This window comes from Rothia sp. 11254D007BW (assembly GCF_053548195.1).
This window is the reverse complement of the sequence record NZ_JBPWPK010000001.1, coordinates 169,595-227,265: the sequence shown is the minus strand read 5'-3', so window position 1 is coordinate 227,265 and position 57,671 is coordinate 169,595. Positions and strand designations below refer to the sequence as shown.

Annotated in this window: 48 protein-coding genes (2 of these 48 running past the window's edge); 22 read left to right on the top strand and 26 right to left on the bottom strand. The window is 61.5% G+C overall.

Features of this window, described 5'->3' with window-relative positions; genetic code table 11:
* Both ACEE43_RS01030 and ACEE43_RS01025 read right to left on the bottom strand, forming a co-directional pair.
* Window positions 1-1,035, bottom strand: partial view of an ATP-dependent helicase gene (locus ACEE43_RS01030; RefSeq protein WP_449108089.1) — the 5' portion only. The gene continues 2,646 nt to the left of window position 1, outside the view; 1,035 of the gene's 3,681 nt are visible here — the first part of the coding sequence; its start codon is at window positions 1,033-1,035; the stop codon falls past the left edge of the window.
* 10 nt (window positions 1,036-1,045) lie between these two features.
* The gene (locus tag ACEE43_RS01025; protein ID WP_449108090.1) at window positions 1,046-4,522 is read right to left on the bottom strand and encodes a PD-(D/E)XK nuclease family protein; all 3,477 of its coding nucleotides are present in this window, start codon (window positions 4,520-4,522) and stop codon (window positions 1,046-1,048) included.
* Between the two features lie 140 nt (window positions 4,523-4,662).
* Here ACEE43_RS01025 and ACEE43_RS01020 point away from each other — a divergent pair, with 140 nt between their 5' ends.
* Together ACEE43_RS01020 and ACEE43_RS01015 are read left to right on the top strand one after the other, a co-directional pair.
* Window positions 4,663-5,349, top strand: coding sequence for a 3'-5' exonuclease (locus ACEE43_RS01020; RefSeq protein WP_185174396.1), 687 nt, complete (start codon window positions 4,663-4,665; stop codon window positions 5,347-5,349).
* A gap of 143 nt (window positions 5,350-5,492) precedes the next feature.
* Window positions 5,493-6,830 carry a threonine/serine ThrE exporter family protein gene (locus ACEE43_RS01015; protein WP_449108091.1) on the top strand — a complete coding sequence of 446 codons (1,338 nt, stop codon included), beginning with the start codon at window positions 5,493-5,495 and terminating at the stop codon, window positions 6,828-6,830.
* A gap of 255 nt (window positions 6,831-7,085) precedes the next feature.
* Here ACEE43_RS01015 and hemL read toward each other — a convergent pair whose 3' ends face one another.
* The 8 genes from hemL to hemE form a co-directional block, all read right to left on the bottom strand.
* Window positions 7,086-8,411 (bottom strand): glutamate-1-semialdehyde 2,1-aminomutase, encoded by a 1,326-nt coding sequence (gene hemL / locus ACEE43_RS01010; RefSeq protein WP_449108092.1) that lies wholly within the window; start codon window positions 8,409-8,411, stop codon window positions 7,086-7,088.
* 5 nt (window positions 8,412-8,416) lie between these two features.
* Entirely contained in the window at window positions 8,417-9,424 is a 1,008-nt protein-coding gene (gene hemB / locus ACEE43_RS01005) for a porphobilinogen synthase (RefSeq protein ID WP_449108093.1), read from the bottom strand.
* A 32-nt stretch (window positions 9,425-9,456) separates the two neighbouring features.
* Window positions 9,457-10,278, bottom strand: a complete 822-nt coding sequence (locus tag ACEE43_RS01000) for a uroporphyrinogen-III synthase (RefSeq protein ID WP_449108094.1) — start codon at window positions 10,276-10,278, stop codon at window positions 9,457-9,459.
* 4 nt (window positions 10,279-10,282) lie between these two features.
* Complete coding sequence (hemC, locus tag ACEE43_RS00995) at window positions 10,283-11,290, bottom strand: hydroxymethylbilane synthase (RefSeq protein WP_449108095.1); 1,008 nt, start codon at window positions 11,288-11,290, stop codon at window positions 10,283-10,285.
* Between the two features lie 444 nt (window positions 11,291-11,734).
* Window positions 11,735-13,036, bottom strand: coding sequence for a ferrochelatase (locus ACEE43_RS00990; protein WP_449108096.1), 1,302 nt, complete (start codon window positions 13,034-13,036; stop codon window positions 11,735-11,737).
* Window positions 13,036-13,911: a hydrogen peroxide-dependent heme synthase gene (gene hemQ, locus ACEE43_RS00985; protein ID WP_449108097.1), complete on the bottom strand. Its 876-nt coding sequence runs from the start codon at window positions 13,909-13,911 to the stop codon at window positions 13,036-13,038. The genes ACEE43_RS00990 and hemQ overlap by 1 nt, the downstream gene beginning before the upstream one ends.
* A 58-nt stretch (window positions 13,912-13,969) precedes the next feature.
* Window positions 13,970-15,424 (bottom strand): protoporphyrinogen oxidase, encoded by a 1,455-nt coding sequence (gene hemG / locus ACEE43_RS00980; protein WP_449108098.1) that lies wholly within the window; start codon window positions 15,422-15,424, stop codon window positions 13,970-13,972.
* Between the two features lie 15 nt (window positions 15,425-15,439).
* Window positions 15,440-16,564 carry a uroporphyrinogen decarboxylase gene (hemE, locus tag ACEE43_RS00975; RefSeq protein ID WP_449108099.1) on the bottom strand — a complete coding sequence of 375 codons (1,125 nt, stop codon included), beginning with the start codon at window positions 16,562-16,564 and terminating at the stop codon, window positions 15,440-15,442.
* Window positions 16,565-16,652: 88 nt separating this feature from the next.
* On the opposite strand from hemE, the gene ACEE43_RS00970 reads away from it, so the two are divergent.
* From ACEE43_RS00970 to ACEE43_RS00955, 4 genes are all read left to right on the top strand, one after another.
* Window positions 16,653-17,945, top strand: coding sequence for a glutamyl-tRNA reductase (locus ACEE43_RS00970; RefSeq protein ID WP_449108100.1), 1,293 nt, complete (start codon window positions 16,653-16,655; stop codon window positions 17,943-17,945).
* Between the two features lie 63 nt (window positions 17,946-18,008).
* Complete coding sequence (locus tag ACEE43_RS00965) at window positions 18,009-18,665, top strand: TetR/AcrR family transcriptional regulator (RefSeq protein WP_449108101.1); 657 nt, start codon at window positions 18,009-18,011, stop codon at window positions 18,663-18,665.
* 138 nt (window positions 18,666-18,803) lie between these two features.
* Window positions 18,804-19,031, top strand: a complete 228-nt coding sequence (locus ACEE43_RS00960; RefSeq protein WP_237185793.1) for a DUF3107 domain-containing protein — start codon at window positions 18,804-18,806, stop codon at window positions 19,029-19,031.
* A gap of 270 nt (window positions 19,032-19,301) precedes the next feature.
* A complete protein-coding gene (locus ACEE43_RS00955; protein ID WP_449108102.1) occupies window positions 19,302-20,921 on the top strand; it encodes a DEAD/DEAH box helicase in 1,620 nt (539 codons plus the stop codon).
* 90 nt (window positions 20,922-21,011) lie between these two features.
* On the opposite strand, the gene ACEE43_RS00950 is transcribed toward ACEE43_RS00955, so the two are convergent.
* Entirely contained in the window at window positions 21,012-22,445 is a 1,434-nt protein-coding gene (locus tag ACEE43_RS00950; protein ID WP_237185791.1) for a GuaB1 family IMP dehydrogenase-related protein, read from the bottom strand.
* Between the two features lie 280 nt (window positions 22,446-22,725).
* Here ACEE43_RS00950 and ACEE43_RS00945 point away from each other — a divergent pair, with 280 nt between their 5' ends.
* Complete coding sequence (locus ACEE43_RS00945; RefSeq protein WP_449108103.1) at window positions 22,726-24,411, top strand: glycoside hydrolase family 13 protein; 1,686 nt, start codon at window positions 22,726-22,728, stop codon at window positions 24,409-24,411.
* Between the two features lie 135 nt (window positions 24,412-24,546).
* Here the strand turns inward: ACEE43_RS00945 and ACEE43_RS00940 are convergent, their stop codons facing one another.
* Window positions 24,547-25,368 carry a PHP domain-containing protein gene (locus ACEE43_RS00940; protein WP_449108104.1) on the bottom strand — a complete coding sequence of 274 codons (822 nt, stop codon included), beginning with the start codon at window positions 25,366-25,368 and terminating at the stop codon, window positions 24,547-24,549.
* Window positions 25,369-25,488: 120 nt separating this feature from the next.
* On the opposite strand from ACEE43_RS00940, the gene ACEE43_RS00935 reads away from it, so the two are divergent.
* Window positions 25,489-27,039 (top strand): aminopeptidase P family protein, encoded by a 1,551-nt coding sequence (locus ACEE43_RS00935; RefSeq protein ID WP_237185788.1) that lies wholly within the window; start codon window positions 25,489-25,491, stop codon window positions 27,037-27,039.
* Window positions 27,040-27,119: 80 nt separating this feature from the next.
* Here the strand turns inward: ACEE43_RS00935 and ACEE43_RS00930 are convergent, their stop codons facing one another.
* Window positions 27,120-27,485 (bottom strand): hypothetical protein, encoded by a 366-nt coding sequence (locus tag ACEE43_RS00930; RefSeq protein WP_431463448.1) that lies wholly within the window; start codon window positions 27,483-27,485, stop codon window positions 27,120-27,122.
* Window positions 27,482-28,567 carry a general stress protein gene (locus tag ACEE43_RS00925; RefSeq protein ID WP_449108105.1) on the bottom strand — a complete coding sequence of 362 codons (1,086 nt, stop codon included), beginning with the start codon at window positions 28,565-28,567 and terminating at the stop codon, window positions 27,482-27,484. The genes ACEE43_RS00930 and ACEE43_RS00925 overlap by 4 nt, the downstream gene beginning before the upstream one ends.
* A 138-nt stretch (window positions 28,568-28,705) precedes the next feature.
* On the opposite strand from ACEE43_RS00925, the gene ACEE43_RS00920 reads away from it, so the two are divergent.
* The 3 genes from ACEE43_RS00920 to ACEE43_RS00910 are packed head-to-tail and all read left to right on the top strand — an operon-like array spanning window position 28,706 to window position 31,850.
* Window positions 28,706-30,013 (top strand): magnesium transporter MgtE N-terminal domain-containing protein, encoded by a 1,308-nt coding sequence (locus ACEE43_RS00920; RefSeq protein WP_326503902.1) that lies wholly within the window; start codon window positions 28,706-28,708, stop codon window positions 30,011-30,013.
* Window positions 30,006-30,704: a DUF1003 domain-containing protein gene (locus tag ACEE43_RS00915; RefSeq protein ID WP_237204596.1), complete on the top strand. Its 699-nt coding sequence runs from the start codon at window positions 30,006-30,008 to the stop codon at window positions 30,702-30,704. Before ACEE43_RS00920 ends, ACEE43_RS00915 begins: the two co-directional genes overlap by 8 nt.
* Window positions 30,705-30,716: 12 nt before the next feature.
* Window positions 30,717-31,850 (top strand): P-loop NTPase, encoded by a 1,134-nt coding sequence (locus ACEE43_RS00910; protein WP_449108106.1) that lies wholly within the window; start codon window positions 30,717-30,719, stop codon window positions 31,848-31,850.
* A 90-nt stretch (window positions 31,851-31,940) separates the two neighbouring features.
* On the opposite strand, the gene ACEE43_RS00905 is transcribed toward ACEE43_RS00910, so the two are convergent.
* A complete protein-coding gene (locus tag ACEE43_RS00905) occupies window positions 31,941-32,306 on the bottom strand; it encodes a Sec-independent protein translocase TatB (protein WP_135013724.1) in 366 nt (121 codons plus the stop codon).
* A 110-nt stretch (window positions 32,307-32,416) separates the two neighbouring features.
* On the opposite strand from ACEE43_RS00905, the gene ACEE43_RS00900 reads away from it, so the two are divergent.
* The gene (locus tag ACEE43_RS00900) at window positions 32,417-33,058 is read left to right on the top strand and encodes an O-methyltransferase (protein WP_237185782.1); all 642 of its coding nucleotides are present in this window, start codon (window positions 32,417-32,419) and stop codon (window positions 33,056-33,058) included.
* Between the two features lie 56 nt (window positions 33,059-33,114).
* Here ACEE43_RS00900 and ACEE43_RS00895 read toward each other — a convergent pair whose 3' ends face one another.
* The 3 genes from ACEE43_RS00895 to ACEE43_RS00885 form a co-directional block, all read right to left on the bottom strand.
* Window positions 33,115-33,276 carry a DUF3117 domain-containing protein gene (locus ACEE43_RS00895; RefSeq protein ID WP_135013726.1) on the bottom strand — a complete coding sequence of 54 codons (162 nt, stop codon included), beginning with the start codon at window positions 33,274-33,276 and terminating at the stop codon, window positions 33,115-33,117.
* A gap of 122 nt (window positions 33,277-33,398) precedes the next feature.
* Window positions 33,399-34,718 carry a hypothetical protein gene (locus ACEE43_RS00890; protein ID WP_449108107.1) on the bottom strand — a complete coding sequence of 440 codons (1,320 nt, stop codon included), beginning with the start codon at window positions 34,716-34,718 and terminating at the stop codon, window positions 33,399-33,401.
* 4 nt (window positions 34,719-34,722) lie between these two features.
* Window positions 34,723-35,079, bottom strand: a complete 357-nt coding sequence (locus ACEE43_RS00885; RefSeq protein ID WP_449108108.1) for a DivIVA domain-containing protein — start codon at window positions 35,077-35,079, stop codon at window positions 34,723-34,725.
* Window positions 35,080-35,299: 220 nt separating this feature from the next.
* Between ACEE43_RS00885 and ACEE43_RS00880 the strand changes: the two genes are divergently transcribed.
* The 4 genes from ACEE43_RS00880 to ACEE43_RS00865 are packed head-to-tail and all read left to right on the top strand — an operon-like array spanning window position 35,300 to window position 38,546.
* Entirely contained in the window at window positions 35,300-36,028 is a 729-nt protein-coding gene (locus ACEE43_RS00880) for an amino acid ABC transporter ATP-binding protein (RefSeq protein ID WP_237223484.1), read from the top strand.
* Window positions 36,029-36,040: 12 nt separating this feature from the next.
* Complete coding sequence (locus tag ACEE43_RS00875) at window positions 36,041-36,889, top strand: glutamate ABC transporter substrate-binding protein (protein ID WP_449108109.1); 849 nt, start codon at window positions 36,041-36,043, stop codon at window positions 36,887-36,889.
* A gap of 59 nt (window positions 36,890-36,948) precedes the next feature.
* Window positions 36,949-37,632 (top strand): amino acid ABC transporter permease, encoded by a 684-nt coding sequence (locus tag ACEE43_RS00870; protein ID WP_449108110.1) that lies wholly within the window; start codon window positions 36,949-36,951, stop codon window positions 37,630-37,632.
* Window positions 37,629-38,546 (top strand): amino acid ABC transporter permease, encoded by a 918-nt coding sequence (locus tag ACEE43_RS00865; RefSeq protein WP_449108111.1) that lies wholly within the window; start codon window positions 37,629-37,631, stop codon window positions 38,544-38,546. Before ACEE43_RS00870 ends, ACEE43_RS00865 begins: the two co-directional genes overlap by 4 nt.
* A 97-nt stretch (window positions 38,547-38,643) precedes the next feature.
* On the opposite strand, the gene dapE is transcribed toward ACEE43_RS00865, so the two are convergent.
* Window positions 38,644-39,792 carry a succinyl-diaminopimelate desuccinylase gene (gene dapE / locus ACEE43_RS00860; RefSeq protein ID WP_449108112.1) on the bottom strand — a complete coding sequence of 383 codons (1,149 nt, stop codon included), beginning with the start codon at window positions 39,790-39,792 and terminating at the stop codon, window positions 38,644-38,646.
* A 50-nt stretch (window positions 39,793-39,842) separates the two neighbouring features.
* Here dapE and dapD point away from each other — a divergent pair, with 50 nt between their 5' ends.
* The 3 genes from dapD to galE all read left to right on the top strand — a co-directional run bounded on the left by dapD (window position 39,843) and on the right by galE (window position 44,205).
* The gene (gene dapD, locus ACEE43_RS00855; protein WP_237204665.1) at window positions 39,843-40,808 is read left to right on the top strand and encodes a 2,3,4,5-tetrahydropyridine-2,6-dicarboxylate N-succinyltransferase; all 966 of its coding nucleotides are present in this window, start codon (window positions 39,843-39,845) and stop codon (window positions 40,806-40,808) included.
* 149 nt (window positions 40,809-40,957) lie between these two features.
* The gene (locus tag ACEE43_RS00850; protein ID WP_449108113.1) at window positions 40,958-43,069 is read left to right on the top strand and encodes a 5'-nucleotidase C-terminal domain-containing protein; all 2,112 of its coding nucleotides are present in this window, start codon (window positions 40,958-40,960) and stop codon (window positions 43,067-43,069) included.
* Between the two features lie 122 nt (window positions 43,070-43,191).
* A complete protein-coding gene (gene galE / locus ACEE43_RS00845; protein ID WP_449108114.1) occupies window positions 43,192-44,205 on the top strand; it encodes a UDP-glucose 4-epimerase GalE in 1,014 nt (337 codons plus the stop codon).
* An 85-nt stretch (window positions 44,206-44,290) separates the two neighbouring features.
* Here the strand turns inward: galE and ACEE43_RS00840 are convergent, their stop codons facing one another.
* The 6 genes from ACEE43_RS00840 to ACEE43_RS00815 all read right to left on the bottom strand — a co-directional run bounded on the left by ACEE43_RS00840 (window position 44,291) and on the right by ACEE43_RS00815 (window position 53,166).
* Window positions 44,291-45,571, bottom strand: coding sequence for a citrate synthase (locus ACEE43_RS00840; RefSeq protein WP_185174366.1), 1,281 nt, complete (start codon window positions 45,569-45,571; stop codon window positions 44,291-44,293).
* Between the two features lie 226 nt (window positions 45,572-45,797).
* Window positions 45,798-46,928: a succinyldiaminopimelate transaminase gene (dapC, locus tag ACEE43_RS00835; RefSeq protein ID WP_449108115.1), complete on the bottom strand. Its 1,131-nt coding sequence runs from the start codon at window positions 46,926-46,928 to the stop codon at window positions 45,798-45,800.
* A gap of 110 nt (window positions 46,929-47,038) precedes the next feature.
* Window positions 47,039-47,362 carry a ferredoxin gene (gene fdxA / locus ACEE43_RS00830; protein ID WP_135013646.1) on the bottom strand — a complete coding sequence of 108 codons (324 nt, stop codon included), beginning with the start codon at window positions 47,360-47,362 and terminating at the stop codon, window positions 47,039-47,041.
* Window positions 47,363-47,483: 121 nt separating this feature from the next.
* Window positions 47,484-48,782, bottom strand: coding sequence for a PIG-L family deacetylase (locus ACEE43_RS00825; protein ID WP_449108116.1), 1,299 nt, complete (start codon window positions 48,780-48,782; stop codon window positions 47,484-47,486).
* 198 nt (window positions 48,783-48,980) lie between these two features.
* Window positions 48,981-50,894 (bottom strand): translational GTPase TypA, encoded by a 1,914-nt coding sequence (gene typA, locus ACEE43_RS00820; protein WP_185174363.1) that lies wholly within the window; start codon window positions 50,892-50,894, stop codon window positions 48,981-48,983.
* Window positions 50,895-51,171: 277 nt separating this feature from the next.
* The gene (locus tag ACEE43_RS00815) at window positions 51,172-53,166 is read right to left on the bottom strand and encodes a BCCT family transporter (RefSeq protein ID WP_449108117.1); all 1,995 of its coding nucleotides are present in this window, start codon (window positions 53,164-53,166) and stop codon (window positions 51,172-51,174) included.
* Window positions 53,167-53,469: 303 nt separating this feature from the next.
* Between ACEE43_RS00815 and pgi the strand changes: the two genes are divergently transcribed.
* On the top strand, window positions 53,470-55,149 hold the full coding sequence (gene pgi / locus ACEE43_RS00810) for a glucose-6-phosphate isomerase (RefSeq protein ID WP_449108118.1): 1,680 nt from the start codon (window positions 53,470-53,472) through the stop codon (window positions 55,147-55,149).
* A 176-nt stretch (window positions 55,150-55,325) separates the two neighbouring features.
* On the opposite strand, the gene ACEE43_RS00805 is transcribed toward pgi, so the two are convergent.
* Window positions 55,326-56,003 (bottom strand): pyroglutamyl-peptidase I family protein, encoded by a 678-nt coding sequence (locus tag ACEE43_RS00805; RefSeq protein WP_449108119.1) that lies wholly within the window; start codon window positions 56,001-56,003, stop codon window positions 55,326-55,328.
* 34 nt (window positions 56,004-56,037) lie between these two features.
* On the opposite strand from ACEE43_RS00805, the gene ACEE43_RS00800 reads away from it, so the two are divergent.
* Together ACEE43_RS00800 and ACEE43_RS00795 are read left to right on the top strand one after the other, a co-directional pair.
* Entirely contained in the window at window positions 56,038-56,505 is a 468-nt protein-coding gene (locus ACEE43_RS00800) for a DUF805 domain-containing protein (RefSeq protein ID WP_237194545.1), read from the top strand.
* A gap of 250 nt (window positions 56,506-56,755) precedes the next feature.
* Window positions 56,756-57,671, top strand: the 5' portion of a protein-coding gene (locus tag ACEE43_RS00795; protein ID WP_449122292.1) for an LPXTG cell wall anchor domain-containing protein. It continues 539 nt past the right edge of the window; 916 of the gene's 1,455 nt are visible here — the first part of the coding sequence; it begins with the start codon at window positions 56,756-56,758; its stop codon lies beyond the right edge, outside the window.

The window sequence follows — 57,671 nt, the reverse complement described above, 5'->3', positions numbered from 1 at the left end:
TTCTGCCGGGAAGTAGTCGTAGAAGCTAAAGAGCTGACCGTCTGAAGCTCCGCGGAAGCCGTAGATAGACTGCTTGGGGTCGCCCACCGCCATTACGGGGTGGGCAGGGGCATCTGCTTTTGCCCCGAACAGATCGGAGAAGAGCTGCATCTGGGCATGGGAGGTATCTTGGAATTCGTCCAGGAGCACCACCCTAAAGCGTTCCCGTTCTGTCTGCGCGGCCTGAGGTACGGTCTTCGCGATGTGGGCAGCCTTGGCGATGAGGTCGCCGTAGTCCATCACCTGCATCTGTTCTTTGATGGATGAATAGCGTTTGACCAGCTCAGCGTAAAAAATACGCAGCTGTAGCCCCTGGACCAGGGCCCGCTGTTCGGTGGTAGCCCCCTTGACCGTGGGCTTACCCAGGTGCTCTACCTGTTTCAGAGTTTCTGTGCACCAGTCGATAACAGCATCGGGGCTCACCAGGTGTTCAGCGCACTCGGACGAGAGTTTGATGATGGCTTCCACCATGGTTGATTTAGCGACGTCTTTTTCAGGTAGCTTACCCTCATAGTGCTCCACGATTTGGGCAACCAGCTGCCAGGTTTGAGCGCCGCCCAGCATTTGGGCATCGTCTTCTACGCCGATGCGAAGCCCGTACTGCTGCACCAGCGTATTAGCGTAGGAGTGGTAGGTGGAGATGGTAGGGTCACTCGTGACTCCGTCCGCGCCCTGATCAGGGTTTTCTCGCACGAGCCCCTGGCGGCGGAGCTCTTCAAGGCGGGAGCGCATACGCTCCCGCAGTTCACCGGCGGCCTTGCGGGTGAAGGTGACCCCCAGTACCTGGTCGGCGCGCACAAGCCCGTTTGCAACCAGCCACACCACTCGGTCCACCATGGTGGCGGTCTTACCTGACCCTGCTCCCGCTACGACCAGGCGGGGTACCAGCGGGGAACTGATAATGGCAGACTGCTCCGCTGTAGGTAGGGGGCGGCCCAGGGCTTTTGCAATATCTTCGGGGCTGAGAAAGGTTTCTGCTGGCTTCTGTTCAGTCATGATTCTGCCTTTACTGGGCGGGGCGGACGGTAATAGCGCGGCCCCGTGAGCAGATGGGGCAAATATCGGGGAGGGCACAGCCAATACCGAAGGGGCCACCTGCGGTATGCCGAGCCTGCAGGTGCTCCCCTGCAATCAGTTCGGCAGCCCGGTTGATAAGTTCAACAGCCCAGGTACTTTCAGCGGTCAGCGGGGCCTGCTCCTGCTCGGAGTAGCTCTTCGTGGTCCCACCAATTTGTAGAAGCAGGGCACCGCCAGAAAGCTCGTGGAGCCCGTCGAGTACCGGCACCTGGTTCGGTTGCGGCTTCGCTGGCTGCTCACCCTCTTTCTGGGCTAGGGCATCGTGCTGTAGAGCCTGCTGCATCAGCGCCCCTGCACCGGCTTCAAGAGCAACCTGGTAGGCAGCGAGCTGCGGGTGCTGTTCAAGATCTGCCTTACTGGGTTTACTCTTACCGGTCTTTAGATCGATGATAATGAAGCGCCCTACCTGGTCTACCTCGATGCGGTCTACACGCCCCGACAGCAGGGCGTCCTTGGCGGGGCCGGGCACCAGCACACTAAAGGAACCCTCGACACCCACCAGGGAGCGTCCTTTACCCTTGAGGTCTCGCACGTAGTCAGCAAACTTCTGGAGCATGCCCTCGGCCCGCTCCACCATCTTCTGGCTCTCCCAGGTGTCAGGAAGCCCTAGCTGGGGTAGGCGGCGGTGGAGCTCGTCGCGCAGGTCGGTTCCGTTCCCATCGGGCATATCTTCGCAAATGGCGTGGATGAGAGTGCCCAGCGATCGCGAGGCGTCGGTAGCAGCTTCAGCACGGGAGGCAGCTACAAACCAGTCCAGGGGCGAGCGGTGAATCTTTTCAATCTGAGACGGCGATACCGGAATCGGCCCGTCCCCTTCAAAGGCCGGAGCCAGTGAGGACAGGGGTAGCAGCCCCCACCAGGAACGGGGGTGGGCACCGGGTAGGTTCAGCCCGGAGGTCTGCTCAGGGTCAGCGAGTCGGCCCAGCAGGCGGGCAGCGGCATCGGCTTTCGCCGGTGAAATATGCTGGGCTTCTGACCACTGGCGCAGTTCGGCAACCAGCGAGCGCAGGGTCATGGGGCGGCGGACCTCGGTGAGGGGACGCTCGCCACCGGGGGCCGGGGCAAAGATATCGATCAGCTCGCTGGGGGCCTGATCGGCAGAAGATACAGCGGTGCAGACTACCCGGGAGCGGGCTCGTGAGGTTGCTGTGGCGAACATACGGAACTCGTCGAAACGGTTGGAGCGTAGGCGTTCAAGGAGCGAATAGCCGGGAGCTACTCCCCCACCGTTATTGCGCCCGTTTGTATCCAGGCGCCCGGTAGCTGCGTCCACAAGGTCGAGGGTTCCCAGTAGGGAGCCGCGGACGGTAGTGTTCGGCCAGGTGCCATCTTGCAGACCCGCGATGTAGACGGTGTCCCATTCGCGCCCTGCGGCGAGAGCGGGGGTCATGATTTCTACGGCGTCGCGGTGGTTGGTGCGCTCTGCCAGGGTATCCATGGGTAGGTCTTGGGCATCGATGTAGGCCAAGAACTGTTCGGCGGTGGCTCCCGGCATCTGGTCGGTGTAGCGTTCGGCTGCCTCAAACAGGCCTATCATGGCGTCGATGTCTCGCCCGGCTCGGTCGGCTCCTGCACCGCCTGAGAGGGACTGGGCTTTCCAGAGGGGGGCGAGTTCTGAGGCCTCCCAGAGTGCCCAGAGCACGGTTTCGGCGGTAGCGCCGGGCTGGTCGAGGGCTTTATCGCCTGCGGTGAGTACCCGGCCCAGGCGGCGGGCAGCAGCGCTGCTTTCGCCGGTGGGCAGTAGTTGGGGGTTGACTAGGGCTTCAACTAGGAGGGCATCGCTGTCGCGGGTGCCCCCGGCGCGCAGTTCTTCTGCGCGGAGACGCTGGCGTAAACGACGCACGTCCATGGTCGAGGCCCCACCCAGACGGGAGGTCAGCAGGGAAACCGCGGTATCAGCGCCCAGGCCCCAGGTGTTTGCTTGCTGGGTAGCTGATAGCTCTGTCTCTGCGTCGTGAGGGCTCGTGGCCCGCTCTGTAGCCCGTAGGCGCCGGGTGTGCAGGATTAGCCCCAGGGCATCAAGGAAGGGGCGGGCGGCAGGTTCATCGCGCACGGGGGTGATAGAAGCTGCTGTTTGTACGGGAACACCCAGGTTAATGAGGGCTCGTTTGAGCCGGGTGACGTCTGAGCCGTTTCGCACGATAATAGCGCTACGCTGGTAGGCCCTGCCACGATAGAGGTGGTCTTCAAGAATCATTTGGGCTAGCAGCTGGTTTTCCTGCTGGGGGGTTTCTACAACCAGCCCCAGCACCTCGGGGTCTGGTTCTGCTGCTTTTGCGGGGTTTAGCAGGGCGCCGTCGTCCCCGACCGGCAGGAGGGCTTCTTCGCTGGGCTCCTGCGGAGCGGGGGTAAGGACGCGCCGGTGGGCTGCCCGGGGCACAAGCGGTAGGCGGGAGGCCAGTTCTGCCCAGCGCTCGGCGATAACAGGTGCCATGCGCCAGCTCGTGGTGAGCTCTTCTGTAACGAGAGAGGGGAAGATGTCGGGGAGGTTGGCTGCCAGCTGGGGGCTGGCTCCTCGGAAGCCCTGCACGACCGTATCGGTGCAGCAGGTCATGACCACTACCGGGCCTGAGGCAAGAAGGCCGTCCAGGTCTGGTGATTCGGCTTCGGTGACAGAGGCCAGTGAGTTGCTAGCTGTGGTACGCAAATACTCTGCTGACCTGCCGGTCAGAACAGCCAGTAGCCGGTAGATAGAGGGAGTGAGTTCTTGCATGTCGTCAATGAGCACCATGTCAAAGCGGGCGCGTTCTGCACTCAGCACATCGGGGTGGGCTAGCAGGGTCTTGGTGGCCTCGTGGATAAGGGCTGCGGGGTCGAAGGCATGCGGGGCGCGGAGGGCGCGCACCTGGCGGTATTCGGTGTAGAGCTTAGCCAGGGCCCGCCACTCGGGGCGGTCGAAGCGCTGCGCTAGGTCTGCAACTGCTGAGGCTGTGAGGTCGTATTCGGCCATGCGGTCGAAGAAGTCTCGCACCTCGTGGCGGAAACCGCGGGTTTCAAGGGCTTCACGGAGGTCATCGGGCCAGATAATGCTAGAGCCTTCACCGCTGCGGTGGCCGTCGAGGAGTTCTTTAATCAGGACGTCCTGCTCAGGGCCTGAGAGGAGCTTGGGGGTGAAGTCCAGGTGGGGTAGATACCCCTCGATATGGGCCCGTCGCAGCAGGTCAAAGGCGTAAGCCTGCCAGGCTCGCACCGGGGCGGTTGAGACTGTTGCGGTGATGCGGGCTGAAAGCGCTTCTCGGAACCTGGTTGCGCTAACGCGTGAGGGAGTGAGCACCAGCAGACGGGCAGGGTTTTTGCCCTGCTCAATGAATTCGGTAGCTGCCTCTAGCAGGGCCTGGGTTTTACCGCTGCCGGGCGCGCCCAGAAGCAAGGTAGCGCCCTGAGTCTCTAACTGCTCGTGTGTCACCGTGCACTCCCCATCTTTTGTCGTGGCCGAGGTTCTCACTGTATTCCAAGTTCATCATAGGTGGCTGACATTTTAAGAGCCTGGGCGCCACCTGCCCCAAATATTTTTGTGGCGCTACTTCTGTCGCTACTATCGAAGGTATGACTTCATGGACCGAGCTTCCCCGCGCCACTTTCGATCTTGAGACAACAGGTATCGACCCTAAGACTGCCCGCATCGTCACGGCTTCTTTGGTCTTGGTTTCTCCGGACGGCGAGGTGTTGCGCGCCGGGGAATGGCTGGCTGACCCCGGGGTTGAGATTCCTGAGCAGGCGTCCGCTATTCACGGCATCACCACCGAGTACGCCCGCGAGCACGGCAAGCCTGCCCAGCAGGTGGCCTACGAGGTGGCTATGGCTCTGGGCGGCCTCTTTGCCGACGGTGTTCCCGTCATCGCCTTTAACGCTGCCTACGATTTCTCGGTGCTGCATTTTGAGCTGGCCCGCTACGGGTACCCGCCGCTGACTTGCTACCCCGTGCTTGACCCCCTGGTCATCAATAAGCACGTACACAAGTTCAAGAAGGGCAAGCGCACCCTGGAAGTGCTGGCCAGCGAATACAGCGTGGAGCTAGAAAACGCCCACACCTCCAAGGACGACGCCCTGGCAGCTGAGCGCCTACTGACAGCTATGAGCTTTGAATACGAAGAGATAGAACAACCTGCTACAGCCCTGCACGAGCAGCAGATTACCTGGGCAGCCGAGCAGGCAGCCGAGCTGCAGGACTACTTCAACCGTATTGGCAAGCAGGCGGACGTCAGCGGTGCCTGGCCGGTGCGCACCGACTAAGGTTCAGGTAGCGTGAACGCTCCGTCAGGACGCCGGTAGGCAGGTAGGTGCCTTGAGCACCATCACCTGCCCACCGGCGTCCTTTTCTGCCCTCCCTCTACTAGATTTAAAGAAGCAGATACACCACAACCGCAAGGACGACCGTGAACGAGCCCGCGCCCACCAACAGCATCTACCTCGGCTCCACCCGCAACCAGCACAAAGAACTGGTAGCCCAATCAGCGGTCGTCCTCAAACTAGGCCTACTCCTCATGAAATCTGGAGCCAGCGCCTACCGCGTCAAAACCTCCATGTCCCGCCTGGCCAAAGCCGTAGGACTTGAAGAACACCATGCCCAGGTACACTTCACCGAACTCTCCACCACCGCCTACTCCGGCGGCAACTTCCGCACCGAAATCGCAGAAACCCGCGTCAAGGGAATCTCCGCCTACAAAATCGATTTACTCAGCGACTTCGTCTCGTCCCTGCCCGAACGCATCGACCCAGCTCTAGCCGACGCAACACTCACCCGCATTGAGAAAGAAAAGCCCCTCTACGCCCCCTGGCTCCTAGCTCTCGCTGCCGCCCTAGCCTGTGCAGCCTTCGCCTTCCTCAATCGTGGCGGGGTCATTGAATGCTCAGTCGTTCTCGTCGCAGCCTTCGCCGGCCAGCTCCTACGCTCCACACTAGCCCACCGGGGTCTCAACCATATGGCGGTCTGGATGCTCTGCGGCCTGCTCTCAGCCGGTATCTATGTGGGAGTCATGTCGGCGCTCATCGCCCCCGGTCTCATCGCGGATAACCACCTGGTGGGCTTTATATCCTCAATTCTCTACCTGGTACCGGGCTTCCCCCTGGTCACCGGCATGCTAGAAATAGCCCGCATGGACTTCTCCTCCGGCATCTCCCGCCTCACCTACGTTGCCCTGCTCCTGGGCAGTGCGTCCTTTTCGGTCTGGCTTATCTCCCTGGTCTTTAGCCTGCCCCTAGAGCAGGCCCCAGCCCCGCACCTGGGGTTCTGGCTGCTCCTGATTCTCCAGATGCTGGCTTCCTTCACCGCCGCCTTCGGCTTCGCCATGCTTTTCTCAGCGACTCCCCTCTCCTGCACCTGGGCAGGGGCAATCGCCGCAATCGTAAACCCGGGTCGTATCTGGCTGGTAGAGGCCGGGTGGGCGCCCCACCTCGCCATCGCCCTGGCCGTATTTACCGCCGGGGTACTCTCAGAAATCGTCGCTCCCCTCCACGCCCGCCGGGTTTCCCGCATCTCCCTGGCCGTACCGGCTACCGTCACCATGGTTCCCGGTGTCATGTTTTACATGTCCATGGCCCACTTCTCTAACGGCGATGTCAATGAGGCCCTAGCCAGCTTCGTGCAGGTCCTGCTCATCTTCGCTGCTCTAGGAATGGGTCTGGCCCTGTCCCGCCTGCTCATGGACAAGAACTGGCTCTACGACCGCGACACCCAGAACCTGGCGTCCCTGCCGCAGGGGCACATGAGATAAGGAAACTTACACGCAGAAGTAGGTGAAGAAGGCTCGCAGCGAAGCTGCTGGCTCGGATGAAGTGAGCGAGTGCGAGCGCGCGAGCACACAAGAGCGAACGAAATCCGCCGTTAGGCGGGGCGTGAGGGTCAGGCTTACGCCTATTCCGCCCGCAGATTATTTTCCTCGCGCGCTCGGAATCTGCTGGGCTCCATCCAGCGCGAGCCTTCTTCACCTCACTATCTAACGTTCCGAACTGATTTAATTTGGTCCTCTCTAGGCTGTCGCCTCTGCCGCTGCTCGGGCGGCGTCGGGCAGGGCTGCGATGATGCGGTCCATGGCGGCGTCATCGTGGGCTGCTGACAGGAACCAGGCTTCGAAGGCGCTGGGGGGCAGGTAGATGCCGGAGTTCAGCATGGAGTGGAAGAAGGCATTGTAGCGGTAGGTTTCTGATGCCTTGATGTCTTCGTAGTTGTGCACACCCTTGTCAGCGGTACCAAAGGCAACGGAGAAGAGGTTGCCTGCGGTCTGGATGGAGTGGTTGACCCCGGCAACGTTGAAGGCTTCGACCAGGGCGGCCTGTAGCTGGGCTGAGCGGGCGTCAATGGTTTCGTAGACGGTGGCGTCAGCGGCCTTGAGGGTGGCCAGACCGGCGGCCATGGCGATGGGGTTACCGGAGAGGGTACCTGCCTGGTAGACGGGGCCCAGCGGAGCCAGGTATTCCATGATTTCGCGCTTACCGCCCAGGGCTGCCATGGGCATACCGCCGCCGATGACCTTGCCGAAGGTGAAGATATCGGGGGCCCAGTTACCTTCTGAGGGGGCGGAGTAGCCCCAGTAGCCTGCGGACGAGACGCGGAAGCCGGTCAGCACCTCGTCAAAAATCATGAGGGCACCCTGTTCGCGGGTGATCTCGCGCAGGAAGGCGTTGAAGCCCTCAGCAGGGGTCACAACGCCCATGTTGCAGGGGGCTGCTTCGGTGATGATGGCGGCAATTTCGCCGGGGTTGGCGGCAAAAGCTGCGCGGACGGCGTCCTCGTCGTTGTAGGGAAGGACGATAGTTTCGGCGGCAGTAGCGGCGGTGACGCCTGCTGAGCCGGGCAGGGCCAGGGTGGCGACGCCGGAGCCGGCTTCTGAGAGCAGGGCGTCGACGTGGCCGTGGTAGCAACCGGCGAACTTGATGATCTTGTCTCGGCCGGTGTAGCCGCGGGCCAGGCGGATGGCGGTCATGGTTGCTTCGGTGCCGGTGGAGACCATGCGGATCTGGTCGATGGTTCCGGGGGCTACGGCGTTGATGCGGTCAACTACGAGTTCAGCCAGTTCGGTTTCGGCGGCGGTTGAGGCGCCGAAGGAGAGGCCGTGTTCAACCGCTGCGTGCACGGCTTCGATGACGCCGGTGTGCTTGTGGCCGAGCAGGGCCGGGCCCCAGGAGCAGACCAGGTCGACGTAGTTGTGGCCGTCCGCGTCGGTCAGGTAGGGGCCGGAGGCTTCCACCATGAAGGCGGGGGTGCCGCCAACGGAGTTGAAGGCGCGCACGGGTGAGTTGACACCGCCGGGAATGACGCGGGTGGAGCGGGCAAAGAGGTCTTCTGAGACGGTCAAGGGGTTTACCTTTCGTTGAGCCAGGTGGCGGCTTCGGTGGCGTAGTAGGTCAGGATGATGGAGGCACCTGCTCGGCGGATGCCCATGAGGGCTTCGAGGGCTACAGCCTTGCGGTCGATCCAGCCGGCGGCGGCAGCAGCTTCAATCATGGCGTATTCGCCGGAGACATGGTAGGCAGCAACGGGGACGGGTGAGAAGTCGGCGACTTCGCGCACGATGTCCAGGTAGGCGGTGGCGGGCTTGACCATGACCATATCGGCACCCTGCTCGATATCGAGCTGGACTTCGTAGAGGGATTCCCGGCGGTTGGCGGGGTCCTGCTGGTAGGTTTTGCGGTCGCCGGTGAAGGTGGAGCCCACCGCATCGCGGAAGGGGCCGAAGAAGGCCGAGGCGTATTTGGCGGAGTAGGCCAGGATAGAAACGTCGGTGAAGCCGGCATCATCGAGGGCGGTGCGCATGGCGGCGATTTGGCCGTCCATCATGCCGGAGGGGCTGACGGTGTGGGCACCGGCGCGCGCCTGGGAAACCGCCATCTTGCAGTAGGACTCCACGGCGGCGTCATTATCAACGACGGTGTTACCGAAGGCGTCTTCGACCAGGGGGCCGCAGTGGCCGTGGTCGGTGAATTCGTCGAGGCAGGTATCTGCCATGACGACCGCTGAGTCGCCGAAGTGCTGGCGCACAGCGCGGATAGCCCGGTTGAGGATGCCGTCCTCAGCCCAGGCAGCGGAACCGGCCGCGTCCTTATCTTCATCGCGGGGCACACCGAAGAGGTCGATGCAGCGCACGCCGGCGTCGACGGCCTTCTGCACCTCACCAATGACGGTCTCCAGGGTGTGCTGATACTGGCCGGGCATGGATTCGATGGCAACGGGCTCCTCAATTCCGTCGCGCACGAAGAGCACCTGCACTAGGTTAGCCGGGGTTAGGGCGGTTTCGGCGGTCAGGGCCCGCATGGGGCCGGTGGTGCGCAGGCGGCGGGGACGCACCGGGAGGGCTGAGGGTTCAAACATGGTCTTCCTTGACAGGTAGGTGTCTTTTTAGCTTAGAGGGCGAGGGCGGCTGCTGCCAGGTCTGCGGCGGCGGGGCTTGCCGCCACGGTGATGGTGGCAGGACGCTGCTGCTCGGGTAGGTTGCGGGCGGCGGCTTCGGTGCTGGCTCCGATGGCAACGGTGGGGGGCAGGGGGCTGCCGGCGGCGTCCGCTAGGGTCTGCAACAGCAGGGGCGAGGTTGCAATCAGGACGTCGGTGGTAGCGAGCGCGGTGACGGCCTCGCTCAGGGTGAGCGCGGAACCTGACGGAGCGTCAAGGTCAGCGGGGGTCTGCCCGGTAAGAGGGTTCTCTGCTGGGTAGGGCAGCATGTCGTAGACCGGTAGGGTGGCTACGGTGTAGCCGTAGTCGGTGAGCCCTTCTTCGAGGGTCGGTGAAGCTGTGGCCCCCTGGACGGCCAGGACGGTTTCGTCCATGGGGTTATCCCATTCTTCGTCGATGAGCCACTCGTCGACCATTCCGGCTGCTGACTGGGTTTCGGGCACGAAGTCGACCAACAGGCCCCGCTCAACCAGGGCCGCCTCGGTAGCCCGACCGACGGCTGCAATCTGGGCAGCGCCTAACAGCTCGACCAGGCTTTGGCCCAGCCCCTGGGCCAGGGCATCTAGGCCCAGTACCCCGTTAACCGAGGTGAAAGTGACCCAGGAAAATTCTCCGCGAATCAGGGCGAAGGCGACTTCTTCCCAGTCTTCTGGTTCGGTGCCCACGGGGTCAAGAATGGGGGCGTAAAGCAACTTCGCTTCGGCGTCCTGTTCCAGAAGAGCGCTGGTCAGCGCGGCAGCCTTAGCCGGGGTGCGGGTAATGAGATAGGTAGTCATAGCTCTAGGCACCGCCTTCAAGACCGGCGAGGGCTGCAGCGCCCATACCCAGCAGGTCATCGGCAGCCTGGGTGCCGAGGAAGGCGGCGGCTTCTACCGACAGGGTCTCTGTCTGCACGGTATGCCGCAGCAGCTCGGTGCCGTTGGGGTTAGCCACAGCGATGTTAAGGACGAGCTGGCCAGCATCCACCAGGGCGTAAGCCCCAATGGGGGCAGCACAGCCCGCTTCAAGACGGCGGAGCAGGGCGCGCTCAGCGGTCACAGCCAGCTGGGTCTCGATGTGGTTGACAGCAGCTACAGCCTGCCCCAGCTCTGTTTGCTCACCGGCGTCCTCAGTACGAATTTCGATAGCGAGGGCCCCCTGACCGGGAGCGGGCACAACCCTGTCAACCCCCAGGTACTCAGTGATGGTCTCAGCAAGGCCCAGACGGTGCAGACCGGCAGCAGCCAGCACTACCGCATCGCAGTCACCGGTGATAGCGCCAAGCTTCTTCTCGCCGTGCAGGCCGTGGGCACCCACCCCGTAGTGCTCATTGCCAGCCACACGGGCCAGGCGGGTACCCACATTACCGCGGATATCAACAATGGTGAGGTCAGGACGAATAGCCAGCAGCTGGGCGGCCCGACGCGGCGACCCCGTACCCACCCGGGCACCAACAGGCAAGGTATCGAGGGTCAGACCGTCCCGGGCACACAGGGCGTCGCGGGGGTCCTCCCGCTCCGGGGTGGCAGCGACGGTCAGCCCCGGGCAGGGCGCACTGGGCAGATCTTTCAGGGAATGGACGGCCACATCCACTCCCCCATCGAGCAGACGGGAGCGCAGGGTCGCAGCAAAAACACCGGTACCACCCAGTTGAGACAGGGGGCCGGTGAGCACGTCGCCCTCAGTTTTGACGGTGACGGTCTCTAGCTCAATACTGGTCGCCTCCCGCATACGCTGAACAGCCCAGCCAGTCTGGGTGGTCGCAAGAGCCGACCCACGCGTACCTACGGTAAATGTTCGAGCTGCCAATGAGCGTCCTTTCGTGCAATCTTTATCTGAAATGTTTAAGCCGCCGTGTTGCAGAGGGGCGTGGGTCGCGTACTCCGGGGAAACACGCAGCGCTCGCAACCGCTCTCGCTCCTCGCCTGGGGGCTCGTCGCGATTCACCGTCAGCCCCGATCCACGCGAGCTTGCTGCGTGTTCCCCTCCGCCCGCTTTCCTGACCCATGCGACAACCGGGCGGCGAGGCATTCATGAAGCCAACTGGCTGGGGCAACCAAGGTTCGCGCCGTAAGGCGCGGGGGCTGCTGCCGAAAGCGAGCGTGGATTGGGCCTGGCAATGAATCGCCCCAGCGTCTGGAGCTACAATGCGAGCTTGCGAGCAAGCTCCAGAGGCGGGGCGAGAATGGTTGCGAGCGTGGCAGCAGCCCCCGCGCCACCAGCCCTAACCATCGCTTTGACCCGCCCTAGGTGTTACCCCTGGTAATCAGCAATCACCGGCTTATCGGAGCCGGGGCGCTGGGACTTGCAGCAGTCGGGGTTGCAGGCGTCGAACCAGCCGTTTCCGCCGCAGACGGAGACGCGGGCTGCCTGTACGCCGTCGGCGTTCTGGGCGGGGGCGGTAGAGGCGACTCGTTCGGCGATGAGCTGGCGCAGGCCCTCAACGTAGGCGGGGTGGGTGCCGGGGGTGGGGGTTCGTACGGCTGCAAAGCCTAGGCGCTTGCAGGTGTCGAGGGCTTCGGTATCGAGGTCCCACTTGACTTCCATGTGGTCTGAAACGAAGCCGAGGGGGACCAACACGATGCCGTCGACCTGCCCTTCGAGGGCTTCGAGGGCGTCATTGACGTCGGGTTCGAGCCAGGGCATGGAGGGCGGGCCGGAGCGGGACTGGTAGACCAGCTCCCAGTCAACCTGATCGAGCAGGGCAGGGTCGATGGCCTGTACACCGGCCAAAACGGCGCGGGCAGCCTCTAGGTGCTTTTCGACGTAGGCTGAGCCGCCTTCGTAGTCGACACCGCGGGGGCCAGCTTCGTTCGCGGCGCTGGTGGGCACAGAGTGGGTGCAGAACATGATGCGGATTGCGCCGTTACCCGCAGCGGTCTTTTCAGCGGCAGCCAGCTGGGCGCGGACGTCCTTGATTCCTTCCACCAGCCCCTCGACAAAGGGGGTAATGAAGCCGGGGGTATCCCAGAACTGGCGGACCTTATCAATCTGCAGTTTGCCTTCGAGTCCCAGCTTTTCAAGGGCGATGCCGTAGTCTTCGCGGTACTGGCGGCAGGAGGAGTAGCCGGGGTAGGCGCTGGTGGCCAGCACCAGAATCTTGCGTTTGCCCTCGTCGTAGGCCTGCTGGACTACATCGTTGACGTAGGGCTCCCAGTTGCGGTTGGCCCAGGTGATATCGATGGCCGGGCCCTTCTCAGCCAGGGCATCACGCAGGGCTGCAAGTAGGGCCCGGTTCTGGTCGTTGATGGGTGAGACGCCGCCGTTGGCCCGGTAGTGGGTGGCAACTTCTTCCAGGCGCTCGTCGGGGATGCCGCGACCGGCGGTGACGTTGCGCAGGAAGGGGATGACGTCGTCCTGCCCTTCGGGGCCACCAAAGGAGGAGAGAATCACCAGGTCGTAGTCCTGGGGGGCGGACGCGCGGGGGCGGCTGAGGGTGGACTCGGGGGTGTAATCAGCGATGGTTCCCTCATCGAGCACAGCCGGGCCGTTAGAGGCGGTGTTGGCCGGATCCGTCTGGTTGGGGATGATATCGACAGGAAGCTGGGCGGTCATTAGGCAATCACCTGGGCAATCTCGGCAGCTTCGATGCGGCGGCCGGTGTAGAAGGGGATCTCTTCGCGCACGAAGTGGCGGGCTTCGGTGTTGCGGAAGGAGCGCATGAGGTCAACGATAAGCACCAGTTCAGGGGCTTCAAGGGCGATGAGCCACTCGTAGTCATTCAGGCCGAAGGTGGCGATGGTGTTGGGCAGAACCTCGGGGAAGTCGATACCCTTCATGCCGTGGTTCTTCATAATCTCACGACGCTTTTCGGGGTTGATGGTGTACCAGTCGAAGGAGCGCACGAAGGGGTAGACGCAGACCCACTTTTCGGGCGCGATGCCCTTAGCGAAGGTGGGGGTGTGACCGGCTGAGAATTCTGCGTCGCGGTGCACGCCCATGGTGGACCAGACGATCTTGGTGCCTGAAAAGGCTTTGGTGCGGCGGAAGCTACGGATAGCCGCCTGTAGGTCTTCTGGCACAGCGCCGTGCACCCAGACCATGACGTCCGCATCGTTGCGCATAGCGGACACATCGTAGAAGCCGCGGGTGATAATGCCCTTGCCCTCAAGCTCGGCCACCAGGGCCTCGATCTCAGCGGTAGCTTCGGGGCTGGTTGCAGCAGGATCAGCGGCACCTTCGCGGGCGAAGACGGTGTAGAGGGCGTAGTGGAACTGGCTGTCACCTTCGGCTACTTCGCCGGGGCGCTGGCCTTGAATCTTACCGGCGGCGTCCTTGGCGGTGGGCATGGGCGGACGGCCGCCGTGGCCGCGGCCTGCTGAGCCGTGGGAGTAGGCGCTGTGGCCTGCTCCGTAGCTTGCCCCGTGGCCGGTGCTGCCCTGGGAGCTGGAGGTGTGGGTGTGTTCTGCAGGGTTACCGTGGTGTGACATGGTTTTACCTTTCGATGTGGGAAGTCGGTGGTGTGTGGCTGCTGACCTTCAGTGCTGCTTACCGGTTGGTGCTAGTGGTCTGCACAAAGTGGCGGATATGGCTCTGGGTGTCTGCGGTGACAGCGGCCAGACCGGTTCCGGCAATCCAGGCTCCAACGGCGGTGGCGCCTGGCAGGTCGGCGAGGGCGGTGCGGAAGGCAGTGACGCGGTCCTTGTGCCCCGGGGTGGTGGAGGGCAGGGCGCTGCGCCAGCGCACGACGTCCGCGGCCACCAGGTGGCTCTTGGTGATGGGAACACCCAGGAGGTGGGCGGCGTCGTGGAGGCCAAGGGTGACCAGCTGGTCATCGTGCAGGGCTAACTCTGAGAGGGGCGAGGTGTCGTGCTCCTTGCCGCGCCCGTAGGACAGCCGCACCACGTGCCGCCCCTGCCCTGCCCGCTCCGCTACCCAGGCCCACTTGGCGGTGGCGTGGGTGAGAGCTTTGGCGCGGACACCTGTAGCGGCCTCGCTGACCAGTAGCCCGGTGCCGCGCGGGGCGGCATCCAGGTCGGGCTGGTCAAGAACCAGGGAGACCAGGGCAACTTCGGGGCCGGGGGCAACAGCGGGCAGGGCGGAGGCCGGCAGGTGGGGGCCGAGCAGCCGGATAGAGGTCTGGGCGTCGGTGGCAACGACCAGTAACTCACCGCGGATCATGGCTGACTTTTCGCCATATTCGGGCTGACGCTGGATAGCCGTCCAGCTACCGGTCACGGGGTCGCGGTCCACGGCGATAGTGTCGAAGCCGCTCACAATACGCACGCGCTGGCGCAGCAGATCATCGACCAGGGCTTCGGAGAGCTGGTTCATGCCCCCTTCGATTCCAGCAACTTGGGAGCCTGCTGGTGAAGCAGCTCTAAGGCGGGCACTAGCAGCGGTAAGAGAGCCTAGCTCTCGCAGGCCGGTCAGCAGGCCCGGGGCGATAGTGGCAATTTCGAGCTGGTCGGGGTGAACCGAGTGCACGCCGGAGACCACCGGGGCTACCAGCTGGTCGAGCACCTGCTGCCCCAGGCGCACCCGGACCAGCTCACCCAGGGTCTTAGCGGTAGATCCGGCTGAGCGCGGGAGTATGGCATCAAGCTTGGCCCGCCGGTAGCCTGCTCGGCCCAGAATTTTCTTGAGATTCGGGTCTTCGAGGCTACCGGGTATACCCAGCACGCCGGTGGACGGCGAGGGGTAGGGCCCGGTGGGCAGGTAGAGCCAGGAGCCCAGCGGTTCGGGATTAACGATGCGGTCGGCAAGTCCCAGGTCGGTAAGTAGATCCCGCACCGCGGTGGTGCGGGTTGCAAAAGATTCAGCACCGGAATCGAGCACCAGACCGGCGAGCTGGTGGGCACCAACGGCCCCACCTAGGTGACTTTCGCGCTCCACCAGGGTCACTTTTTTCCCGGCCCGGGCTAGTTCACGGGCTGCAAGCAGGCCCGAGATGCCACCGCCGATGACCAGGGCGGTATTGTGCAGGTGCTGGTGCTGTGCCATGTGCTTTCTCTTAACTTACTTCGCGGTGGAGGTGTGGATGTAGTCGACCAGTCGGGTCAGCACGGTGGGGTCGGTGGTTGGGGGCACCCCGTGCCCCAGGTTAACCACGTGAGCTGGGGCGCTGCGTCCTTCTTCAAGCACCGCGTCGGTGTGGGCTGCAAGCGCCTCCCAGCCTGAGGCCAGCAGGGCCGGGTCGATGTTGCCCTGGAGGACGATGCCACCGCCCAGTCGGCGCTGGGCTTCAGAGAGGGGCAGGCGGTAGTCAACGCCGATGACGTCCGCACCGGCTTCGAGCATGGCGGGCAATAGCTCAGCGGTTCCGGTGCCGAAATGGATGCGGGGCACCCCGTAGTGCTCAACGGCTGCCAGGGTGGCTGCCGAGTGGGGCATAACAAAGCGGCGGTAGTCGGCCTCCCCCAGGGATCCTGCCCAGGAGTCAAAGAGCTGCACGGCTGAAGCACCTGCCTCAATCTGAGCAGCCAGGAACTGGCCTGAGGTGCGGGCGGCCCAGGCACCCAGGGCTTCCCAGGCCTCGGGGTCGGCGTGCATCATGGTGCGCGGACGCAGGTAATCGCGAGAGGGCCCGCCCTCAACCATGTAGGCGGCCACGGTGAAGGGGGCACCGGCAAAACCAATCAGGGGGGTTGAGCCCAATTTTTCAACGGTGAGGGCAACCGCTTCGCGGATGGGATCAAGGGCGGCGTCTTCAAGTTCGGGCAGGTTCTTGATGTCTTCAAGAGTGCGGACGGGAGTCTCCAGCACAGGACCACGGCCAGGCACAATATCAACGCCCACACCGGCAAGCTTCATGGGGATAACGATATCTGAGAAGAAGATACCGGCATCAACCTTGTGGCGGCGAACCGGCTGGACAGTAATCTCTGCGGCCAGCTCGGGGTTGAGGCAGGAATCCAGCATGGGAATTCCCTCGCGAATTTCGCGGTACTCGGGCAGGGAGCGTCCTGCCTGGCGCATGAACCACACCGGAGCGTGGTCAGCCTCGCGCCCGGTCAGGGTGCGAATCATGGCTGACTCGCCGGTACCGGCGGTCTTAAGGGGGTGGGTAGCGGGCAGGTGGGCAAGCTGCTCGTCGGTGAGCAGGGGGCGCTGACGCAGCGCTGATGACGTAGTTTGACTCATATACTCCATTCTGCCAAGTTTAAAGCAAAACTTTAGAGACACCCTGTCACCAGAGTCTCTACAGGAAGCTGTTTATAATAGTGTCGTCGTGACTATTTTCAGCCTTGTTGCATCGCATCGCTCCGTCGACCTCACTACCGTGGCTTACCTCAGCGAAGGCGTTGAGAAGATCCACCGGGACCTTGAACGCACCGGCATTCGTGGTGAGGTGATTTTGTCTACCTGCAATCGCCTAGAGCTCTACGCAGAAATCCCCAGCAACCCGGGGGCCACCGACCAAAATATCGCCAACGACGTTGCCTCCGCTTCCGAGCACATTTTTGATCTTATCTCCCAGCGGTCCGGGCTCTCCTATGACCTGGTAGAGAACAGCTTTGATGTGCTGGTGAACACCGATGCTGCCCACCACCTCTTCACCGTGGCCTCCGGCCTGGAATCAGCTGTTGTGGGTGAACGCGAAATTACCGGCCAGGTTCGTCGAGCCCTGGCTCTCTCCCAAGAGCAGGGGCGGGCTACCGGCAACCTGGTGCGCCTCTTTGAACACGGGGCTCAAACCGCCCGCAAAGTTGGCCAGCAGACCATGCTGGGGTCTCGCGGACGCTCCATTGTCTCGGTTGCCCTGGACATGGCCGATGACATCGCTGAGAAAACCTGGGAAAGCCGCCGCGTGCTTGTTTTCGGTACCGGTGCCTACGCCGGGGCAACCGTAGCTGCCCTGCATGCCCGGGGAACGACCGATATTTGGATTTACTCCCGCTCAGATCGTGCAGCCACTTTTGCCGACAAACGCGGGGTACAGGCAGTACCCCATGGGGAGCTGCACGAGCAGATGGCAGCGGCCGATATCATCATCGGTTGCTCGGGTGGTGCCTCCCCCATGCTCCCCATCGAAATCCCCGCTGGCAAGCGCGTCATCCTTGATTTAGCGCTCTCCCGCGACTTCGCCCCCGAGGTAGCAGACCTACCCGAGGTAGAACTCATCACCCTCGAATCTGTGCGCCTGGCTGCCCCCGAAGAGACCGTGGAGTCCGTGCACACTGCCCGCACAATTGTGGACGAAGCTGCCGCCGAGTTCTCTGTTAAAGAGAAAGCCCGGAGCGTTGACGCTGCTATTGTTGCTCTCAGACAACACACCATGAGTGTGCTCGACGCCGAGCTCGCTAAGGTGCACAACCAGTACGGGTGCACCGCAGCAACTGAACAGCTTGAACTCGCAATGCGCCGCATGGTCAAGTCCCTCCTGCACACCCCGACCGTCCGCGCCCGAGACATGGCACGCGAAGGCCGGGTAGACGACTATGTAGCGGCCCTCGAAGTCCTCTACGGAATCGAAGTGCAAGAAACCCCCGAAGAGGCCGAGCCCCAAACCGACGCCTCCTAGCAGGCAGGCACCCCACCAGCCGCGACCCCGTCCGCCCACCATCCCAAAGGTTCGGCCGCAACGATGTCCACCTCCATATTTTCAGCTGACTCCGACCCCGGCGACCCCATCGACCCGTCCGGGGCCTCCCGCCTCCCTAAAGACCTACGCCGCCAGCAGCTTATCGGCAACGCCGTGCGAGTTTTTGCCTCCCAGGGCTACCACGCCACCACCATGGATCACATCGCTGCTGCCTCTAATGTGACCAAGCCCGTGCTCTACCAGCACTTCACGGGCAAACGCGACCTCTACCTGGCCGTGCTCGATGAGCAAATCAATAACCTTATGACCCAGCTGGTGCAGCCCCTCTACACCACCAAGGTCAACCGCGAACGAGTGCAGGGCGTCATTGGCGCCTTCTTCAGCTTTGCCCGCAATAATGTGGCAGGCTACCGCGTCATTTTTGAATCCGATATTCAGAACGACTACGCGGTGCAAGAACGCACCGAAACCATGCACATCACCATCGCCAAGCGAATCGCCGAGGTACTAGCGCCCAATGCGGGCATGCCCTTTGAAGAGGCCCTGATGACGGCCCGCATGCTCACCGGCATGGTGCAGGCAGCTGCCCACATGGTCATCGGAACCGATGCCTCACCCCAACAGCTTGAAATGGCTGAACGCGCGGTCTTCCGCCTGGCCTGGGGTGGTATCTCAATCATCGATGAAGATTGGGAGTAACTCTCTCCCCCGCTGTTGCAGCCTTTCTCTACCCTGTCAGCTCAGACCGAAACCCCGCACCTTTCCTGCCCCTACTCACGTAAACTGGTGGGCAGAGACCCCCTGCAGTCAGGTAGGGAACCATCGAAAGGAAACCTCATGGAAATCAAGATTGGCGTTATCAACGTGCCCAGCCAGGTCGTCATCGACACCGACGAAACCGCCTCAGACGTCCGCGCCAAGGTCGCTGCGGCTCTTGAACAGGGCGGCATCCTGGAACTGACCGATTCTAAGGGCTCCACCACCCTGGTTCCGGCCGCTAACATCGGCTATGTCGAGCTGGGCGCTGAAACCAAGCACCGTATCGGCTTCGGTATCGGCCAGTAACACCGGGCTTACTCAGCCAGAGGGGCCCGGGAGTTTGACGCAAAACTCCCGGGCCCCTCTTACATTTACGGCACTTGGCGGTAGAATAAAGAAGTTATTTGGTTGCCCGGTCGTACCATCCGTATAGACTCACCTGCCTTTAGCTCTCCCGCCCAACGCTCTGCAAGCGTCCGCCCGGCGGTTGATAGAGCTTCTTTGTTGCATGAAAACCCACGATCGGCTTCCTCGTTTGCCCCGGGCCGGGGCCTCACTCTATAAGGAACACGATTCGTGACTAACCCTGATACCACTAAAACTTTCGCCGACTACGGCGTGCGCCAAGACATTGCAGATGCCCTAGCCGAGAAGGGCATCGTCTCCCCCTTCCCCATTCAGGCTCTGACCCTGCCGGTGGCCCTATCTGGCCAGGACATCATCGGTCAGGCTAAGACCGGTACCGGTAAGACCCTGGGCTTTGGTCTGCCCGCCTTGCAGAGCGTTGCTGTCCCGGGTTCGGACGCTTTCAACCAGCTTCCCGCCCCGGGCGTGCCCCAGGCCCTGATTATCGTCCCCACCCGCGAACTGGCTATCCAGGTGGGCGATGACCTCTCTGTTGCTGCCTCAAAGACCGGCGTGCGAGTAGCGACCCTCTACGGCGGCCGCCCCTACGACACCCAGGTCAAAGAACTGGAAAAGGGCGTTGAGCTGATCGTGGGCACCCCGGGCCGCCTGATTGACCTGCACCGCCAGAAGTACCTCAACCTCACCCAGATCAAGATTGTGGTACTCGATGAGGCCGACGAGATGCTTGACCTGGGCTTCCTGCCCGATGTGGAGCGTATTCTCTCAGCCGTGCCCGAGGTGCGCCAGACCATGCTCTTCTCGGCAACCATGCCCGGGCCCGTCCTGACCATGGCCCGCCGCTACATGAGCCGCCCCATGCACATCCGCGCCGAATCCGGCGAAGAAGAGACCATGACCAAGGCCTCGATTCGCCAGGTTATTTACCGAGCCCACCCCCTCGATAAGGACGAGCTGGTCGGCCGTATTCTGCGCGCCGAGGGCCGGGGCCGCACCGTCATTTTCACCAAGACCAAGCGCTCCGCTGCCAAGCTCTCTGATGAGCTGACCGCCCGAGGTTTTGCGGCCGGCGCTATTCACGGCGACCTCAACCAGGGTGCCCGCGAGCAGGCCCTGCGGGCCTTCCGCAACGGCAAGATTGACATTCTGGTTGCAACCGATGTGGCAGCCCGCGGTATTGACGTTGAGGACGTCACCCACGTCATTAACTACCAGTGCCCCGAGGACGAGAAGACCTACCTGCACCGTGTGGGCCGCACCGGCCGTGCGGAGAAGGAAGGCACCGCCGTCACCCTGGTGGATTGGGAGGACGTGCCCCGCTGGAAGCTCATCAACAAGGCCCTGGAACTGGGCGTAGATGAGCCGGTTGAAACCTACTCTTCTTCCCCCCACCTCTTCACTGACCTGGGTATTGCCAAGGGGACCAAGGGCCGTCTGCCTAAGGAGGAGCGCACCGCAGCGGGTCTGCAGGCTGAAGAGGCTGAGGACTTTGGCGGCGCTCCGGCTCGTGAGAAGCGCCAGGGGCGCGGTGGCCGCGGGGATCGTCGCGGACGGTCGGGCTCCCGTTCTCCGCGCCGCGATGGCTCACGCTCTGGCGGTGAGGGCCGGGGGCAGAAGCGCGATGATCAGCGTGGCGGTCAGGGCGGGGAGGCTGATTCCAAGCCGCGCCGCCGTCGTACCCGCCGGGTTGAGGGTGAAGCCGGGCAGGAGCGTCCGGCCCGCCGCCAGCGCCAGCAGAAGCCTGCTGAAGCGGCTGAAGGTGGCCAGCAGGGTGAAGGCCAGCGCCGCCGTCGACGCCGCACCCGCCGGGTAGAGGGCAGCGACAGCTAACCCCTAGGTACCATTTAAATCAGAAATGACCAGCTAGTTGCTGGTCATTTCTGATTTAAATGGTCCTTTTGGGTTTAGATGGTACCTACCCTAGCGGGTGGCGCGGGCCTGGCCTTCTGCATAGCCAGCGGCCGACTGAATACCCACAACAGCTCGCTCGGCAAACTCCTCGATGGAGGCAGCACCGGCGTAAGTGAAGGATGAGCGGACGCCCGAGATAATCGAATCGATCTGGTCTTCTACGCCGCCACGGCCCTCGGGCAGGTAGATTCGGGCTGATGAGATGCCCTCTTCGAACATTTCACGGCGGGCCTTTTCAAAGGCTTCGGTCTTGGAGTTACGATTGATGACCGCGCGGCGGGAAGCCATGCCGAAAGATTCCTTGTAGAGGCGGCCGTCGGCGTCCTGCAGTACGTCGCCGGGTGACTCGTAGGTGCCCGCGAACCAGGAACCGACCATGACGTTGGAGGCGCCGGCGGCCAGAGCCAGGGCGACGTCGCGGGGGTCCTTGATACCGCCGTCCGCCCAGACGTGTACGCCCAGTTTCTTGGCTTCAGCGGCGCATTCCAGCACGGCGGAGAACTGGGGTCGGCCCACGCCGGTCTGCATGCGGGTGGTGCACATGGCGCCGGGGCCAACGCCGACCTTGATGATGTCGGCGCCTGCTTCTGCCAGGTCGCGGACGCCCGCGGCGGTGACCACGTTGCCGGCGGCTACGGGGATGGAGGGGTTGAGGGCCTTGACTTTCTTGAGAGCCTCGATCATGGTTTCCTGGTGGCCGTGGGCGGTGTCGACTACGAGTACGTCGGCACCAGCCTCGATCAGGGCGGCGGCGCGACCTGCTACGTCGCCGTTGATGCCAATCGCAACGCCGATGCGGAGCTTGCCGTTGGCGTCGGTGGCCGGTTCGTAAAGGCTGGCGCGCAGGGCGGCCGAGCGAGTCAGCACGCCGACCAGCTTGCCGTCAGCATCCACAACGGGGGCAACCTTGCGGGACTTCTCGTGCAGAATGTCGAAGGCTTCACGCGGGGTGACGGTGTCGGGCAGGGTGAGCAGTTCGGTGCTCATCAGGTCTTGTACCTGGTCAAAGTTGTCTGCCCCGCGCAGATCCTTGGGGGTAATGACGCCGATGGGGGTTTCGCCGTCCACGACGATAGCGGCCCCGTGGGCGCGCTTGGGCAGTAGGTGGCGCACGTAGCCTGCGGTGTGGTGGGGCTTGACGGTGATGGGGGTGTCGAAAATCAGGTGGGAGTTTTTGACCCGTTTGATGGTTTCGGCGACGATATCGGTGGGCACGTCCTGGGGAATGATGGCGATGCCGCCGCGGCGGGCAACGGTTTCGGCCATACGGCGGCCAGAAACGGCGGTCATATTAGCGATAACCAGGGGGATGGTGGTGCCGGTTCCGTCGGCGGTGGAGAGGTCTACGCCCATGCGGGAACCTACCGCGGAGCGGGAGGGAACCATGAACACGTCGTTGTAGGTCAGGTCGGTGGTGGGAGTCATATCGTTAAGAAAGCGCATGGTTCCCACTCTAGAAGATATGACCTTTGTGGGCACGACTTTTCGCCAAGAGCTGATTTTTGCACAGTCTTAGCCCATTCTAAAAGGTTATTAGGTCTATCCTACCCCGTTTTTTTATTCAGCGCAACCCTCTACACCTGTTTTCTTAGTCTTGTCGCGCCAGCTTTGGGCAATTTTTCCGTCTAGCTTCTTCTCATCCCTGTGTGCGGACGCCGGGGCGTAGGCTGGTGAGCAGGGGCAGGTGCCCTGCCCCGTAGCTTCACCCATGAAAGGTTCAACGATGAGCGATTCAAACCTCTTGGTTCCGGCAGCAGATGACCCCACCTGGTGGCGTCAGGCCGTGGTCTACCAGATTTACCCCCGTTCCTTTGCGGACGCCGACGGCAACGGAATCGGTGATCTCAAGGGCATCACTGCCAAGGTTCCCTACCTCAAGAAGCTGGGCGTAGATGCCGTCTGGCTCTCCCCCTTCTACCCCTCAGCCCTGGCCGATGGTGGCTACGATGTCGATGACTTCCGCGATGTCGACCCCAAAATTGGTACCCTGGCTGACTTCGATGAGATGGCGAGCGCCCTGCATGCAGCAGGCCTGAAGCTCATTGTTGATGTGGTGCCCAACCACACTTCCAACCTGCATGTCTGGTTCCAGGAGGCCCTGGCGTCCGCACCGGGGTCGGCGGCGCGTGACCGCTATATCTTCCGTGACGGTCTGGGTGAGAAGGGCGAGCTGCCCCCGGCTGACTGGACCTCTATCTTCGGCGGCCCCGCTTGGGAGCCGGTGGGTGACGGCCAGTGGTATCTGCACAACTTCGCGGTGGAGCAGCCCGACCTAAACTGGGATAACCCCGAGGTCCATGAAGACTTCAAAGAAACTTTCCGTTTCTGGGCTGACCGCGGTGTCGATGGCTTCCGCATTGACGTGGCCCACGGTATCGCCAAGGACCTGCCCGAGGTTCTACCCAGCCAGGCAGAACTCGATGCCCTTCCCAAGGACGGCACCCACCCCATGTGGGACCGAGACGATGTGCACGAGATTTATAAGGAATGGCGGGCCGTTTTCAACGAATACACCCCGCCCCGCACCGCCGTGGCAGAAGCCTGGGTGGAGCGCGACCGCCGCCCGGCCTACGCGTCCGCCCAGGGTCTGGGCCAGGCCTTTAACTTTGACTTGCTCACCGCCCGCTTCGAGGCGGGCGAGTTCCAAAAGATTGTGGCTGAGAACCTGGAACTCTCAGCCGAATCCGGTTCGTCGAGTACCTGGGTGCTCTCCAACCACGACGTAGTGCGCCACCCCACCCGCTACGGCCTGCCCTTCGTGGAGGGTAAGACCAACGAGAAGGTAGGCCACGAGTGGCTACTGGCTGGCGGCCCGGCTGAGGAACTTGACCGGGAACTGGGTACCGCCCGTGCCCGCGCCGCTACCCTCTTCGAGCTGGCCCTGCCCGGTTCGGCCTACCTCTACCAGGGTGAAGAGCTGGGCCTGCACGAGGTCGCCGAGATTCCCGACGCAGACCGCCAGGACCCCACCTTCTTCAACTCCCCCGGTGTCAACGTCGGGCGCGACGGCTGCCGTGTACCCCTGCCCTGGGAGGCGGACGGCCCCTCCTTCGGCTTTGGTTCGACGGCGCCGCACCTGCCCCAGCCGGTCTGGTTCGCCGACTACGCTGTAGCCGTTGAGGACGAGCAGGAAGACTCCACTCTCAACCTCTACCGGGCAGCCCTGGCAGCCCGCCGTCAGCTCCAGGGCGCCGAGGAACTGACCTGGCTCGCCACCGATTCGGCTGACCTACTGGCCTTTGAGCGCCCCGGCGGCTGGGTCAACCTGACCAACTTCAGCACCGAGCCCGCACCCCTACCAGCTAACCTGGCTGACGCCGAGTTCGTTCTGGGCTCTGCCCCCGGTGCCGCGGACGCCTTCGCTGCAGGTTCCGTACCCGGGTCAGCTACGCTCTGGCTTAGGAAGTAGCCGAAGAACTAGGGGGTAGGGCAGGTACATCGCCCGGCGGCTGGCGCGGGGCTGGCGTGAATCATAGCGAGCGCCCCGGCGCGAGCTATGAGAGGGTCGCCGCCGGGGATGTATCTGCCCTGCCCTATAACCCGGCTATCTAGCCAACTCACGAATCCTCTCAACTGTCTTACCGGGCGTGGTGTTCTCGCCCAGACGGTTAGGTTTGCCTGCGCCGTGGTAGTCGGATGATCCGGTGACGAGAAGGTCGTGTTTGGCTGCGGTGTCGAGCAGCCAGGCGCGGCCTTCTTCTGGGTTGTCGCGGTGGTAGACCTCAAAGCCGGCGAGCCCTGCCTCGATCATGGCGTAGATGGTTTTGTTGCTGGCGAGTTTTCCGCGGGCGGACGCCTTGGGGTGGGCCATGACCGGTACGCCCCCTGCGGCGCGCACCAGTTCAACAGCCTTCACCGGGTCCACGGCGTAGTGGGGTACGTAGTATTTTGAGCGGGTGGTCAAGATAGTTTCGAAGGCTTCTGACCGGCTGGCTACCGCGCCGAGGGCCACCAGGGCATCTGCGATGTGGGGGCGGCCTACGGTCGCGCCCTCGTGCACCTGTTCTTGAACGGTCTCCCAGGTAATCGGGTAGTCTTCGGCAAGTCTTTCAACCATGCGCTGGGCGCGGCCCACCCGGGAGTCGCGGGCGCGATTAATTTCAGCTAAGAGGACTTCATTGGCCGGGTCGTGCAGGTAGGAGAGCAGGTGGATGCTCACCCCCTGAGCCGAACACGAGATTTCCATGCCGGGCAGGAAGTCTAGCCCCAGGCGTCCGGCTGTCTCTTGGGCTTCAGCCCAGCCGGCGGTGGTGTCGTGGTCGGTCAGGGCGAAGCCGGTAAGCCCGGCGGCGGCTACGTCGGCGACCAGCTCGGCTACCGGCTGGGTGCCATCAGAAATACGGGAGTGGGTGTGCAGGTCATACATAGCACTAGCCTACCTGCGGCGGCCCGTCCGTAACAGGTAGCAACCATTAGCCGCCCTTAAGTATCGGTGCCGCTATCTTCAGCTAGACGCGCCGTTACCCTGCTCACTAGACTGGTAGGCATGACTACTAGCGATAACACCCCCACCCCTGGCGACGACCAGCCCATCGAAGAGCGCGTCACCAACCGCTCTGCTGCCCCCAAGTCCAGTGCTTTTACTGACTTTATGGCAGCCAACTGGGCACCGGCGTCCGACGAGCTCCCGGCCCGCGCCCGTGTAGCCGACTTTGCAGCTGAGCGCCGCGCCAAGATTTCTGCGCTCTTCCCCGGCGAGCGCCTGGTTCTGCCTGCTGGCCCTCTGAAGGTGCGTTCAAACGACACCGACTACCGCTTCCGCCCCCACTCAGCTTTTGCCCACCAGACCGGCCTGGGTCTGGACCATGAGCCGGACGCCGTGCTCGTGTTTGAGCCCGTTGAAGAGGGCCAGGGCGATAACGGATCAAACCACGAGGTCACCCTCTACTTCCGCCCCCTGGCAGGCCGCGATACCGAGATGTTCTACCGCGATCCCCGCTACGGGGAGTTCTGGATTGGGCCCCGCCCCACCCTCGAATCGCTGGGTGCCGAGTACGGTCTGCGCACCAAGGACCTGGGTGAGCTTGAGGTAGCTATCACCAAGAATGCTGGCCCCGAGGCCCTGGGCGGCGTGCGCATCCGTCTGGTACGCAACGTTGACCTGAATGTCGATGCCCTGGTCGATACCTCCCGCTACAACACCTCTGTTGATCTAGAAGAGTCAGATAAGCTCGACGCTGCCCTGACCGAGGCCCTGTCTGAGGCTCGCCTGGTCAAGGACGCCATCGAGGTGGAGAACCTGCGCCGCTCGGTTGACCTGACCATCGACGGTTTTGCTGAGGTCGTCAAGGCCCTGCCCACAGCTATTGCCCACCGCCGCGGCGAGCGCGTGGTCGAGACCGCCTTCTTCACCAAGGCCCGTGTTGAGGGTAATGACCTGGGCTACGACACCATCGCAGCCTGCGGTAACAACGCCACTATCCTGCACTGGATCCGCAATAACGGCACCGTCGATGAGGGTAAGCTGCTGCTGCTCGACGCCGGCGTTGAAGACGACACCCTCTACACCGCGGACGTCACCCGCACCTTCCCGGTCAACGGCAAGTTCTCCGAGGTCCAGGCCAAGGCCTACAACATCGTGCTCGAAGCTGCCGACGCTGCCTTTAAGGTTGCGGTGCCGGGTAAGAAGTTCCACGAGGTTCACGACGCTGCCATGCAGGTTCTGGCGACCCGCCTTCACGAGTGGGGTCTACTGCCTGTCTCTGCTGAGGTTTCCCTGTCGGCTGAGGGCGGCCAGCACCGCCGCTGGATGCCCCACGGCACCAGCCACCACCTTGGCCTAGACGTGCACGACTGCGCCCAGGCCAAGAACGAGCTCTACATGGAGGGCATCATCGAGCCCGGCATGGTCTTCACCATTGAGCCCGGTCTCTACTTCAAGGAAGAAGACCTCGCTATCCCCGAGGAGCTGCGCGGCATCGGTATCCGTATCGAGGACGACGTACTGGTCACCGAGGACGGCAACGAGAACCTTTCTGCCGCTCTGCCCCGCACCGTTGAGGGTATCGAAGCATGGATGGCGGAGAACTCCCGCTAAGTAAGGGCTTCATTTCCTGCATAACGAAACCCCGCCTGCTCTCTTCCAGAGCGGGCGGGGTTTTCGTTAAGTTTTGTCGTTTAGAGGCGGGTGATTTTCAAAGACTTGATGAACCAGTCTGAGAAGGTCCAGATGAAGGTAGCATCGAAGCGGTGGGGGCCGGTGACGTCCTGTTCGTAGGCAGTTCCTACCAGCTGTACCTGGGCGGTAGCTGAGCCGGTTTCTTCTGCGGAGGTGGTGGCGATATCTTCAAGGGTTGCCTCGTCGAGGTCGAAGAGGTCTTCGTCGAGATCGTCAATCCACTCCTGGGCGGTTTTTACCGCACCGTTGGGTAGGGTGAGCTGAAAATCGCCGGTGAGGAATTCGATAATGAGGTGCTGGTTGTTCTCGCCGATGTAGCCGATGAGTTCTTCAAAGCGGGTGGCGAGTTTCTGGTCGGGTGTCATTGGCCGTCCTTCTGCGGTGTCTGCTCGGCTTCTGCGGTTTCGGGGGCCTTGCGGATGGTTGCCTCAAATTCTTCGGGGGACTCCACGCGCAGGCCGTAGCGCTGCTCGCCCTTTTCTGCGCGGATCGCTTCGATACGCTCGTTGGTGGCAGGGGGCTCGGGGGCCTTGCGGATCATCTGCTCAAATTCTTCAGGGGACTCCACGCGCAGACCGAACTTACCGGCGGCCTTCGAGCCGTCTCGGTTGGTTTCAGCGGGAGGGGTGAAGACTGGGGCGGACGGACGCTGCTCGGCTGCCGGTGCCTGGTCCTGCTTCTGGTCGGCCGGGTTAAATCCAGGCAGGAAGGGTTCGGGAGCCTGCTCTTGCTTGGGAGAGGGGGCTGAGGGGTCAAACCATTGGGGGGCCTGCTGACCGTTCTGGGCCCCCTGGCCATTCTGCACCTGCTGGCTGCTGGGGGCGCCCTGGGGCTGCTGGGCCGAGTAGCCCTGGGGGTTAGCCTGGCTCATGCCGGGGTGTACGTAGGGGCTTGAGGTCTGCCCATTCTGGGCAAAGGGGTGGGTGCCGGGTCCGTGTACTCCGCTGTGGGTGCCACCGGGCTGGACGGTTACGCGCAGCAGATGGCGGGCTGCCTGGGCGGTGGCAGGAATAGCCATCAGGTCAAAGCGCTGGGGTAGCATCTGGGTGCGGGTACGGATACCGCGACCCTTAGTACGGGAGGCAACGATAATTGCGTAAATTATGCAGAAAGCAATAGCCAGGGGCACGATGCTCAGGAAGTTGGCCAGAATCGAGGTCTGGGTGATCACGGCATTGAAGAGGGCGACCAGGGCACCGAGGCTTAGGCCCTGGAAGACGCCACTGAGGGCCGCCCGCGGGTAGGTGGCCTGACCGGTAACGTAATCAACCTGCTGCACGTCCCGGCCCACCACGTAGAGGGAGTGCACGGGGAACTTCTGGCTGGCAAGAAATTCGATAGCCTTGTTGACCTCTTTACGGTCGGTAAAGGTAGCTACCAGCTCGCCGGGAGGTAGGTGGGTGCCGTCTGCCATGGCCAGTGCGGGAGGTGCTTTGAGTTGATCCATGCCCCTATTTTTTCGCAAAGTGCAGGGAGTTTGCTGGGAGCACGCCGGTGTATCGCCACAGGTGAACTAAGCAGGGTGATTCTCATTGTGCTGGCAACCGGTGGCAGCTCTGGGCTGGGGCGAGTACCCTTGATAACTGTGAGTAGCGTACCGAACAAGATTTTTATCGCCCGCCTTCTGGGTCTTGATGTTTTTGACCCCCACGGCGACCGCCTGGGCCGTCTGCGCGATGTGGTGGTGCTGAAAAGCGGTTTCACCCAGTTCAACGCAGTGGGGTCTTTGGCCAAACTCAAGGAGCCCGTTGTGGTGGGTATCGTCATCGAGATTCTGGGGAAGAAGCGCATCTTCGTGCCCATGACTCGTGTGACCAGTATCGACTCCACCCAGGTGATTCTGACCGGTCTGGTGAACCTGCGCCGCTTTGAGCAGCGCGGTTCTGAGGCTCTGGTGGTCGGTGAGCTCTTTGACCGCAAGGTACAGCTACGTGACGGGTCGGGTAGGGCTCAGATTGAGGACGTTGCGATGGAGCAGCGCCGCAACGGCGACTGGTTTATCTCTGAGCTCTTTATTTCGCGCGGCCACACCAGCCTGATGCGCCGCCGCAAGGAAACCCTGATTGTGGACTGGGACGAGGTTATTCTCTCCACAGATTTTGAGCCGCAGGCTGCAACCGCGTTTGTGGCAAGCCACGAAGACTCCAACCCCGCTGACCTGGCAGACGCTATTCACGAGATGCCCGATAAGCGCATGGTTGAGGTGGCCCAGGAGCTCCAGGACGAACGCCTAGCGGACGTGCTGCAGGAGCTCCCCGAAGAAGACCAGGTGCAGATTCTGTCCCACCTTGAGGTGGAGCGAGCGGTCAACGTTCTGGAAGAGATGGAACCGGACGACGCCGCCGACCTTCTGGGTGAGCTCTCAGACACCCAGCGTGAAGAGCTGCTGACCCTGATGGACCCCGAAGATTCGGACGACGTGCGCCGCCTGCTCGAATACGAGGAGGGTACCGCCGGTTCGCTCATGAACCCGGTGCCGATCATTCTTTCGCCCGAAGCGACCGTAGCTGAAGCGCTGGCCCATATCCGCCAGGAAGAAATCTCCCCGGCCATGGCAGCGGCTGTCATGGTCACGCGTCCGCCCCTTGAAACCCCCACCGGCAAGTACCTGGGCATTGTGCACATGCAGCGTCTGCTCCGGCACTCCCCCAGCGAGCAGGTGGGCAACATCATCGACACCTCCATTGAGCCGGTCACCGACGCCGCCAGTATTGAAGAGGTCACCCGCGTGCTTGCAACCTACGACCTCACCATCATTCCGGTGGTCAACGACCACGACCGCCTGGTAGGTGCAGTAACCGTCGATGACGTGCTCGATGAAATGCTGCCCGATGACTGGCGCACCTATGACGATGGAACCCCAATTCGAAAGGTAGGCCGCCGCTTTGAGTGATGCACGCGAACGCAATGATTCAGCGCAGACGCTAGGGACCCCGCAGCAGAAGAAGCGCCGCCCCCTCTTTCAGCTAAGCCCCAACCCCGATGCCTTCGGTCAGATGACCGAGAAAATCGCGCGTTTTATGGGTACTCCGCAGTTTTTGCTGTGGATGACGATTTTCTGTGCCCTCTGGTTGGGTTGGAATACTCTGGCACCTGAGGAGCTTCAGTTTGACCCCCGCGCGCTGAACTTTACCCTGCTCACGCTGATGCTCTCTTTGCAGGCTTCGTATGCGGCTCCCCTGCTGCTACTGGCGCAGAATCGGCAGGACGACCGCGACCGCGTGGTTGCCCGCCAGGACAGGCAGCGCGACCAGCGTAACCTCGAGGAGACCGAGTATCTGACCCGTGAGATTGCGTCCTTGCGTATTACCCTGCGCGAGGTCGCCACCCGTGACTTCGTACGCGGCGAGATGCGCGACATTATGGAAGAGCTCGCTGAGGTGCAGCGTCGCCAGGAGGAGCTCTTTGCCCGCGCTGAGGCCCTAGCAGCTAAGGCGAATGAGCTTGAGGCACCCGAAGAAACTAAGCCCTTCGATCCCAATGCCGCCCAGCCTGTGACCAGCGCCTTCGATGTGCTGAGCGATGACCACCCGAAAATGCGTAAGAAGAAGAAGGTAAAGGACATCGACCGCTCGTTTGAGTAGGCGATTTACCCCATGCAGACATCACATCTGAATGAGGAGCTGCTTGCAGCTCTTGCAACCGTTATTGACCCTGAACTCCGCCAGCCCATCACCGAGCTTGGCATGGTGGACCGGGCCGAGCTAACCGGCTCAGTTGCCAGCATCAGGGTGCTGCTCACCATCGAAGGTTGCCCCCTACGCTCGACGATTGAGGCGGACGTCCGCGCTGCGGTCTCTGCCCTGGAGCAGGTGAGCGAGGTGCAGCTTGAGATTGGTTATATGAGCCCGGATCAGCGCGCGACCCTGCGCCAGCGTCTTGGCCACACCAAGCAGAACCCTTTTACTGCTCCCGGCTCGCTGACCCGTATCTTTGCGGTAGCTTCGGGTAAGGGCGGGGTTGGCAAGTCCTCTGCGACCGCTAACCTGGCAGCGGCTTGCGCATCCATGGGTTTGAGCGTTGGCATTATTGACGCCGATGTGCACGGGTTCTCGATTCCCGGGCTGCTGGGCATTACCGCTGGCCCTACCCGCATGGACGACATGATTATTCCACCGGTGGTTGAGGCCCCGTCAGGTGGCGGTGTCATCAAGGTAATTTCTATCGGTATGTTCGTGAAGCCCGACCAGCCGGTCGCCTGGCGCGGCCCTATGCTGCACCGGGCTCTGGAGCAGTTCCTCACCGACGTGCACTTCGGTCACCTGGATGTGCTCTTCCTCGATCTGCCCCCGGGCACCGGCGATATTGCGATTTCAATGGCCCAGCTGCTGCCCCACGCCGAGATTCTTCTGGTCTCAACCCCGCAGCTGGCCGCCGTGGACGTGGCCCAGCGGGCCGGAACCCTCAGCCTGCAGACCGAGCAGAAGGTGATCGGGGTGCTAGAAAATATGGCCGCCATGCAGCTGCCGGACGGCACCACCCTGCCCCTCTTCGGAGAAGGGGGCGGGGCCGTCCTCACCGAGTCCCTGGGCAGGGCCCTGGGCTACGAGGTGCCCCTGCTGGGGTCGGTACCGCTCGAGGTTGCCCTGCGCGAGGGCGGGGACGCCGGCACCCCGGTTGTCTGGGGCGCACCCGAAACCGCCGCGGCCCAGGAGCTGGTCAAAACCGCCAGGGCGCTGACCCACCGTCCGCGCGGGCTAGCGGGAGCCCCCCTGCCCTTTACCGTCTAGCCCGGCCCGAGGGGACCGCAAAACTTCAAAAGGACCGCATAATATGCGGTCCTTTTTTGAAAATCAGGTCCCCTTGGCGGGAGAAAGAATTTAGGTGGCCTCAGTATCGAAGGGAGCCCAGGCGCCGCGGGGCAGGCGCACACTCACAGAGGGAGCCGGTGCAGCTGCCGCCTTTTCTTCAAGTTCCTTGCGGCGCTCTTCGTCGTCCTCGGCAAAAGCCTCGCGCACAATGACGCGGGGATCGTACTGGCGGGGGTCATACTGGCGCCAGTTGATATCGCCCAGGTCGGGGCCGAGAGTTTCTTTGAGGTCGTCCTTAGCGTCAAAGGCCATACGGCGAACCCACTTGATAAAGTCTTTGAGCTGCTGGGCATATTCGGGCATGCGTTCTGGCCCGATGACAACAAACACCAGGATCGCTAGAACGATAAATTCGAGGCCGCTAATTCCAAACACACAAAGAGATTACCAGCTCAGCCCGAGTGTTCGCCCATAAAACGAGCGGGGTTGATTAAGATGTTTCCAGAATCATTCTCGCGCGCACTCATGTGAAGGTGAAGTACTAGGTGAATACTCAGGAACAGGCTCGAAGCTGGGTTTATGCTGAAGAGTTCCCGTTGGAGGCTCCTGCGGTGGCTTCTGCCCGGGCTGGGGCCGAGCGGTTGGACGCCGCCCCCGTCGCCCCGTCGGTAGCTTCCCTGCTTACGGTGCTCGCGGCAGCTACCAAAGCCCAACACGCTGTAGAAATCGGTTGCGGGGCCGGCGTTGCTACGGCTGCCCTGCTCACGGGCCTGGCCCCCGGTGCGGCGCTAACCGCCATCGATATCGATGCCACCCGTTGCCAGGCAACCCGCACGCTGCTGGCAGCTGCCGGTCTTGATAAGAGCCACCGGGTGCGCGTCATCACCGGCGATGCTGCCGAGGTACTCCCCCGCCTCTCGGCGGCCTCCTACGATCTGGCCTTCATTGACGCTGGCAGCCAGCTAGCTGAACAGCTGGTCTACGATACGCTGGCTCTCCTAGAACCCGGCGGGCTCCTGATTCTGCATGACCCGCTGGTGGGCGGGGCTGTTGCTAATCCCACGGCCCGTGATGCCGTAACCGTTTCGGTACGCTCTGTCTTACACGAGGTAGCGGCCTGCACCGCCGATGTTTTTGTCTCCCTCGTACACGCGGGCGAGGGTCTCTACCTGGTCTACAAACGCTAAAGCCCCCGCCCCAAACCGGTGTGGTTCAGAGCAGGGGCCGGGCTTAGAGCCGAAGCCTAGACGTTTTCAACGCACTTGCGGATTGCCTCGACTTCTTCTTCGGTGATATCAAGAACCAGGCGGCCGCCACCTTCAACGGGAATGCGCATGACGATGCTGCGCCCTTCGCGCACGATTTCGAGGGGGCCGTCGCCGGTGCGTGGTTTCTGAGCTGCCATCTTGGTTCTCCTTCAACGAGGGTTGGTCTGCGGTTTCTCGGCTTCTGTTGCCGGTCTCACCTTCTTTTAATCATAGTGCTTAGTGGCTCACTTCTGGCGTTTTTGGGTGGAAACTTACAGGTTTAGGGCGGGTAGTCCCCACCGCCGGGTAGCTGCTTCCAGTGCCAGAGCCAGCCGACCCAGCCAAATTGCAGGGTTGCTCCGCTGAGAATCAGCAGCCAGCGGTAGGCCCGCGAAGCGGATAGGGCCACGAGGGGTAATAGGAGCGGGAAGAGGGGCAGCAGCAGGCGGAAGGTGGAGGACTGCGGGTTGAAGAAGGCCAGCATATACACCGCGTAGGCAGCACACCAGGTGATGAGCGCCGGGTGAAGCACCCGCCGGGTCACGGGAGCCAGCAGGGCCAGCAGGTAGGCGCCCAGTAGCAGGATAAGGACGAGGGGGCCTCTCCCCTGCCCCAGGTAGAGCTGGCTCTGGGTGTACCAGGGCATAAAGGGCAGCACGTGCTCCCCGCCAGCTCTCCATGCGGCCTCGGTAGCGGTGTAGGCGTCGATTCGCCCGGTGGACGCCCATGCGATGGCCGGGTGGATAAAGGCGAAAGCACACACGGTGAGGGCAGAGGCAAGTTGCGGGGCGGTTGTTTTGAAGGCGCTCAGCAGGTTCTCAGCACGGGCCTGCTGAACCCAGCACACAAACCACCAGATGCCAACCACGGCTCCCAGGGGCACACCCACAGGGCGGGACAGGGCCGCCCCAAGGGCCGGAAGAAGCAGAAGCACATAGCGTTGCTGCACCAGCCAGTAGAGGGCCCAGGCCAGGAAAAAGAGGCCGGTTGCCTCGGCATAGCCGGTTTGCAGAATCGGTGCAACGGCGCAGAAGCTAACGGCGGCGGTTGCCCACAGGGCAGTTGTCTCTAGCTCAGTGCCCCGGTGGGCAGTAGCGCCCCCGGTAGCTGCCCCGCGCACCTGTAGGCTGGCTTCAAAAAGCCGGTAGATAAACCAGGCTGCCCCAAAACCAAACAGCAGGGAGACAGTAGGGGCAACCGTCTGATAGCTCAGCCCGGTCACGCTCGTCATGGCACCGCTGATCAGGGGGTAAAGGGGGTAGAAGGCCCACTCATTTTGGGCAACGTGACCGCTGGCGTCCACGGGGAGAACCGTAGGGTAGCCGCCAGCGGCTATCTTGGCGTACCAGTCGGCGTCCCAAATAGCGACGAACTCCAGGTAGCCCATTGAGGTATTTTTCCAGGGGCTAAAGGTCTGGTGCAGGCCCACGGTTGAGAAAATAAACCAGCCCCAGAGCCGGCTTGCGGCATAGACCAGGGCCACCCGCAGGCCGATGGGCAGGCTCGTGAAAAAAAGTACACCCCGACTGGCGCTCACGCTCAGGGTCGCAGCGGTGCGGTCAAGCACCCCGCTATGCTGTGGTGCGGACGGACGCTCCACTCCCCTAGCCCTCCCCGCCAAGGTCAGTAGCGGCGTCCTGACCCCGATCACCGCGCAGGGCCTCAAGCTCTGCCCGCAGGCGGCTGTTCTCGGCTACTACCTTAGCGAGCACCCCATCAACCTCATCGCGGTTATAGCCCAGGGCCGAGGTTGCAAAACGAACCCGCTCCAGCTCGTCCGCGCCCGGGCGGTCCGAAAGAATCAGGGGCGGCTCAGCTGCAGGAACCAGCGCTACGCCGTCCTTGCTTGCCGCCTCGATAGCCTTCCGCCCCGGAATCAAGCGGTCAGTACCCAGCACCGCGCACCCGGCCATCACCGCCGCCAGCACCACAAAGGTCACCGCAACCAGTAGATAATTCATACCGTCCTCCCGCAGGAGCCAAGCCCTTTCGCCCAGCGCCCCTCAACAAAACCCAACAAATATGACTGTAAAAACACGACACCCCGTGTAACAAGTTGTTTACCTTACAGGGGGTAAGGTAAGGCACATACACCATTTGGTTTGTGCCACAGCACCTCCATGCTACCGGTGCACGCACTGAATCCACCACAAGAGAGGAAGCCCAGTGACTACTGACGCACTGGTTCAGCTCACCCACGTCAACAAGCACTACGGTGAGAACCACGTCCTCAAGGACATCAACCTTTCCATCGGCAAGGGCGAGGTTGTCGTCCTCCTCGGCCCTTCAGGCTCCGGCAAGTCAACCCTCTGCCGCACCATCAACCGTCTTGAAACCATCACCGACGGCACCATCACCATCGACGGCAAAAAACTACCCGAAGAAGGCAAAGAACTCGCCAACCTGCGCGCAGAAGTCGGCATGGTCTTCCAGTCCTTCAACCTCTTTGCCCACAAGACCATCCTCGAAAACGTCACCCTAGGCCCCCGCAAGGTACGCGGCATGGGCAAGGCCGAAGCCGAAGAACTGGCCATGAGCCTGCTCAAGAAGGTTGGCGTCGATAACCAGGCCTCCAAGATGCCCGCCCAGCTCTCCGGTGGCCAGCAGCAGCGCGTCGCTATCGCCCGCGCCCTCGCTATGAAGCCCAAGGTCATGCTCTTCGACGAGCCCACCAGCGCCCTTGACCCCGAAATGGTCAACGAAGTACTCGACACCATGGTCTCCCTCGCCCGCGAAGGCATGACCATGATCGTGGTAACCCACGAAATGGGCTTCGCCCGCAAGGCAGCAGACCGCATCGTCTTCCTGGCCGACGGCGAAATCGTCGAAGAAGCCACCCCCGACCAGTTCTTCACCAACCCCCAGTCAGACCGCGCCAAGGACTTCCTGGGTAAGATCCTGGGTCACTAAGGACGGCCAGCCATGAACCTCTCCCGCGCCAAAGCAAAGGCCGCAGCCTGCGCCGCCCTGCTCGCCACCGGCGTCCTCGCGCTCTCCGGTTGCTCCGCCACCGGCAGCGAAGACACCATCCGCATCGGCATCAAGTACGACCAGCCCGGCCTGGGCTACCAGGACGGACGCGACTACACCGGCTTCGACACAGATGTAGCCCGCTACGTTGCAGCTGAACTCGGCTACTCCGAAGATCAGATTGAATGGGTCGAAGCCCCCAGCGCCAACCGCGAAAACATGCTCACCAACAACCAGGTAGACATGATTTTTGCGACCTATTCCATCACCGAAAAGCGACTCAAGACCGTCGACTTCGCAGGCCCCTACTTCGTCGCTGGCCAGGACCTGCTGGTCCAGGCAGAGAACACCGACATCACCGGCCCCGAATCTCTTGCAGGGAAGAACCTGTGCTCCGTCACTGGCTCAACCAGTGCAAAGAAGATCCAGGATAAGTACTCATCAGAGGTCCAGCTGGTTCAGCAGAACTCCTACTCTGACTGCGTCGTCGCTCTCAACGCCGGCATGGTCGATGCTGTGACCACCGACGACATCATCCTGGCGGGCCTCGCCTCTACCAAGGCCAACCAGGGCGAGCTCAAGCTCGTGGGCAACACCTTCTCCACCGAAAACTACGGTGTCGGCCTACCCAAGGGATCCGACAAGTGCGCCGCCATCAACGCAGCCATCAACAAGATGGTCGAAACCGGCGCCTGGGAAGAAGCCATCAAAAAGAACGTAGGTGCCGCTAACTACACCTACAACGCCGAGCTGAACCCGCCCGTCCTCACCGACGCCTGCGCCACCGTTGACGCCAAATAAGGCCGCAGCGCCCAGCGCACCTTCACCACACCACAATCTTTCAACCATCGGAGGCTTTCATGTCGTTCTCTGAACAGCTCTCCACGCTCTTTGCCACCTACGACGTCATCGGCGCCTTCTGGACCAACATCCAGCTGACCTTCTGGGCAGCCATCGCATCTTTCGTCCTCGGCTCCCTGCTAGCACTAATGCGTATCTCGCCCGTGCCCTCCCTACGCTGGGCTGGCACCGCCTACGTGCACCTGGTCCGCAACACCCCGCTGACCATCCTGATGACCCTGGCAATCCTGGGCGTGTGGACCCAGTTCCAGCTCTCACTAGCAACCAGCTTTGAGTGGAACTTCTTTATCTACGCCGTTATCGTCCTTGCCATCTACCACGCGGCCTTCGTCTGTGAGGCCATCCGCTCCGGCGTCAATACTGTGCCCGTCGGCCAGGCTGAAGCGGCCCGCGCCATCGGCCTGGGCTTCCTGCCCACCGCCCGCTACGTGATTTTCCCGCAGGCTCTACGCGGCTCCATCACCCCGCTGGGCAACACCCTGATTGCGCTAGCCAAGAACACCACCGTAGCCACCGTAGCCTCAGTCGCTGAGGCCTCAGGCATGATGAAGTCCATGATTGAGTTCAACTCAGACCTCATCTTCATGATCTTCTTCGTCTTCGCCATGGGCTTTGTGATTATTGTTGTCCCCATCGGCCTGCTAACCACCTGGGCCTCTCGTAAACTGGCGGTGAAGCGATGAGCAAGCGTATGACCTCAACCTCGGTACTCTTTGACGTACCCGGCCCCAAGGCCCGCGCCCGAACCCGCATCTTCAACATCGTGGCTCTTGTGCTCCTGGCAGCAGGCTTTGCCTACGTCCTGATGGTGATGAACCGCCAGGGCCAGCTGGAAGCCGATAAGTGGACTTCCCTCTTCTCGGGTAACCTCTGGGCCAACTACATCCTGCCCGCCCTCTGGAAGACCCTCTCAGCTGCCCTGATTTCTGTGGTTACCTCGGTGGCTTTCGGTCTCTTCTTCGGCCTGGCCCGCCTGTCACCCAATAAGGCTGTGCGAGCCTTCGGCACCGTGGTCGTGGAGTTCTTCCGCGCCGTCCCCGTGCTGATGATGATGATCTTCTTCTGGCTCTTTTTGGGCAAACTCAACCTCTTTGCCCCCTCACAGCTGCCCTTTATCGCCGTGGTTCTGGGCCTGACCCTCTACAACGGCTCAGTCATCGCTGAGCTTCTGCGCTCCGGCGTTCAGCAGCTGCCCAAGGGCCAGGGTGAAGCCGGCCTGGCTATCGGCCTGACCCCTTGGAAGGTGCTGACCCTGATTCTGGTACCCCAGGCTCTGACCGCCATGATGCCCTCGCTGCTCTCGCAGTTCGTGGTCATTCTCAAGGACACCGCCCTGGGCTACATCATCTCCTACCCCGAACTGCTAGCTGCCGCCCGCCGCTTCGGTTCCGGTGAAGGCAACATCCTGCAGATGCTCTTGCTGGCCGCCCTGATTTTCGTGGTCATCAACTTCGCCCTGACCCTCTTCGCCGAGTGGCTCGCTAAGTACATGAGTTCCCGCTCCGACGTAGAGATCAAGCACGCCGACGGTGTGCCCGGTGAAGTGGACGAAGCCCAACCCAAGACCGAGCTGATGTTCAAGATCCCCAAGCACTAGCGTCCGCACCTGCGACACTTACCCAAGGGGACCTGAAAATTTTGAAGGGACCGCATATTATGCGGTCCCTTTGAAGTTTTGTGGTCCCTTTGTGGGGTTAGGACGCCGTCAGCCAGCTTTCCAGCGCCGTATAGCAGGTACGCACCTCGGAGGCTTTAACGTGCTCGTTATCGGTATGGGCCAGCAGGGCGTCGCCGGGCCCGAAGTTCACGGCGGGAATACCGATTTCGCTGAAGCGGGCGACGTCCGTCCAGCCGTACTTAGGTTTGGGGGCCTGTCCGACCGACTCAATCAGAGATCTAGACAGCGGAGCGTCCAGGCCGGGGCGGGCCGCTGATGAAAGGTCCACGAAATCCAGCTCGTAGCCCTCGAAAACCTCGTGCAGGTGCGCGACGGCTTCATCCAGGGTCTTGTTGGGAGCAAAACGGTAGTTGATATGGATGCCCGCGTCATCGGGAATGACGTTCCCCGCGACCCCGCCTGAAATCTGCACGGCGTTGAGCCCCTCGCGGTAGGCCAGGCCCTCAACCTCATAGGTGGCAGGCTGGTAGGCAGCAAGACGTCCCAGCACGTCCGCCATCTTATGGATAGCGTTGACGCCCTTCCAGGCGCGACCCGAATGGGCGGCGACACCCGAGGTGCGAATCCAGAAGCGGATGGTGCCGTTGCAGCCACCTTCGATGGTGCCGTCGGTGGGTTCCAGGAGCACGGCAAAGGCCGCATCGGTCAGCTTCTCCCGGTGGTTGCGCATCAGGCGGGCAAGCCCTGAGAGCTCTGATGCAACCTCTTCGTTGTCATAGAAGACATAGGTAATGTCGTAGCGGGGCTCCTTCAAGTGGGCAGCTAGGGCTAGCTGCACGGCAACCCCGCCCTTCATATCCACGGCACCGCGGCCGTAGAGAACCCGCTCCCCCGCTTCCTCAGACCAAGAGGCCGGTACGGTGCCTCGTGAGCCCTCGGTACGGGGCAGGGGCACTGTATCTAGGTGACCTGCCAGCACAATGCGGGTATCCCGGCCCAGGTTAGTGCGGGCGATGATGGCATCGCCGTCGCGGGTTATCTCTAAGCCGCCAATGCCCTCAAGGGCCGCCTGCACGGCGTCCGCCAGGCGCACCTCGGCGCCAGAAACAGAATAAATATTGAGCAGATCAGCGGTCAGGTCTTCAACGGGCTGGGTTAGGTTCAGGACGTCGGGGCCCACCTGAGCGAACTCAGCGGCCTGGGCGAGGGTAGGGTTCTTGGTCATAGTTCCACCATACAAGCAGATAGCGCCCCGCACCCGCCTGATTCCGTAGACTGGTAGGCATGACTGAAAACAACACCCGTGTAGCATCCGGCCTGGGCCTGGCCACCGTCGTCGCCTCCGGCGAGAACGAAGGCACCGTACTCGATGTCTGGTACCCCGCCCCCGCCCTCACCGAAACCCCCGACGACTCCGTAGCAGCCGACCTCGAAGCCCTGGTCGAAGCCGACGAAGACCGCAACGTTGTGCGTGAGCTGGTCAACGTCACCATCAACCTCGACGAGGCCCCCGCCAACGCAGCGGACGCCTACCTGCGCCTGCACCTGCTCTCCCACACCCTGGTTGCCCCCAACACCATCAACCTCGACGGTCTCTTTGGTGCTCTCGCCAACGTCGCCTGGACCAACTTCGGCCCCGTGCTAGCCAGCGAATTCAACACCGTCTCGCTGAAGCTGCGCCGCCGCGGCGCCCTGGTCGTCACCCACGTCGACAAGTTCCCCCGTATGATTGACTACGTCGTACCCGCAGGTGTTCGTATCGGCGACGCCGACCGCGTCCGCCTGGGTGCCCACCTGGCCGCAGGCACCACCGTCATGCACGAAGGCTTCGTCAATTTCAACGCCGGTACCCTCGGCGAATCTATGGTCGAAGGCCGCATCTCCCAGGGCGTTGTCATTGGCAACGGTACCGACATCGGCGGTGGCGCCTCCACCATGGGCACCCTCTCCGGCGGCGGCACCCAGCGTGTCTCCATCGGCGAGCGCTCCCTGCTCGGCGCTGAAGCCGGTATCGGCATTGCCCTGGGTGATGACTGCGTGGTTGAAGCTGGCCTCTACGTCACCGCTGGCTCCCGCGTGACCGTCCTCAACCCCGGTGCTGAGCCCAAGGTCGTCAAGGCCCTGGAACTCTCAGGTGTCAACAACCTGCTCTTCCGCCGCAACTCCGTAACCGGCGCTATCGAGGTGCTACCCCGCGCCAACAACACCGTGGAACTGAACTCAGAGCTGCACGCTAACTAAAAAGTAAGTAATCATTTCGCGAGACGGGCTTATGCTCGCTGCCGATATTTACTGAAGATTAATATACGCAAGACCCGCCCTACCGGCTGACCGGTAGGGCGGGTCTTTACAATGGGAGAACACACTCACAACACATCAGAAAGCTATTCATGAAGCGTTCTCTTTCTCTGCTGGCAGGTCTTGGCCTGGTTTCTTCCAGCATTCTCGTTCCCGCAGCTTTTGCAGCAGACGGTACTACCGACCTGGGCAATTTGACCGTGCTGGCCTCAACCGACGTCCACGGCCGCGCCCTTAACTACGACTACTTCACCGGCGCTCCCTATGGCGAAGGTGCTAAGGCTCTGGGTATGGAGCACCTGGCAACCGCCATCGCCCAGACCCGGGCAGCAAAGGGTGCAGAGTCCACCCTGGTGCTCGATAACGGTGACGCCAACCAGGGCAACCCCTTACAGACCTACTACCAGAACAACCGCACCGCAACCAGTGTTGACCCCATGGCATCGGTCTTTAATCTGCTCGGCTATGACGCCGGTGTAGTGGGCAACCACGAGTTCAACTACGGCCCCGATGCAGCCGCCCAGTACACCCAGAACCTGACTATGCCCCTGCTCGGCGCTAACGTCATCGACACCGCAACCGGCGCTCCCGCCTACGAGCCCTATACCATGATTGAAAAGACCGTGGGCGGCGAGAAGATCCAGGTAGCCGTGATCGGCGTGGTAACCCCCGGGGTTCGCGTGTGGGATAAGGCTACCGTTGAGGGCAAGTTGGAGTTTAAGGACGCCGCCGCTACCGTCGCAGAGTGGGCACCCAAGGTCAAGGCGGCAGGAGCCGACGTGGTCGTCGTCCTCGCCCACACCGGCCTGGACGCCGAGGGCTACACCTACAACCCCGCCGACCTGACCGAAAACGTCGCTAAGTCTGTTGCCGAACAGTCCACCGACGTTGATGTGGTCGTGGGCGGCCACTCCCACGTCACCAACAAAGTTCAGGAATACTTCACCAACAAGAACGGTGAGCCGGTGCTCTACACCCAGCCCGGCTACTGGGCCCGTTTCCTCTCCGAAGTCACCCTACCCCTGGTCAAGGAAGCAGACGGTGACATCGAGGTCAAGTGGACTGAAGCCGAAAAGCCCACCGCCGTTGCCCTCAACGCCGGTGACTACGCTGCCGACGCGTCCGTCCTCACCGCTATCGAGCCCTACCACTCAAAGACAACCGAGTGGGTGCAGACCGTCGTTGCTCAGGCAACCGCTGAAATGCCCGCCGCCACCAGCGCCTGGGAAGACACCGCTGTTCTGGACTTCATCAACATGGTACAGACCGAAGAAGTCACCCGGGCCCTAGCCGGAACCCAGTACGAGGGCCTGCCCGTCCTTGCTGAGGCCTCCCCCTTCTCCCGCACCGCCGTCTTCAAGCAGGGCGATGTCACCATCGCCGATATGGCTAGCCTCTACATCTACGACAACACCCTCTACGCTGTTGAGCTCACCGGCGCCCAACTCAAGGACTACCTTGAATGGTCAGCCCGCTACTACAAGCAGCAGGAGCCCGGCGCTGAGATCACCGACTGGTCCACCGTTACTAACGCCCTCTACGAGGGGGCAACCCGCGGTATTCCCGACTACTCCTACGACGTGCTCTCAGGTGTGAACTACCACATCAACATCTCCAAGCCTGTCGGCGAGCGCATCGAGGGTCTAGCCCTGCCAGATGGCACTCCCCTCGCCGATGATCAGAAGGTCATCCTGGCTCTGAACAACTACCGCTGGTCAGGCGGCTCAGGCTACCCGCACGTCACCGCAGCTCCTATCGTCTACGAGGAGCAGAAGGCCGTGCGCGACCTCATGATCGACTGGGCTATCACCAACAAGACCATCGACCCGACCACCTTCTTCGTCAAGAACTGGACGGTTGGCACCAGCTCCCTACCCACCGAGCAGGCACCCGAAGAGACCCCGGCTCCGGCTCCCAGCGCCAGCCCCACCGCTGCTCCTTCGGCTGAGCCCACGGTAGCCCCCACCGAAGAGCCGACTGCAAGCCCCAGTGCGGACGCCCCCGCCCCGTCTCCCAGCGATAGCCCGGCGTCATCGGCCTCCGCTAACACCAGCCAGAGCTCTGTGGCAGGAGCCCGTGAAACTGGAAAGAGCGGCATACTAGCCCACACCGGTGCTACTGCTCTGCCCCTCCTCGCAGGTGCTGCCCTCCTACTGGGTCTAGGCGCTACCGCTTTCTTCGCCGCCCGCCGCAAGAACAGCTAGGAGTAAGCGTCCACGCCTAACGCCCACCTTATATATGCTCAGCCCCGCCACCGCTTCTACCGGCTGGCGGGGCTGAGTGCAGGTAAGCTAGAAAAAACACCAATCGTCTACTAGGGGAAAACGTGAAGATTCTCGTTACCGGCGGCGCCGGCTACATCGGCTCCCACACCGTACTCGAACTACTCAAGGCAGGCCACGAGGTAACCGTTATGGACAACCTCTCAAACTCATCCATGGAGTCCCTGGCCCGCGTTGAAGAGCTGACCGGCAAGACTGTAGAGTTCCGCAAGGTTGACCTGCTGGATCTGCCCGAGATGAAGCAGCTGTTCAATCTGGTCAAGCCTGACGCTGTGATTCACTTTGCCGGTCTTAAGGCCGTGGGCGAGTCCGCCGAAAAGCCCCTGTGGTACTACCAGACCAACGTCGCTGGAACCCTCAACCTGCTCTATGCCATGGAAGAGGCAGGCTGCCACTCCATCGTCTTCTCATCGTCTGCAACCGTCTACGGCGAACCCGAGTCTATGCCGCTGACCGAAAAGCTAAACATGGACGCCCAGTCCTGCTACGGCCGCACCAAGGAACACATCGAGGATATGCTCATTGACCTGGCAGCCTCAGATTCTAAGTGGAACATCGCCCTGCTGCGCTACTTCAACCCGGTAGGTGCCCACGAGTCCGGCCGTATCGGTGAAGACCCGGCCGGCATCCCCAATAACCTGGTACCCTTCATCGCCCAGGTCGCTGTGGGTCGCCGCGAATACCTCAATGTTTTCGGCAACGACTACCCCACCGTCGACGGCACCGGCGTGCGCGACTACATTCACGTCGTTGACCTGGCGGACGGCCACCTCAAGGCCCTGGATTACATCACCGCCCACGGCGGCCTGCACACCTGGAACCTGGGTACCGGTAACGGCTACTCGGTTCTTGAGGTACTGCACGCTTTTGAGAAGGCTGCGGGTAAAGAGCTACCCTACAAGATTGTGGACCGCCGCCCCGGCGATGTGGCTGTTTCCTACGCAGATCCCGCTGCTGCCCTAGCAGATCTAGGGTGGTCTGCTACCCGCGATATCGACACCATGGTGCGCGACCACTGGAACTGGCAGAAGAATAATCCAAATGGATATGAGGCGTAGCGAGTAGCCCCCAAAGCCAAGCCCCGGCGTCCTTATCTCCAACGAGGTAAGGACGCCGGGGCTTAGTGATGCGCTGCTTGGCAGGTTAACGCTCGGGGTAGTGGCGTTCGGTTTCGCCGATGTAGACCTGGCGGGGGCGACCGATCTTGCGGTCGGGGTCCTGGATGCCTTCGGTCCACTGGGCGATCCAGCCGGGGAGGCGGCCCAGGGCGAAGAGGACGGTGAACATGTGTTCGGGGAAGCCCATAGCCTTGTAGATGAGGCCTGTGTAGAAGTCTACGTTGGGGTAGAGCTTACGTTCGATGAAGTAGTCGTCGTTGAGGGCCTTCTCTTCGAGGCGCTTGGCGATATCGAGCAGTTCGTTGTTGCCGCCGATGGATTCGAGGATTTCGTCTGCGGTCTTCTTGACGATACGAGCGCGGGGGTCGTAGTTCTTGTAGACGCGGTGGCCGAAGCCCATGAGGCGGACGCCGTCTTCCTTGTTCTTGACCTTCTCCATGAAGTCTTCGGGGCTGATGCCGTCCTTCTGAATCTGGTTGAGCATCTTGAGCACTGCCTCGTTAGCGCCGCCGTGCAGGGGGCCGTAGAGGGCGTTGATGCCGGCTGAGACGGAGGCGAACATGTTGGCGTTTGAGGAGCCGACCAGTCGCACGGTGGAGGTGGAGCAGTTCTGCTCGTGGTCTGCGTGCAGGAGCAGCAGCAGATCGAGAGCCTTGGCGTGCAGGGGGTTGACCTCGTATTCCTCGGTGGGGAAGCCGAAGCACATGCGCAGGAAGTTCTCGGTGTAGTTGAGCTCGTTCTTGGGGTAGATGGAGGGCTCGCCCTTGGACTTCTTGTAGGCGTAGGCTGCCAGGGTGGGCACCTTGGAGAGCAGGCGGTAGGTTGAGATCTCTACCTGACGGGGGTCGAAGGGGTCGAGGGAGTCAGAGTAGAAGGTCGACATGGCTGAGACGCTGGATGCGAGGACGGCCATGGGGTGGGCGTCGCGGGGGAAGCCGCGGAAAAAGAATTTGAAGTCTTCGTGCACCATGGTGTGGCGGCGAATCATCTGGTCGAAGTCTTCGAGCTGGGCGGGGGTGGGCAGTTCTCCGTAGATGAGCAGGTAGGCGGTTTCGATGAAGCTGGATTTTTCTGCCAGCTCTTCGATGGGATAGCCGCGGTAGCGCAGGATGCCGGCGTCACCGTCGATGTAGGTGATAGCTGACTTTGCGTTTGCGGTGTTCATGAAGCCCGGGTCGTAGGCTACCTTGCCGGTTTCTTTGAGCATGCCTGCAACTTCGAAGGCACCGTTACCTTCGGTTGCTTCTACTGCGGGCAGGGGCAGTTCTTTGCCGTCATAGCTCAGCAGCGCTTTGTTCTCAGTCATTGTGTTCCTCCTGTCATACGAGGCAACGTACGTGCTGTGTGATGAAGTGGGATTCTAAAAAAGGACGGTGCGGCTTTCGCGGGGTGGTGGAAGGCCGCACCGTGCACGTACGCACGTCATCTATGGTCTACATTACAGCAGAATAATGCGCGGGGTCACATTGGTGTGCGTTCAGAAGCTACATTACGTTCTTTAGCTGAGCTTATTTGACATTAACAGTTTTGCTTTACTCTGACAGTCGGGCAGCGGCACGGGAAATGTCGTCATCTGAGCCGGTCAGGGCGATGCGCACATAGCCCTCACCTGCGGTTCCGTAGAAAACGCCGGGGCCAATCACGATACCCTTGTCTGCAAAGCGCTGGACGGTAGCCCAGGTATCTTCACCTGCTGTAGCCCACAGGTAGAGCCCTGCCTCGGAGTGCTCGACGGTTAGGCCAAAGCGTTCCAGGGCCGGCAGTAGGGTTTCGCGGCGGGCTCGGTAGAGATCTTTCTGGGCCTCAACGTGAGCGTCATCGGAGAGCGCTGCGGTCATGGCGACCTGTACGGGAGCGGGTACAATCATGCCCGCGTGCTTACGGGAGTTGACCAGGTTGGCCATAATCGTCGCGTCTCCCGCGATAAAAGCGCCGCGGTAGCCAGCAAAGTTGGACTGCTTAGAAAGAGAGTAGGCTGCCAGCACCAGGTCCTGGCTTTCGCCACAGACACGGGGGTCAAGCACGGAGGGCACCGGCTTCCCCCCGCGAGCAGCGTCCCATTCTCCCCAGCCCAGTTCTGCGTAGCACTCGTCGGAGGCAACCACGGCACCCAGGGCACGGGCGTCCTCCACTATCTTTTTCAGCTCATCCACATCGCGCACGATGCCGGTGGGGTTGGCCGGCGAGTTAATCCATACCAGGCGGACGCTGGCACGGGTCGCCTCATCGAGCTCATCCAGGGAATCAGCTGCCACGGGGGTTGCGCCGGCGAGCTGGGCACCGATGTCGTAGGTAGGGTAGGCAACGGTGGGGCGGACGACCACGTCCCCCTCCCCCAGGCCCAGCAGGAAGGGAAGCCAGGCAACAAGCTCCTTCGAGCCGATAGTGGGCATGACCTGGTCGGTAGACAGCCCGGGCACGCCGCGGCAGCGGTCGAACCAGTCAACGATAGCCTGACGCAGGGTGAGAGTACCGTGAGTTGTGGGGTAGCCGTGGGCATCAGTAGCACCGGCCAGGGCATCACGGATAACTGAGGGGGTAGGGTCAACCGGGGTTCCAATAGAAAGGTTAATGAGCCCCTCGGGGTGGTCTTCAGCGGTAGCCCGGTAGGGGGCCATAGTGTCCCAGGGGTAGTCGGGCAGGTCGAGGCCAAATTCGCGCATGGTCTGCTTTCTCTTGTGAATATGTTTGTTTTCTAGTGTAAGCCTTCGCATAAAACTAAAGGAGCGAGTATCTCACAAGATACTCGCTCCTTGAACCGTGTCTAGGTGTCTTAGTCCTGGTTCTGCGGGGGCAGGGCCGCAATCATGGGGGCGTCCTTAGCGATGACGCCCAGACGGGCGGCGCCACCGGGTGAGCCAAGATCGTCGAAGAAGTCGGCGTTAGCGGCGGTGTAGTCTTCCCATTCTTCGGGGACGTCGTCTTCGTAGTAGATAGCTTCTACGGGGCAAACCGGCTCACAAGCACCGCAGTCGACGCATTCGTCGGGGTGAATGTAGAGGGAGCGTTCGCCTTCGTAGATGCAGTCGACAGGGCATTCTTCGACGCAGGCGCGATCTTTTACGTCGACGCAGGGCTGGGCGATGATGTAGGTCATGGGTGCCTTTCTGGTGGTGACGCACCGGTGCGTGGTGTGTTGGGTAACTGTGCTCTAGTGTATCTGGTCACCGGTGTGGGGGCAGATTTTTGTGATGGATGAGATAGCCTGTTGAGCCGGGTTAAGTTTTATTGCGGCGGTATTTAGTGGCGCTCATAATTCCCAGGGTTGAGGCAACAAGGGATCCGAGAGCCCAGATAGTTCCAGCGGTGCCGATCGGGTTGATGGGGTTGATATAGACCAGCATTGAGGTACCTTTGGCGAAAGCAAAGATGCCGATGAGGATAAAGGCCGTGGCACCGAGCAGGGCTGCTGCCCAGTTCTTTTCGGTGTGAATGGCAACCCAGGTTGAAGCGAAGTACACGGTCAGGATGCCCAGGGCAGCGCCCCAGGGTACCCAGAGCGCACTAGTGGGGTACCAGATATGGGCGTGGTACATAGTGCCGGCAAAACCTGCAATCAGCCCGAGGGCGATTGCGGAAATGGCTGAGTTGATAGGGCCGGGCGCTTCAACGCTTTCTTCCGGAGACACGTCAGCTGGGGTTTCCGACTGGGCTGTGCCCCAGAGCAGGCGGTAGGTTTCGGTAGGGTTGATGGGCTGGGAGACCCCGTTTGAGTACTCGAAGGTGGTCTCGCTGGTGATAGTAATTTGGGTAGCGTGGGCCCGCATGGCCTCACGCTTATGGTCGATACTGCCCATAATGACAGCCTGCTGCCGGGTATCTTGACGATTGGGGTCGCCTTCGATACCCCATAGAGCGATGGGAGCCGAGGGGGTTCCCTCCAGGGAGCGGACGGCCGCCAAGGTAGCTTCGTAGGTTCGTTTGTGGTCGGGGTGCCCGTAGCCGCCGTCCGCGTCGTAGGTGACGACGACGTCCGGTCTGATTTCCCGGATAGCGCTGGCGATGGCGTCTGCCTGGGGCTTGAGGGGCAGACGCGTAAGGCAGTCATCGGCTGCGGCGGGGTTAGCGATAGCGCGTCCGTCCGACCCCCACGTCATACCCGAATCACGGTAGCTGGTGCGCTCGCCGGGCAGGTAACTTGCTCCCTCGCCCAGGTAGAGGTGGTGGCGGATGCCGAGGGCTTTGAGAGAGGCTTTGAGTTCCCCGGTGCGGTACTCACCCAGGGCATGGCCCCGGTCGGTGTTAGCGGGGTGGGTTGCTTCGAGATGACGCAGGGCAGGGTCAATGACTTCACCCATTTCACCACGGGTCATGGTGAGCAAGTGTACGGTAACGCCGGCGTCGGTAAGAGCGCCGATGGTGGCACCGGTCGATGAGGCTTCATCATCGGGGTGGGCGTGTACGAAAAGAACGGTGGTGTCTTTGGGCTTGATGCCTTCGGGAATCAGGCTAAAAGTAGCGGTGTCGGTAATGATTTCACCGGCGACCGGGTAATGAGGCTGGGCGTCGAGTTCCATGGTGACGGTTTTCTGCTGGGTGCTGTTTGGTTCCTAGCAATTTTAGCTTTACTTACTGAGCTCTAGCTGGGTTTGCTGTTTTAACGATGTGCTTTGGTCATCTCGCTCTTATCCCTGTGGTTATCAGTAGGGCCGTGGCCCGCTCCCCTGTCCAGGAGAACGGGCCACGGCCCTGAGAGCGTCTATCCCTTTGTAACCTTAGGCGCGGGCGCGACGGCGTGCTTCGCGCACACGCTCATTGGAGTCAAGGATAACCTTGCGAATACGAATAGCTTCGGGGGTGACTTCCACGCACTCGTCCTCGCGGGCCCATTCCAGGGACTCTTCGAGGGTGAGCTTCTTGGGGGGAGTCATGTTTTCGAAGTTATCTGCAGAGGCTGAGCGCATGTTGGTCAGCTTCTTTTCGCGGGTGATGTTAACTTCCATATCGTCGGCGCGTGAGTTCTCGCCGATGATCATGCCCTCGTAGACCTCTGAGGTGGGTTCGACGAAGATGGTGCCACGTTCCTGCAGACCGATGATGGCGTAGGGGGTAACGACGCCGGCGCGGTCAGAAATCATGGAGCCGTTGGAGCGGTAGTCGATATCGCCTGCCCAGGGCTCGTAGCCGGTGGAGTAGGACGATGAGATACCGGCACCGCGGGTCTCGGTGAGGAACTTGGTGCGGAAGCCGATCAGGCCGCGGGCGGGTACGGCGAATTCCATGCGAACCCAGCCGGTGCCGTTGTTGGCCATGTTTTCCATGCGACCCTTACGAGCTGCCATGAGCTGGGTGACGGCACCCAAGAATTCTTCGGGCACATCGATAATCATGTGCTCCATGGGCTCGTGAACCTTGCCGTCGATGGTCTTGGTAACAACCTGGGGCTTGCCCACGGTCAGTTCGAAGCCTTCGCGGCGCATCTGCTCAACGAGGATTGCCAGAGCGAGTTCGCCACGGCCCTGAACTTCCCAGGCGTCCGGACGCTCGGTGGGCAGAACCTTGAGGGAGACGTTACCGATAAGTTCCTTATCGAGGCGGTCCTTCACCTGGCGGGCGGTAACCTTAGCGCCCTTGACCTTACCGGCCAGCGGTGAGGTATTGATACCGATGGTAACGGAGATTGCGGGGTCGTCGACCTTAATCAGGGGCAGGGGCTTGGGGTTTTCGGGGTCGGTGAGGGTTTCACCAATGGTGATGTCTTCGATACCGGCAACAGCGACGATTTCACCGGGGCCAGCGGACTCAGCGGGAACGCGCTCCAGGGCCTTGGTGGCCAGCAGTTCGGAGATACGCACGTTCTTGGTTTCGCCATCCTGACGTACCCAGGCAACGGTCTGGCCCTTCTTCAGGGTGCCGTTGAAGATACGCAGCAGAGCCAGACGGCCCAGGAAGGGTGAGGAGTCAAGGTTGGTCACGTGAGCCTGCAGCACCTCGTTGGGGTCGTAGGTGGGGGCAGGAACATGTTCCAGGATGGTCTCGAAGAGGGGCTCCAGGTCATCGTTATCGGGCAGGGCGCCATCGGCAGGCTGGTTCAGTGAAGCAGCGCCTGCCTTACCGGAAGCGTAGACGACAGGGACGTTCAGCAGAGCGTCGATATCGAGATCGGGAACCTCATCAGCCAGGTCGCTAGCCAGACCCAGGAGCAGGTCCATGGATTCGCCGACAACTTCGTCGATACGGGCGTCGGGGCGGTCAACCTTGTTGACGACCAGGATGACGGGAAGCTTAGCGGCCAGGGCCTTACGCAGTACGAAGCGGGTCTGGGGCAGGGGGCCTTCTGAGGCGTCTACCAGCAGCACAACGCCGTCAACCATGGAGAGGCCGCGCTCAACCTCACCACCGAAGTCAGCGTGACCGGGGGTATCAATAACGTTGATGGTAATTTCTTCGCCCTTGGCTGCAGGGCCGGAGTAGAACACGGTGGTGTTCTTAGCCAAAATGGTGATGCCCTTTTCCTTTTCAAGGTCACCGGAGTCCATGACGCGGTCTTCCACGTCAGCGTGGGCGGAGAAGGCGTTGGTCTGCTTGAGCATCGCATCAACGATGGTGGTCTTGCCGTGGTCAACGTGAGCCACGATTGCCACGTTGCGAAGGTCGCTCCGTGAAGCGGTGTTCTGAGTTTCAGACATGCGGAAAGTATCTCGCTTACATGTTGGGGATAAGGACGCCGGTGCGCGGCTTACCTGCCGAATTTTCGGCACCAGCGCAGAGGGCTTTCGGTTTGATTATACCGGCGGTACATAAACTAGCCGCTATCTTCTGGGACACATTAGAAATGAATAAGGGAGGCGGACGCTCTCGGCGCCGACTGGCTGGGGCTGGCATGAATTGCCAGTGAGCGCCAGCGAACCGGCAAGAAGGTTAGTCGGCAAGAGAGCGTCCGCCTCCCTAAAGGCAGCTCATTTCCTATTTATTCCAGGGTGTCTGCTTTACATCCTGGGGCTTGACCACGGGGATGGAGCCGGTTGCGGTGCGGATCTGCTCAATTGCGGCGGTGTTGGCTTCCACCTGCAGGGAGACTTCATCCACAGCCTTTTCTACGGCTTCTTCCACCTTGGCTTCGACGGCGCTTTCAACCGCGGAATCCACGACCTCTTCGACCTTGGCCTCAACCGCCTTGTCCACGGCTTCTTCCAGGGCAGCTTCGAGCTGGCCGTCCAGGTGTTCGTCGAGGTGCTCCCCCACAGCTGCGGTGACGCGCTCTTCGACGCCTTCGGCAACCAGCTCGTTGACGCGGTCGTCAATCTGCTCAGCCAGTGAGGCTTCAATCTCATGGCGAGCGTTACGACGCTGGGCGCGGACGAAGAGACGGTGCTCAACGCTCAGGGCCTTGTAGAGGGAGATACACATCAGCACGATCACTATTGAGAAAGGCAGGGCAGTCAGAATTGCGACGGTTTGGATTGCCGACAGTGATTCACTACCGCCGATGACAACCAGGGAAATCGCGGTTGCACCTGCAACCAGTACCCAGAAAACGCGGATCCAGGTTTTGGGTTCAGGTGACCCGTTAGTGGAGAGCATGCCCAGTACCAGAGCGCCGGAGTCTGCCGAGGTCACGAAGAAGACGGTAATCAGCAGTACCGCACCGGCAGTCAGAATGACGCCGCCGGGCAGATTGTGGAACATCTGGAAGAGAGCATTTTCTGCAGAGACGCTACCGTCTTCACCGACCAAGCTAGTGCCGGTTCCGAAGAGTTCCTGGTGCAGGGCGGTGCCACCGAGTACGGAGAACCAGAAGAAGGAGGTCAGCGCAGGTACCAGCAGAACGCCGATGACGAATTCGCGCACGGAACGGCCCTTGGAAACGCGGGCGATGAACATACCAACGAAGGGCGACCAGGAAATCCACCAGCCCCAGTAGAAGGTGGTCCAGGCAGCCTGGAACTGTTCACCGTCAACGCCGTAGAGTGCCAGGGTCTCGAAGGTCATGGCAACCACGTTTTGCAGGTAGTTACCGATGGACCCGATGAAGTTACGGAAAAGGAAGAGGGTGGGGCCAACCACCAGCACGAAGAGGCAGACGATAGCAGCCAGCATGAGGTTGCCGTTGGAGAGCCACTTCATACCCTTTTCCAGGCCGGTGACCACGGAGAAGAGGGTGATACCCATGAGCACCACGATGATGCCCACCAGCCAGCCGTTACCCTCGGCCGGGATGTTCATGTAGCCCAGGCCCGCAGCAATCTGCATAACGCCGAGACCAAGAGAGGTCGCTACACCGAAGAGGGTGCCAACCAGTGCGACAACGTCGATGACGTCACCTGCGCCACCTTTTACGCGGTCACCCAGCAGGGGCTTGAGGGAGTAGCGGATAGAGAGAGGCAGCTTGAGGCGGTGGGTTGCATAGGCAATGGCAAGGCCCACGATGACGTAGATAGCCCAGGGGTGCAGGCCCCAGTGTAGGAAGGACTGGCTCATCGCAGCCTGAGCAATTTCTTCCTTGGTGCCGTCACCCACGCCGGGGCGGGGGTCAACGTAGTGCATGAGGGGTTCGGTTGCCCCGTAGAAGACCAGGCCGATGCCCATACCGGCAGCAAAGAGGAAGGCGAACCAGGTAGTGAAAGGGTAGGCGGGTTCGTCGTCGTCATCGCCTAGCTTAACGTCGCCCATGCGGGAGAAGCCCAGGTAGAGGGCGAAGATGACGAAGAAAGCAACGATAGCGACGTAGTACCAACCGAAGTAGTTAATAACGTCTGCCTGCAGGGCATCGAAGATTTCTTTGGTGCGATGAGGGAAGGCCAGGGTGATGCCGATAAAGGCAGCCATGATGACGGCTGCGGGGATAAAGACCTTGGGCGCCAGGGAACCTTCACGCATGTTTTCCTTAGCGGCCGCGTCGATATCCCCCTTCCGCAGGTCGGGGCCCGAGCCGGGCGGAGTTTGCTGGGTGGTAGCCATGTGAGTGTCCTTTATATCTTCTTACGTTTCGACCTAGTTGACATGCAAAAGCACCTCACGAGCTGCCGTCCGCGTCCACGCTCAGTCAAGGGGCGCTGGGCCGCGCAGCGTGGTTCGGGAGGGGGCTAGAGATGCCTGTTCCACTTCAATAATAACATCACTGATAATAAGTAGGCATCCTCTTGGTCTGCTTAATTGCCTATAAAACCACAAAAAACCACACCTGCCAGCGGGGTCAAAAACTACCAAACCAACATAAAATAGAGGCAAGAACACCCAAATCGACAGGAAGGCAGAGCACGCATGTCTCTCCCCGCCATCACCGATCCCGTCCAGACCAAAGCCTGGGCAGCCCTGACCGAGCACCAGCAGAAGACTACCGCTGATTTACGCGCCTGGTTCGAAGCCGACCCCACCCGCGCAGAAAAGCTAAGCTTCACCGCCGCCGACCTCTACGTTGATCTCTCCAAGAACCTCATCACCGAAGAGACCCTGGCTCTGCTGACCCAGCTGGCCGAAGAGGTCAACCTCGAAGAGCGTCGCGACGCCATGTTCGCCGGTGAGCGCATCAACGTCACCGAAGACCGCGCCGTCCTGCACACCGCCCTGCGCCGCCCCAAGGGCGCCACCCCCGCTCTCGTCGTTGATGGTCAGGACGTCGACGCCGACGTCCACGAGGTCCTCGCCAAGGTTTACGACTTTGCCGACCGCGTCCGCTCCGGCGAGTGGGTAGGTATCACCGGCAAGCGCATCGAAACTGTAGTCAACATCGGCATCGGCGGCTCAGACCTGGGCCCCGTCATGGTCTACGAGGCCCTGAAGCCCTACGCCCAGCCCGGCCTGACCGCCCGCTTCATCTCCAACATCGACCCCACCGACGCCGCCGAGACCGTCAAGGACCTAGACCCCGAGACCACCCTTTTCATCGTCGCCTCCAAGACCTTCGGCACCCTCGAAACCCTCACCAACGCCCGCGTCTGCCGCGAGTGGCTGCTCACCTCCCTGCGCGAGGCCGGCGCCCTGGACGGCAAGGACGAAAAGGACGCCGTCGCCGCCCACTTCGTGGCTGTCTCCACTGCCCTGGATAAGGTCGAAGCCTTCGGCATCGACCCCGAGAACGCTTTTGGCTTCTGGAACTGGGTAGGCGGACGCTACTCCGTCGACTCTGCCATCGGCACCCCCCTGGCCATCGTGCTCGGCCCCGACGTTTTTGAGCAGTTCCTGGCAGGCTTCCACGCCATGGACGAGCACTTCCGCACCGCTCCCCTGGCCCAAAACGTCCCCGCCCTCATGGGTCTGCTAAACATCTGGAACGTCAACTTCCTTGGCGCCGAAACCCACGCCGTCCTCCCCTACGACCAGTACCTGCACCGCTTCCCCGCCTACCTGCAGCAGCTGACCATGGAATCCAACGGCAAGTCCGTACGCGCGGACGGCAAGCCCGTCACCACCGCCACCGGTGAAGTCTTCTGGGGTGAGCCCGGCACCAACGGCCAGCATGCCTTCTACCAGCTGATCCACCAGGGCACCCGCCTGATTCCCGCCGACTTCATCGCCTTCGCCAACCCGGTTCACGCAACCCGCGACGGCGAGCAGGACGTCCACGAGCTCTTCCTGGCCAACTTCTTCGCCCAGACCAAGGCCCTGGCCTTCGGCAAGACCGCCGACGAGGTCCGCGCCGAGGGCACCGCCGAAGAAATCGTTCCGGCCCGCGTCTTCTCAGGCAACCGCCCCACCACCTCCATCATGGCCTCCCAGCTGACCCCCGCCGTCCTGGGCCAGCTCATCGCCCTCTACGAACACATCACCTTCGTTCAGGGTATTGTCTGGGGTATTGACTCCTTCGACCAGTGGGGTGTTGAACTCGGCAAGCAGCTCGCGCTGCAGCTGGCCCCCGCCGTCGGCGGCGACCGCGAGGTCCTGGCCCAGCAGGATTCCTCAACCCAGGGCCTGATTGGCTACTACCTGGAAAATCGTAACTAGTATCGCTTCAGCTGGACGCACCTTAGCCGACTAACCTTCTTGGTCTCGCCCTGGAGGGCTCGCCCAATTCATGCCAGCCCCAGCCAGTCGGCTGCAGGTGCGTCCAGCCTTCGCCCAGGTAAACATGCCGAGTAACACAGGACCCCGGTAACTTCGCGAGTTACCGGGGTCCTGCGTTAAAGCTGGGCGAGCGTGGTGAGTACGGCCTGCTCGATCATTCCGATGACCTGGGCCTCAGGCAGGGTAGGTAGGTTTCCGCCTTCTACTCCCCCGGCGTCCGCGCTGGCCGTGACAGGCGGACGCTCGGGCGCAGCGTCCGCTCCCCCACCGGCTTCTACATGTGTGAGGGGAACGTGGACGAAACCCGCCGGTATTGCCCCTTGGGTTGCGTGCATAAGCTCGTAAAAAACGTGGTTACACACAAAAGTTCCGGCGGTGTACGACAGTTCCACGGGCAGCTGCTGGGCAGCTAACTGCTCAAAAATTGCTCGGGTAGGCAGGGTAGAGAAGTAGGCATCGGGGCCATCGCCGCGGATGGACTGGTCGATGAGCTGGGCACCGGAATTATCTGGAATACGAGCAGAGTCGAGATTGATGGCAACTCGTTCCAGGCTGACCTTATCGCGGCCAGCCGCAACACCAAGACTTATGGCTAGCTCAGGTTTGATGCGCTCCAAGAGCTCACCCAGCGCCCGGCTTGATTCGGCGAACTCCACCGGCAGCTCATGCACCTCAACAGTGAGTTCCGGTGCCGAGGCTTCCAGGACGTATTGCGCCCCAAGTGCCACTGCCTGACTGGGGTTAATAGGAACCCCTTCAAAGGGGCCAAAATAGGTGAGCAGAAGGGTGGTCATCGTCGACTCCTGCAGTTTAGGTATTGTTAGAGGTATGTCTGAGCACAAGCCTACTCGCTATATCCACCACAAAGAGCCCCTGGAAGATACTCCCGAGGCTCTTAACCTAGACAGCTTCGACGATGAAGAACACCCGGACGAACGCCGTGCCCCAGCCGTTGCTCAGAAAGTAGGCTTTGCAGGCGCTGTACGCCTTTTTTATCGACACTACTGGAATACTAAAGGGCAAGCATCTGCCAGCGAATTCTGGTGGGCACTGCTCTACCTAGTAGTAGGTACCGTGCTATATTTTGGTACCACTATTTGGCTCAACTATCTCACCCTGCCAGAAAGTGCCTCTTCACTATTGCGCACCGTTTTTATGCTGCTTGTAATAACAAATCCTTTATGGGTTGTGATTAATGTCGGCCCCACAATATCTCTCATCAAGCGACGTAAACAGGCAATATCGATGAACTTGTCTCCAAAAAAGCATCCAGATATAGAGCAAACTGCCTTGTAAGTCAACACTTTCACTAAAATCCAACATTATTCTGCTTCAAATATGGAATTTTTCGAAACCTTTAGTCATAGTTCCTAGTCGGAATATTTTGTCCGCTAACTAGTGGATATTCTTCACGTGTTTTGGATTACCATAAAACTGTTACAGGGGACTACCAGCCACTACGCAATAGTTCTCCAGGAGCGCTTCACGGTGCTCCAGCGTAATCCCCGCCCACCTATTGGGCGCCACACACCTAAGAGAGGTTACGATGACTTCATTCCATAAGCCTTCCAAGAAGACCACCGGTGCTGCTGCTGTGCTTTCACTCGGTATGGCTTCATTTGTAGGTTCCCCCGCTTTCGCTGCTGAAACCTCGGAGTGGGTAGATCTTCCCACCGTCACTAACGAGGGGTCAGCCTGGGTAGCCGAAAACGGCAACGTTGATGGCTCAGCTTTCACTACCGATACCGTTAACACCGGCGAAGCTTCAGCCACTTCTGAGTGGGTTGACTTCGAATCTGAAGAAGGCGGCTCCGCATGGGTTAACGAAGACGGCACCATCGACAACGGTTCAGGCTGGGTCAACGAAAACCTCAACCCCGTTGTCACTGACAAGGGCACCGGCACCACCCACGAACTGCCTGAAGGCCACATCGGCATCAACGGTCCCGGCACCACCCACGAACTGCCTGAAGGCCACATCGGCATCAACGGTCCCGGCACCACCCACGAACTGCCTGAAGGCCACATCGGCATCAACGGCCCCGGCACCACCCACGAGCTCCCCTTCCTGCCCGTTGACGGCTCCACCTGGGTTGACTTCGAATCTGAAGAAGGCGGCTCCGCATGGGTTAACGAAGACGGCACCATCGACAACGGTTCAGGCTGGGTCAACGAAAACCTCAACCCCATTGTCACTGACAAGGGCACCGGCACCACCCACGAACTGCCTGAAGGCCACATCGGCATCAACGGCCCCGGCACCACCCACGAGCTCCCCTTCCTGCCCGTTGACGGCTCCACCTGGGTTGACTTCGAATCTGAAGAAGGCGGCTCCGCATGGGTTAACGAAGACGGCACCATCGACAACGGCTCAGAATGGGTCAACGAAAACCTCAACCCCATTGTCACTGACAAGGGCACCGGCACCACCCACGAACTGCCTGAAGGCCACATCGGCATCA

Bases quoted from the DNA above. Each gene is read 5' to 3' on its own strand.
- ACEE43_RS00960 (WP_237185793.1), top strand. From the start codon at position 18,804: ATGGAAATCAAGATTGGCGTTATCAACGTGCCCAGCCAGGTCGTCATC.
- dapE (WP_449108112.1), bottom strand. From the start codon at position 39,792: ATGACCAAGAACCCTACCCTCGCCCAGGCCGCTGAGTTCGCTCAGGTG.
- ACEE43_RS00895 (WP_135013726.1), bottom strand. From the start codon at position 33,276: ATGGCAGCTCAGAAACCACGCACCGGCGACGGCCCCCTCGAAATCGTG.
- ACEE43_RS00865 (WP_449108111.1), top strand. From the start codon at position 37,629: ATGAGCAAGCGTATGACCTCAACCTCGGTACTCTTTGACGTACCCGGC.
- ACEE43_RS01020 (WP_185174396.1), top strand. From the start codon at position 4,663: ATGACTTCATGGACCGAGCTTCCCCGCGCCACTTTCGATCTTGAGACA.
- hemB (WP_449108093.1), bottom strand. From the start codon at position 9,424: ATGTTTGAACCCTCAGCCCTCCCGGTGCGTCCCCGCCGCCTGCGCACC.
- ACEE43_RS00850 (WP_449108113.1), top strand. From the start codon at position 40,958: ATGAAGCGTTCTCTTTCTCTGCTGGCAGGTCTTGGCCTGGTTTCTTCC.
- ACEE43_RS00885 (WP_449108108.1), bottom strand. From the start codon at position 35,079: ATGAATTATCTACTGGTTGCGGTGACCTTTGTGGTGCTGGCGGCGGTG.
- ACEE43_RS01000 (WP_449108094.1), bottom strand. From the start codon at position 10,278: ATGACTACCTATCTCATTACCCGCACCCCGGCTAAGGCTGCCGCGCTG.
- ACEE43_RS00940 (WP_449108104.1), bottom strand. From the start codon at position 25,368: ATGTATGACCTGCACACCCACTCCCGTATTTCTGATGGCACCCAGCCG.
- typA (WP_185174363.1), bottom strand. From the start codon at position 50,894: ATGTCTGAAACTCAGAACACCGCTTCACGGAGCGACCTTCGCAACGTG.
- ACEE43_RS00805 (WP_449108119.1), bottom strand. From the start codon at position 56,003: ATGACCACCCTTCTGCTCACCTATTTTGGCCCCTTTGAAGGGGTTCCT.
- ACEE43_RS00825 (WP_449108116.1), bottom strand. From the start codon at position 48,782: ATGGAACTCGACGCCCAGCCTCATTACCCGGTCGCCGGTGAAATCATT.
- ACEE43_RS00945 (WP_449108103.1), top strand. From the start codon at position 22,726: ATGAGCGATTCAAACCTCTTGGTTCCGGCAGCAGATGACCCCACCTGG.
- ACEE43_RS00870 (WP_449108110.1), top strand. From the start codon at position 36,949: ATGTCGTTCTCTGAACAGCTCTCCACGCTCTTTGCCACCTACGACGTC.
- ACEE43_RS00840 (WP_185174366.1), bottom strand. From the start codon at position 45,571: ATGACTGAGAACAAAGCGCTGCTGAGCTATGACGGCAAAGAACTGCCC.
- dapC (WP_449108115.1), bottom strand. From the start codon at position 46,928: ATGCGCGAATTTGGCCTCGACCTGCCCGACTACCCCTGGGACACTATG.
- hemG (WP_449108098.1), bottom strand. From the start codon at position 15,424: ATGGCACAGCACCAGCACCTGCACAATACCGCCCTGGTCATCGGCGGT.
- ACEE43_RS00930 (WP_431463448.1), bottom strand. From the start codon at position 27,485: ATGACACCCGACCAGAAACTCGCCACCCGCTTTGAAGAACTCATCGGC.
- ACEE43_RS00925 (WP_449108105.1), bottom strand. From the start codon at position 28,567: ATGGATCAACTCAAAGCACCTCCCGCACTGGCCATGGCAGACGGCACC.
- hemQ (WP_449108097.1), bottom strand. From the start codon at position 13,911: ATGTCACACCACGGTAACCCTGCAGAACACACCCACACCTCCAGCTCC.
- ACEE43_RS00800 (WP_237194545.1), top strand. From the start codon at position 56,038: ATGTCTGAGCACAAGCCTACTCGCTATATCCACCACAAAGAGCCCCTG.
- ACEE43_RS00875 (WP_449108109.1), top strand. From the start codon at position 36,041: ATGAACCTCTCCCGCGCCAAAGCAAAGGCCGCAGCCTGCGCCGCCCTG.
- hemE (WP_449108099.1), bottom strand. From the start codon at position 16,564: ATGAGTCAAACTACGTCATCAGCGCTGCGTCAGCGCCCCCTGCTCACC.
- fdxA (WP_135013646.1), bottom strand. From the start codon at position 47,362: ATGACCTACATCATCGCCCAGCCCTGCGTCGACGTAAAAGATCGCGCC.
- pgi (WP_449108118.1), top strand. From the start codon at position 53,470: ATGTCTCTCCCCGCCATCACCGATCCCGTCCAGACCAAAGCCTGGGCA.
- ACEE43_RS00815 (WP_449108117.1), bottom strand. From the start codon at position 53,166: ATGGCTACCACCCAGCAAACTCCGCCCGGCTCGGGCCCCGACCTGCGG.
- ACEE43_RS00910 (WP_449108106.1), top strand. From the start codon at position 30,717: ATGCAGACATCACATCTGAATGAGGAGCTGCTTGCAGCTCTTGCAACC.
- ACEE43_RS00950 (WP_237185791.1), bottom strand. From the start codon at position 22,445: ATGCGCTTTCTTAACGATATGACTCCCACCACCGACCTGACCTACAAC.
- ACEE43_RS00935 (WP_237185788.1), top strand. From the start codon at position 25,489: ATGACTACTAGCGATAACACCCCCACCCCTGGCGACGACCAGCCCATC.
- ACEE43_RS00990 (WP_449108096.1), bottom strand. From the start codon at position 13,036: ATGACCGCCCAGCTTCCTGTCGATATCATCCCCAACCAGACGGATCCG.
- ACEE43_RS00965 (WP_449108101.1), top strand. From the start codon at position 18,009: ATGTCCACCTCCATATTTTCAGCTGACTCCGACCCCGGCGACCCCATC.